This window comes from Bacillus sp. EB106-08-02-XG196 (assembly GCF_013396335.1).
GTDB lineage: Bacteria > Bacillota > Bacilli > Bacillales > Cytobacillaceae > Neobacillus.
Genome location: NZ_JABWSY010000018.1, coordinates 1 through 57,671 on the forward strand (window position 1 = coordinate 1; position 57,671 = coordinate 57,671).

Genomic DNA, 57,671 nt, shown 5'->3' on the forward strand with positions numbered 1-57,671 from the left:
TTATATCAAATTAACGCGGTGAATCATTAAAGTTTATGAAAAAATAAAAGGCTGTCGAGAGTTTCTCGACAGCCTGAGGAATCATTCAAAAACGAATGATCCCTTTTTTTCATAATTTTCATCTGCTAGTTTTTAGTGTTACTTTAATTTTTGATCATATACAAAAACATTCGGCAAATAATTTGCAAATGTCGAGAACTTTTATTTAGGAAAACAATTATCGATAGTTGAAAGTCTCTTAGACCTTAACTTCATTTTTCCTTTATACTCATTGAGTTTAAGTTATTTTTTAAAAGACAATTACCTCAAATATATTAATAATAGGTTCGATGTAATTTTACAAAATTTTTTGTTCATATGTGATAAATTGGTAAAAGGTTAAGAATGGTACAAGAATATCTTTCATTTATCTACTACATTACTCATCGATTTTTCCCTTCAAATCATCATCAAGTACAATAGATTCGCATAATTGTTGTATAGAATCTAGTTCACACATTGGTTAGTAGAATACAAGCATCATTTTACAAATTGTATAATGTAATGATTTTTTACTGCCTGTAAAATGAAAATTAGATGCAGAATTTTCAGTAAATTAACTTTTAAATAAAGGAGGGTTTTTTATTGGAAAAAATACAGAGGATATCCAATACCAATCTGGACCTTAACTTTCAAGAAGTAGAACGTCCACTTACAAATCAAGAAGCATTGGAAGAATCAAATCGCTGCCTGTATTGTTATGATGCTCCTTGTATTAAGGCCTGTCCGACAGGCATTGATATCCCAACTTTTATAAAAAAAATTTCGACTGGAAACTTACTCGGCTCTGCCAAAACCATAATGACTTCCAATCCAGTTGGTGCGAGCTGCGCTAGAGTGTGTCCAACTGAGGAGCTGTGTGAAGGGGCTTGTGTCTTAAACCATTCGACAAAACCGATTATGATTGGAAACCTGCAGAGATATGCCACAGATTGGGCAATAAAAAATGAACAACCTCTTTTTCAGCCTGGAACAGCTAATGGTAAATCTGTTGCTGTTGTTGGCGGAGGACCCGCAGGACTTTCAGCAGCAAGAGAATTGGCCAGATTTGGATATGAGGTGACGATATTAGAAGCAGCAGAAAAAGCTGGCGGTTTAAATACTTATGGTATTGTCTCATTTAGGCTGCCACAGACAATTTCATATTGGGAAGTAGAACAGGTTGAAAAACTTAATGTAACAATTAAAACAAATACAAGGGTAGGAAAAGATGTATCCGCTAAGGAATTACTTCAAAATTTTGATTGCATCGTATTAGCTGTAGGTATGTCACATGTTCCTAACTTAGGAATAGAAGGAGAAGACCTAGACGGGGTCTACGATGCAATTGAGTTTGTCAAGGAAACAAAAAGTGGAAGATTATCGAAGGATTTTATCGGAAAACGGGCTGTTGTCATCGGTGCAGGAAATACCGCTATTGATGGTGCTACTTGTTCTGTACGATTGGGTGCAGAAAATGTAAAAATCTTATATCGCCGAACCGCAGAAGAAATGACTGCCTATGATTTTGAATATGAATTTGCTAAACAAGATGGTGTTGAATTTCGCTGGTTAACCGCACCAAATAGAATTATTGGTGATGAACATGGAAGAGTAACCGGGGTTGAATGTATCAAAATGAATCTTGGTGAGCCAGATGAAGACGGGCGCAGGAGACCGATTCCTGTTGAAGGATCTGAACATGTTTTACAAGTGGAGGCTGTCATCAAAGCTATCGGACAAACAAGGCATTTGGAACTAATTGAAGGTTTTGGACTACAGCATGATAATGGTGTGGTACAAGTAAATAAAGAAACCTATCAAACTTCTAATCCTAAAATATATGCTTGCGGTGATGTTGTTTTTGGAAAGGGCAAAGGAGACGCCATGGTGGTTACTGCAGCTCAACAAGGAAAACAAGCTGCCTATAGTATTCATAAGCAATTTGCGGCCGTGGAAACAGCACAGTAAATGGCCATATAAAAAGATATAAATATGTAAGCGCTTTCCAATACTAAAGCATTTCTACTTTAAAGGGGTGAATTCAATATGGCTGATTTGAGTATTAATCTTGCAGGGATAAAATCTCCGAATCCATTTTGGCTTGCTTCAGCACCTCCTACCAATTCAGGGTATCAAGTTCAGAGAGCCTTTGAAGCAGGTTGGGGCGGGGCAGTTTGGAAAACATTGGGTGACCCAATTTTGAATGTTTCCTCTAGGTTTGCTGCCATAAGTTTTAACGGACAACGGGTGGCAGGATTCAATAATATTGAATTGATAACCGACCGGCCATTAGAAGTGAATTTAAAAGAAATCTATGAAACCAAAAAAAGATTTCCTAACCATGCTATCATCGCATCCTTAATGATGGAACCAAAGCAAGAAAAGTGGCACGAATTAGTTAAGCGGGTTGAAGCTGTCGGAGTTGACGGTCTCGAATTAAACTTTGGCTGTCCGCATGGTATGGCTGAACGTGGTATGGGTTCTGCTTCTGGTCAAGTACCAGCACTTGTAGAGCGTCAGACCTATTGGGTAAAGGAAGTGGCAAAAACACCTGTTATCGTAAAATTAACGCCAAACATTACGGATATAACCGCTACTGCTGAAGCGGCATGTAATGGCGGTGCGGATGCCATCAGTATGATTAACACGATTAATAGTTTGATGGGGGTAGACCTTGATTCATGGAATACCATCCCGCATGTTGCAGGAAAGGGAGCACACGGAGGATATTGTGGTCCTGCTGTTAAACCGATTGCCCTTAATATGGTGGCGGAATGTGCACGTCATGCAAATATAAACGTCCCAATATCAGGAATTGGCGGAATCTCCAACTGGCAGGATGCCGTTGAATTCATGTTAATGGGTGCTACAGGCGTGCAAATTTGTACCGCTGCCATGCACCACGGATTCCGTATTGTCGAAGACATGATTGAAGGACTTAGCCATTATTTAGATGGTAAAGGTATAAGGTCAGTTTCTGAAATCATTGGAAAATCTGTTCCAAGGTATTCGGATTGGGGTAATTTAGACCTTAACTATAATATCGTCGCCAAAATCAATACGGATGTTTGTATCAACTGTAATAAGTGCCATATTGCCTGTGAGGATACATCTCATCAATGTATTGATAGGTTAACTGACGAGAACGGTAGAAGTTATCTAAAAGTTAGAGAGGAAGATTGTGTTGGCTGTAATCTATGTTCCATTGTCTGCCCGGTAGACGGGGCAATCGATATGGTCGAAGTGGCAAATGAATTACCACCGATGTCCTGGAATGAAAGACAGTCAACCTTGAATCTAGCAACAAAATGTAAGGTTGATAGTAACAAATGAGAAGGGAGAAATGGTATGAAAAAACTGATTAAAAATGGAACCATTGTAACTGCAGCAGATACCTTTACAGCAGAAATTCTAATAGAAGAAGGAAAAATCTCTCAAATTGGCAACAATCTTTCAGCAAATGGTGCTGAAGTTATCGACGCAAAGGGCTGTCTCATTTTTCCTGGGGGCATTGACCCTCATACCCATTTAGATATGCCTTTTGGAGGCACTGTGACAAAGGATGATTTCGAAACGGGCACCATTGCTGCAGCTTTTGGCGGAACGACAACCATAATAGATTTTTGCTTAACCAGTAAAGGTGACTCGTTAAAAAATGCAATTCAAACCTGGCATGCAAAATCAGAAGAAAAAGCTGTCATCGATTATGGTTTTCATTTAATGATTTCAGAAATCAATGAGAATGTTTTGAATGAGCTTCCTTTTGTAATTAACGAAGAAGGTATCACCTCTTTCAAGGTATTTATGGCTTACAAAAACGTTCTCCAAGCAGATGATGAAACGCTTTTCCGAACTCTTGTCTCAGCAAAGGAACATGGGGCACTTGTCATGGTCCATGCGGAAAATGGAGATGTAATTGATTATTTAACGAAAAAGGCGGTTGCAGAAGGAAACATAGCACCAATCTATCATGCCTTAACAAGACCGCCAGAATTAGAGGGGGAAGCGACTGGAAGAGCTGCAAAACTGACCGGGCTGGCAAACTCGCAATTATATGTCGTTCACGTTTCTTGTGCCGATGCGGTTGAAAAAATTGCCGAAGCGCGCAGCAGGGGCTTTGATGTTTGGGGTGAAACCTGCCCACAGTATTTAGTTCTTGATCAAAGCTACCTAGAAAGACCGAATTTTGAAGGTGCCAAATATGTCTGGTCACCTCCGTTACGAGAGAAATGGAATCAAGAGGTACTGTGGAATGCGTTAAAAAGCGGTCAGCTTCAAACGCTTGGATCTGATCAATGCTCGTTTGATTTTAAAGGCCAGAAGGATTTAGGCAGGGACGATTTTACTAAGATTCCAAATGGCGGGCCAATTATTGAAGATCGACTATCTATATTATTCTCTGAGGGGGTGAGGAAAGGACGAATAAGTCTTAATCAGTTTGTTGATCTTACATCCACAAGAGCCGCAAAATTATTTGGCTTATATCCGAAAAAAGGCAGTATTGCCGTTGGAGCAGACGCGGATATTGTCATTTTTGATCCACTGGCAGAGCGGGTTATTTCCGCTGAAACGCATCATATGGCCGTTGATTACAATGCCTTTGAAGGAATGAAAGTCACGGGAGAACCAGTTTCGGTTTTATCACGAGGTGAATTTGTCGTGCGTGATAAGCAGTTTGTAGGAAAACCAGGAACCGGCCAATATTTAAAGAGAGCCAAATACAATGGGTATACTCCAATAAACCAAAATGAAACCTTATCTATTTAGCAGCAATATATAGAATACAATTTTCTCCATTCATTGTTGAACGACTCCTGCAATTGCTTGCTTAGGCAGGCAATTGCACTTTAAAACCTCTGTCGAAAGTCGGTTATGTAAATATGGATGTTTACATTTTTGTATCTTAAACCGAAAAAGGAGTGTTCATATGAAAAAAAGCCACTTAAAGTCTTCTGATTTATTACCAATTCAACAAAAAGACAGGAAAGTCACAAAGTTAGGATATTCATTCATGTGGGTAGGGATGGTTGTGGTACTTGCTACCTTTGCCATTGGCGGTGCAGGGGTCCAAAGTCTCTCATTACCGCTAGTTATACTTGCAACGATTATTGGCTCACTCGCTATCGGATTTTTCATATCCTTAATTGCTGATATCGGCATCGAACATGGTTTGTCATTTCCTGTGTATATGCGAGCGCCATTTGGAACAATTGGAACCCACATTCCATCAATAACCAGGGGCATAACCGCTTCGGCTTGGTTTGGAATCAACACGTATTTTGGTGCGACAGCTATGAACGGCATTTTAAATATATTATCTGGGTTTGATAATTGGTTTGTCTGCTTCATTATTTTCGCAATTGTCCAATTGATTAATACTGCTTTAGGGATTAAGTCGATTGAAAGGTTCGCAGATTTAGCGGCACCAATTATTATCCTAATCGCTATTTGGATGTATTCCTCATTATCTGACCAAGCACAGGCTGCTGGAAGAGATGTTTGGAGCTGGGTAGAATCACCTGTTACTGGTGGTGCGGCGTTTACAGCTTTTATGGTGGTTATTTTTAGCAACATGGGATTCTGGGCAACATTGAGTGCGGATATTCCATCGATTTCACGCTTCATGAAAGCTCCAGTAAATGAAAAGAACTGGTTTAAGAGAAATAAAAGTTCTTTAATTGGAAACCTTGTCGCAATGCCAATCACACAAACTTTTATGATTGTAATTGGTGCAGTATCCTACATTGCAGTATTAAATGCTGACCCAGTAGTTGCCCTTCAAGAGTCAGCAAGCGGGATTGTCCTTGCCATTTTACTGTTGATGATTGTATTGGCCCAATGGTCAACGAATACTGCCGCAAATGTAGTACCTGCAGCAACTATTTTCTCCAATGTAGGCGGGCCGAAGTTTCCATTTTGGGCGGGTGTTATTACAGCAGGTATTGTAGGAACAATCGTCCAACCGTGGGAGTTATTTGGAGTCATCATTCCGATTCTTCTAATCGTAGGCGGTATATTGTCTGCAATCGTTGGAATTCTCTTTGCTGATTATTATTTAATCCGCAAAAGACGAGTGAATGTTCCAGAGCTATACGAAGACGATGGACAATTTAGATATTGGGGCGGCGTGAATCTTGCAGGCTTTATTGCTTGGATTATTGGCGGTTATATCTCCTATTTATTCCCGGCGTATGGTTTTTTAGTAGGGTTCGTACTTGGAGCGGCTATATATTATGTGCTTGCAAAATTCTGGTGGTTTAAGAGGTATCAACAGGCTGAACTTGAGGATCCGAGTGATGATAAATATCTAGGAATCTCAGTTGGACGTGATTGGATCATTGAAGAAGAATTTGAGTCTGTCATAGAGGAAGCGCCTGCCAATTTAAATTTTGATTAATGAAAATTTCTTATTTGTAGGAGGGTACAATGTCGGATTATCAACAATATCTTAATGAAAGAGATAAGCTCGATTTTTTCACTCAGAAGGGTTTTCGAATTAATGCTGTACATGAGCATTTAGATGGTGCTTCGGTTGAATTTTACCATCCAACAAGTAAAGAAAAAGAAACATTGCTTATTGGAACCGCAAATGCAAGAAAGTATTTTTCGAGTTTACTCATTAAACAGAATTTGGGGATAAAGTGAGTGTAGATTGATGGGGATTGGTAGCTTATACCAATCCTTTTTGAGAATTTGTTTCTTTGTAGAGGAGTAATAGGATGAATGATCATTTACCATTAACGGTTTCAGATATATTATCTCGGAAGCATTTTGAACAAGCAATCATGATTGCTGGGGAAGAGGGTCTAAATCGGATTGTAAAATGGGTTCATGTTGTCGAAGTCACCAATATTCGTAATCTCTTAAATGGGGATGAGCTGATTTTATCAACTGGTGTTGCCTGGAAAGGAAATGAGGACCTATTTGTTTCCATTCTGAACCAACTGATTGAAATACATGCAGCAGGTCTTTGTATTGAGATGGGAACTTATTTGTCAGAGATTCCAGCTGAAGCGATTAGGATTGCCAATCAGAATAATTTTCCCATTGTCATTTTTCAAAAAGAAGTTCCATTCGTTGAAATTACCCAGGATATTCATACCATGATTATTCACAAACAATATAGGAAGATTAGTGACTTGAGAAAATTATTTATTGAAGAAAAGAAGAGGGCAGAAGAAAATGAGTGGCTCCAAGGCTGGTTAGAGGGCGAGCATACTTTAGACAGTATTCATGATTATTTACACGGATATGGGATTAAACTGAAATCACCTGAAGCTGTGGTTTTATTAGCCAAGGTGCACACGTTTAAGGAGAAATCGAATCAGGATGTTACGTATATAAAGTTATTATTTCAATCTGTTTTTGAACAAAATGGCTTTGCGATATTTTCTGTTGAAAAAAGAAATGAACTGATTGTTATTCTTTTAAATAATAGGCCTAATAAAAATGTTAAGGAGCGAATAAAAAAAGCAATTGAGGCTATTGAAGACTCAGAGTTTCTGAGGAAGAAGAACACATCCAAAATATTTATGGCAGCAGGTAAATTTGTTGATCGGTTAACAGATATTCATAAGAGCAGTCTAACTGCAAAAGAAACCCTCCGAATCCAACAGGAAATGGCTAAGGAAAAAACCTATTTTTATGAAGATTTACATTTATATCGACTTATTTCTCAAATGAGCAGGCATATGGATTTACAAGAACTTGTCATGGAATATCTTCAACCAGTCATTCATCATGATCAAACGTATAATAGCAAGCTATTAGAGACCTTAAAAGTATATTTAGAGTGTAATGGGTCAAAGCAAGAAACAGCCAATAAGCTCTTTATTGTCAGACAAACTCTATACCACCGTCTCCAAAAGTTAGAGAATCTTCTAGGTAAGGATTTTATGAATCATGAAAAACGAGTTGCATTTGAGTTCATGCTGCTTGTTAAGGATTATTTATCGCCCCATATCTTGGAAAGTAAAAAACAATTGATGGAATAACAATACAAAGTGTTCATTTTGTGGAAGAAAAAGTAATGGTTACCTTACAGAATGTCTAATGAACAACTTTCTATAATAATAGATAATTAATTTAAAAGGTTTAGCTATTTGAGTTTATTGATGGAGGGAAACGTATGAGCGTGACCAAAAAAGATACAACACTGCTACAGAATTTTATTAATGGTGCATGGGTAAGTTCAAGCAGTAATCAGACCCTTAATGTGCCGAATCCAGCAACAAATGAATTACTTACAAAAGTGCCTGTTTCTACGAGAGAGGATGTGAACTTAGCTGTAGCAGCCGCAAAAGAAGCGTTTAACAAGTGGAAGAAGGTTCCCGTTCCGAAACGGGCACGTATCCTCTTTAAATATCACAGTCTATTAAGTGATAACCATGAAGCGCTGGCAAAATTAATCGTTTTGGAAAATGGTAAGGCATACAAAGAGGCTTATGGAGAAGTGCAGCGTGGAATTGAGTGTGTAGAGTTTGCTTCAGGAGCACCGACTCTGATGATGGGGGAAACCTTATCAGGTATCGCAGAGGAAATCGATTCCGAAATGTTCCGTTATCCATTAGGGGTTGTCGGAGGAATCACTCCGTTTAACTTTCCAATGATGGTTCCACTTTGGATGTTCCCATTAGCGATAGCTTGCGGAAATGCCTTTGTATTAAAGCCATCTGAGCGTACGCCGATCTTGGCTAATAGACTAGCAGAATTGTTCTCTGAAGCTGGTGCCCCTCCTGGTGTATTGAATGTGGTCCATGGTGCTCATGATGTCGTTAATGGATTACTTGACCATGAAGACATTGCTGCAATCTCGTTTGTGGGCTCCCAGCCGGTTGCTAAGTATGTATACGAACGGGCAGCCTCCAAAGGAAAAAGAGTTCAAGCCCTTTCCGGAGCCAAAAACCATCATATTGTTATGCCTGATGCCGATTTGGATAAGGCGGTCCAGCATATTATTTCTTCAACATTTGGAAGTGCGGGGCAGCGCTGTATGGCATGCAGTGCGGTGGTGGTTGTCGGGGACAATCAGACATTCGTTAAGGCATTAACGAAAAAAGCAGATGAGTTGATTATCGGAAACGGGATGGATGACGAGGTGTTATTAACTCCCGTTATTAGAAAGGAACATCGTGATAAGGTACTCGGATATATTGAAAAAGGGGTGCTTGAGGGCGCTGATTTAATTCGCGATGGACGCAGAGAAATGAGTGGCCATTCGGAAGGGAATTTCTTAGGACCAACCATTTTCGATCATGTTACTCCAGAAATGACGATCGCCAAGGATGAAATATTTGCCCCGGTATTAAGTCTGCTGCGAGCGAGTGATTTAGACGAGGGATTGGAGTATATACGCAAATCGAGATATGGCAATGGAGCGACGATTTATACCAATAATGCAAAAGCAATCAGGCAATTCCGTGAAGAAGCGGATGCGGGTATGTTAGGTATCAACGTAGGTGTTCCTGCGACAATGGCATTCTTTCCCTTCTCAGGCTGGAAGGATTCCTTTTATGGCGATCTTCATGTGAACGGTAAAGACGGTTTAAACTTTTATACACGTAAAAAAATGATTACATCACGGTTTGATGGATAGAAAAGGAGGGGCTGACATGGTTCAAACGGGTCGTCCACATGAAGAATTACTTGCGCAAGATGATAAATATGTATGGCATTCTATGAAGCCTTATAATCCTAATGCAACCATCGTGGCAACAAAGGCTGAGGGGTCTTGGGTAAGTGACGCGGATGGGAAGCGATATTTAGATGCAATGGCTGGACTATGGTGCGTGAATGTAGGTTATGGAAGAAAAGAGCTTGCAGATGCAGCATATGAACAACTTAAGGAAATGGCTTATTTTCCCCTAACTCAAAGCCATATCCCAGCCATTAAGCTTGCTGAAAAGTTAAATGAATTGCTTGGTGATGAATATGTAATCTTTTTCTCAAACAGCGGTTCTGAAGCCAATGAAACCGCCTTTAAAATCGTCCGTCAATATCATCAGCAAAGAGGGGAATTTAACCGTTACAAAATACTTTCGCGCTACCGTGCCTATCACGGGAATTCGATGGGAGCTTTGGCGGCAACAGGTCAGGCACAAAGAAAGTATAAATACGAGCCTTTAGCTCCCGGTTTTATTCATGTAGCTCCGCCTGATTCCTACCGCGACGATACGAATGTAAAGGATCCGATGGAACTTTCATCAGTAAAAGAAATCGACCGGACCATGACGTGGGAACTGAGTGAAACGATAGCCGCAATGATAATGGAACCGATTATTACCGGCGGGGGAATCCTAGTTCCACCTGACGGTTACATGAAGGCAGCCAAACAGGTTTGCGAAAACCACGGTGCTCTCTTAATTGTAGATGAAGTTATCTGTGGGTTTGGTCGAACTGGAAAGCCATTTGGCTTTATGAACTATGATGTAAAGCCTGACATCATCACAATGGCTAAAGGCATTACAAGTGCGTATTTACCGCTTTCAGCTACAGCTGTTCGGAAAGAAATTTATGAAGCCTTTAAGGGTACAGAAGAATATGATTACTTCCGTCACGTTAACACCTTTGGAGGTAATCCGGCAGCTTGCGCCTTAGCATTAAAGAACCTAGAGATTATGGAAAATGAAAATTTATTTGACCGTTCTCGTGACCTTGGGAATAAGGTAGTAAATGAGTTAACAAATCTTCTTCAAAATCATCCATTTGTCGGTGATGTCCGCGGTAAAGGTCTATTAATTGGAATTGAATTAGTCAAGGATAAGAAAACAAAGGAACCTTTAGATGCTGCTCTAGTTAATCAAGTAATTGCTTCATGTAAGCAGGAAGGGTTATTAATTGGTAAAAACGGGGCAACAGTGGCGGGGTACAATAATGTATTAGCCCTATCACCTCCTTTAAATATCGAACTGAAAGATATACAATTCATTATCAAAACGGTTAGTGATTCAATTAATAAAATCAAATAAGAATAAAGAAGTCCTTAGTGCTGAAAAAACACTTAGGACTTCTTTAAGTTTATTTTTGCATCGTAAACATGCTATAGTAGATTCACCATTTATGGTTGTAATTTATAAGAAGCTTTTTTATTAGAAGGATGAGAAAATGACGAAGACTGTAATGAATATTAAAGAATGGCAGCAGGCACTACATAATGAAATGATCTACTTAAAAAAATATGGCAGCAACAAATACAGAGTAACAAGTGGCAGATTACTATCCAAAGATGGTACGTTTACCTATTACTTCGACACTGCTTTCTCATTAAAAGTTCCAGTTGGATCTTCCATCACACTTGTATGGGGAGGAATAAAGCAGGGTGGACGAGTCCTTTCATCCGAGGGAAAGGGAATAATTGTTCAATTAGAGCAATCGCTAGGTGATTTAATCCCGGAAGCGTATATTTATCATGATCCTTGGGAGCTGCTTGAACAGCTCGTTGAACGTTTAGATGAAATAAACGAAAGTAAGCAAAAACGAGTAAGAGTCAATCGATTAATGAACCCCTCGATGCCCGCAAAGCATCCTGAAGAAAAGATAAAAAGCAATGTTCATGAACTGGTATTACGTTCAAAGTACAACCCCGTCACTTTTGTTTGGGGACCCCCTGGGACCGGTAAAACGTATACATTAGCACGAGTTGCGGCTAATAAATATTTCCAAGATAAAACGGTCCTTATCCTTTCACACAGTAACCAGGCAGTTGACGTATTAATAAGAGAAATTTCAGGATTCATAAAAAAGAAGGACCGGTTTCGCGAAGGTGACGTGCTTCGTTACGGATATAATACGGGTGTGGCAGAAGACAGCAAAGAAGCGCTTACGACCAGTCAGCTTCTCAAGAAGCAAGAACACAGTCTTGTTGAAGATAAAGAAGCTTTAGTGGAAGAACGGAAGAATTTAAAACAGGATTTAGCACGTTCCTTTAGTAAACGGGACTCCAATCAGTTATTGGAGCTCGAGAAAAAGCTTGCAAGAGTGTTAGAAAAAATCCGCCAAAAGGAAATAGAGTTTGTAAAGGATGCATTGGTGGTGGGTTCCACACTGGCTAAAGCTGCCAGTGATCCCGCTATTTATGGCCGTGAATTTGACGTAGTCATTCTTGATGAAGCAAGTATGGCCTACGTACCACAGGCTGCTTTTGCTGCTGCACTTGGTAAAAGAGTAATCATTTGTGGAGATTTTAAACAATTACCACCGATTGCCTCCTCTCGGGACTCACTTGTAACAAAATGGTTAAAAGAGGATGTTTTTCATCGAGCGGGTGTGGTGGATTGGGTTGAGGCTGGAAAACTTCATCCGCACTTATTTTTATTAAAAGAACAGCGGAGGATGCACCCAGATATCTCAGCTTTTACCAATCAATACATTTATCATTCTCTAGTTGGCGACCATGCAAGTGTCCATAGCAGTAGAAATCAGATAGTAGAAAAATGTCCTTTTCCAGGACGTGCGTCAATCCTATTAGATACAAGCTATATGGGCGCATTTTCTTTAACGGAAAAAAGCTCTAATTCTAGATCAAATATCTGGCAGGCGCTGATTTCCTTTCAATTAATTCATGAAACCTACCTAGGCGGCGCTAGGTCTATTGGATATGTAACCCCCTACAGAGCGCAAGCAAATATAATGGACCTCCTACTGCAGGATTTATATCAAACAGAAGTGTTATCTGCAGATATTGTTTCTGCAACTGTTCACCGCTTTCAAGGCAGTGAGAGAGATGTTATGATTTTCGATACAGTTGATTCTAACCCACAGGAACGTGCAGGGATGCTATTAACTGGAATTGACAGTGAACGGCTTATCAATGTTGCTATCACGAGAACAAAGGGGAAATTTATTCATGTTGGTAATATCGCGTTTATCCGTAAGCATGTCTATAATAGGAAAACGATTAGACAACTAGTTGAACATCAAGAAAAACATCAACAAAGTGTTAGGACAAAGGATATTGGCACTTGGATAAAAAATCAGCTTCCTAAATTACAATGGATACATGCACTAAAATTAGAAAAGGTCCTCAAGGACATAGAAAATGCAAGGACTTCCATCATTATTTCCTTGCCTGTAAATATTGTCTTACCTGAATCATGGGTAAATGTTTTAGTTAATCGGCATCACACCGCAACGCTTATCGTAATTTCTGAAAAGCCCTGGCCAGAATTACAGCCAGATTCTTGGCAGGAGGAAGGATACACCTTCCCGTTTATCCTCATGGATCAGCATATTCTCTGGCTCGGATTTCCGTTAGGAAGAGGAAAAGGTCTGCAGCCCCCCTATATCGCAGCAAGATTAAATTCAGAAAAGATATGTGATTATTTGATTGGACAGTTAGTAACAAATGACTTATAGAACAAAAACAAAACGTAAAAATGAAATTTAAGTATTCAAAAAACACCCTTGACATTTCAGTCTTTTCTATAGATAATAAATAAAATTACAAATTGTTAATGGTATGGGATTAGTAAACTTGGAAACGTGAAAGAGAGTGAAACCCAAAGGCTGTAAGGTTTCTCACGGGAAAAAGATTGAACCTGCCCTATCAAGCCGCTTATGTAAACATAAGCCGTTTTCCCTCGTTACGGAGTTAAGTGGATGCTAAAAGCATCAATGAAGGTGGTACCGCGGAAACGATTCTTCCGTCCTTTTTATAGGGACAGAAGAGTCGTTTTTTTATTTTTTATAAGAGGGGTAAGAGTAGGATGAAGAAACAACTCGTGGTTGTAAAAATAGGAAGCAGCTCGCTAACAACAGCATCAGGCACGATATCTGAAGAAAAAATCCGTGATCACATCGAGGCACTTTCCCATTTAAAAGAACAAGGGCACGATGTCATTCTCATCTCATCCGGTGCAATAGCAGCAGGGTTTGGAGCACTTGGGTATCCGGCTCGACCAAAAAGTACAGCAGGAAAGCAGGCAGCTGCAGCAGTTGGACAGGGACTATTAATGCAGCATTATATTTTACAATTTAAAGAGTTTGGTATTGTACCTGCTCAAATTCTACTAACTAGAGAGGATTTTTATAGTCTGGAGCGGTTTCACAATCTATACAGCACGATATCTGAACTGTTACAAAGGGGCGTTTTACCGATTATTAACGAAAACGACTCGGTCTCGATTGAGGAATTGACCTTTGGTGACAATGATATGCTCTCAGCGCTCGTAAGCGGGTTTTTGCATGCAAATGCTCTAATCATCTTAACCGATGTAAATGGGCTATATAACGGTAATCCCAAAGTAGTAAAGGACGCAAAGAAGTATGATTTTATCCCAAGGGTTTATGAAGAACTCCTTGAAGAGGCAGGAGAAAGTGGTTCTTCGGTCGGAACAGGTGGAATGAAATCAAAGCTGTTAGCAGCGAAAAAAGCTCTATCCTTCGGTGTCAGCGTCTTTGTCGGGAAGGGGCAGGGGAAGGAAAAGCTTTCGAGCATTTTAGAGGGCAAAGGAGACGGGACCTATATTGGCGGCTCCTTCGAAACCCAAATGCAAATGAAAAAGCAATGGATTGCTTTCCATTCTCAAACCGCTGGCATTGTTGAGATTGATGAAGGGGCAGAAGCAGCCATTGTTACAAATGGAAAAAGTCTGCTGCCAGTTGGCGTTACGAACGTTATCGGTGAATTTAATGCAATGGATGTTGTCGAGGTACACAATCAAAGAGGGGAATTAATAGGTAAAGGTCAAATCTATTATTCTGCAAAAAATTTACAAATGGTAAAAGGCTTACCTGGAGAAAAGACGAAAAACTTTTCAATCAATAAACGTGCAGAGGCGATTCATCGTAATAACTGGGTTAGTCTGCAGTGAAATGAGGTCTAGTATGAGTGAATTATTAGTAAAGGCTAAGAAGTTAAGGTCAGCCTCTAAGGTACTTTCTATTCTTTCAACGGAAGAAAAAAATGAAGCCTTAGCGAAAATGGCAGACCGATTATTGAGAGAGAAGGAATGGATCGTAACAGAAAATGCGAAGGATATTCGAGCGGGAGAGGAAAAAGGATTTACCCCTTCTTTATTAGATCGGTTATTGCTAACAGAAGAGAGAATACAACAGATCGTTGAAGGGATTCATCAGTTAATTAAACTCGAAGATCCTATCGGGGAAACCATTGAGGCTTGGGAGCGTCCAAATGGTTTACAGATTCATACTGTGCGGGTTCCGCTCGGTGTCATCGGCATGGTGTATGAGGCTCGTCCGAATGTAACGGTAGATGCAGGGAGCCTTTGTTTAAAGGCGGGAAATGCTGTTCTTTTAAGGGGAAGTACCTCCGCTATTCATTCTAATAAGGCACTTGTAAAGGTTATGCGTGAGGCTCTTGCTGATAGTAAAATCCCAGCTGATGCTGTTCAGCTGCTCGAGGATACAAGCAGGGAAACGGCAGCGCAAATGTTTAAACTAAATCAATATCTTGATGTGCTGATTCCCCGTGGAGGTGCCGGTTTAATTCAATCCGTGATCGAAAATGCAACTGTCCCTGTACTTGAAACAGGTGTTGGCAATTGTCATGTTTTTATTGATGAAACTGCTCAAAAGCAAATGGCCATCGATATTGCTATTAATGCAAAAATGCACCGTGTCTCTGTTTGTAATGCAGCTGAGACCCTGCTTATTCATGAAAGTTGGCCGTATGTTTCCGAAATACTACATTCTCTTAACGAAAAGGGAGTAGAACTCCGTGGTGACGAAGTGCTAGCAGCACAATATCCATTCATAAAAAGTGCAATGGAAGAGGATTGGAGTACAGAATTTTTAGCGCCAATTTTAGCAGTGAAATTGGTTAAAGATGTGAAGGAAGCCATACATCATATTGACACGTATGGTACAAAGCATTCTGAAGCCATCATAAGTGAACAAGATAATAATGTACGGGTATTCTTACAGGCGGTGGATGCGGCTGTTGTCTATCACAACGCCTCAACTCGTTTTACTGACGGGGAACAATTCGGTTATGGGGCGGAAATTGGCATTAGTACACAAAAACTTCATGCACGAGGACCAATGGGGCTACGAGCTATTACGACCTCAAAGGCAATTGTGCAGGGAACAGGACAAATCCGTTCGTAATAAATAGTAGAGAACAAGTTCATTCTTGTTCTCTATTTTTTTTATGAAAGGGGCATTTTGATAATGTTGTTTCATCGTCACGGAGGAAATATTGTTTCCATTCATAGTTATCTTTTTGCCCATACGTGTTTAGATTAGGATGAATCGAAATGGAATCATAATTAGTTAATCTGTCTCTTATTTTTGCTTTTATTTTTTCAGCCTGTAAGGGTGATGATGTGAATTTTTCTAGTACCCATCTAGGCGTAATCGCTAGCATGAAATAGGGGAAATGGCGGCTATTTCGATTAATGTGCGAAGGAGTCGCGCAGTACATAAAGTATTGTTCGCCGTGAAAGCAAAATTCCCACAAGCTTTGCATTGGATTGGCAGGAATATGCCGCGGCCATTCCACTTCATCGATTTTGCTGAGTTGAATCAGTTGTTCCCAAAACAACTGTTCAAATTGTTCTACTGAGGGATTCCTGGCTCTTTCTGAAGAAGGCTCGTAAAAAATGACTAATGATGTATAGGTGCCAATAGATTTATAAATACTCGAGTAATCCTTTAACACAGCTGCCAATTCTTTGGATGTTATTGATTTTTCTGGATTTGATACAAATCCAAAGCAAATTTGGTTCAATTGGTATCCCAATGTCGCTGGAATACATGGAAAAGGTTTTTCTTTATCCATCATTTTCAAATCGAATTTGTTAATGGCATCTTTTTTCCAGGATTCAAGCTCCATATAGTGAACGTTTTCCTTAGTAACTAAATACATATCCTTACTCCTCTCCACATTAGATTATGCGAGAGTAGAATTTCGAGTGAGTGTCCCAAAATGCTTGGGATTCTGTTATAATTTATACAAACATATATTCTGATTTTGAGCAGGTGATATTCTTGGCAAATACCATTCAAATAGCGGTTAGAACACTCGTGGAACATGTTTATAGCAGTGGAAGTATTGATTCTAGATTCAGGTCACAGTCCACGATGTTAGAGGGAACGAGAATTCACCAAAAAATCCAACGTACCTATCAAGAATCTGATCAAAAGGAGGTCTATCTTCGAGCAGACTTTCCCATCAAGGACCTTATTTTTTCAATTGATGGAAGATGCGATGGATTATTGTACCGGGATGGAGAAGTGATTATCGATGAAATTAAATCAACTTCTCAGCACTTAGAATATCTTGGAGATGACGGCCTTCCCGTCCATTGGGCTCAAGCTAAAATGTACGCGTATATATATGCAAAGGATCAACATTTACAGGAGATGTCTGTACAGCTTACATATGTTCAGGAAGTAGCAGAGAGCTATTATCCCTATGCAAAATTACTGCATGATCATCGGAAAGAACGAAATGAGAGCAGTAAACAATTGGTTTTTCCATTTGAAACCTACCGTTCTGGCCAAAGGAAATTAGCTGGTGGTGTTTATAAGACTATTTCTGATGAAAAGAGTTTGTTTGTAAAAGCACCAACTGGGATTGGAAAGACAATATCCACCTTGTTCCCAGCACTCAAAGCGATTGGAGAAGGGCACGTAAATCGAATATTTTATCTTACCGCTAAGACCATAACACGGACTACCGCGGAAGAGGCGGTCGGCCGAATGGAGTCCTGCGGGCTTTGTTTGAAATATGTTACGATTACAGCCAAAGACAAGGTTTGCTTTAAGGATGAAACAAAATGTCAAAAGGATTATTGTGAATTTGCTGATGGGTATTATGATCGAATAAATGAGGCCATTTTAGATATCGCAGCCAATGAAAACTGTATGAATCGTGAGGAAATTGAAAACTATGCGCGTAAACATACCGTTTGTCCATTTGAATTCTCTCTTGATCTTGCATATGTTGCTGATGCTGTCATTTGTGATTACAATTATATTTTTGACCCGCGTGTATCATTAAAGCGCCTGTTCGAAGAGCAAAAGAAGTCCACACTTTTATTAATTGATGAAGCACATAATCTAGTTGATCGTGGTAGAGAGATGTTCTCTGCCTCACTTAACAAAGAGTTATTTCTTCAATTGAAAAAGGAGTTTAAGACTGTCAATAAAGTAATTTATGAGAGTGTTTCAAAAATCAATTCTTGGTTTATTTCTTTGAAAAAGACCGGCAGTGAGTTGAATGAATTTACCTTAGAGCAGTTAGACGAAGAATTGGTACTGCTGCTGAATCATTTTAAAGAAGAAGCCGAAATCGTTTTATTAAAAGAAACTTCTCCTACCCTTCTGGAGCTGTACTTCCAGGTGAATTCTTTCTTGAAAATAGTTGATTTACTCGATGATCACTATGTTATCTATGGAGAAAAGAACAAAAACGATGTAACCCTAAAGCTATTTTGTATTGATCCATCAAAATTGCTTCAGAAAATGGGAAAAGGCTATCGCTCGAAGGTGTTTTTTTCAGCAACACTTTCACCTCTTTCTTATTATCAGGATATTCTTGGCGGTCAAGATGAGGATTATTTACTTTCGATACCTTCGCCATTTAAAGAGGAACAGACGGATATTTTTATAAAGCCGTTGTCGACTAGATATCGTGACCGAGAGAGAACGAAGCCAGCCATTGTAACCATGATTCATTCCTTAGTTCAAAATCGGCCAGGAAATTATTTAATCTTTTTCCCTTCCTATCAATATTTGCTTGCTGTATATGATGAGTTTATTAAAGAATTTCCAGAGACTAATACCTTGCTTCAAGGTGCAGGAATGTCTGAGGAGGAAAGGGAAGAATTTTTGAAAAAGTTCAAACCCAATCAACCTGAGACATTAATTGGATTCGCCGTTCTTGGCGGAGTCTTTTCAGAAGGAGTGGATTTAAAGGGTGATCGCTTAAATGGTGTGGTGGTTGTGGGTGTAGGTCTTCCACAGCTTTGTTATGAACGGAATCTTATTAAAGATCATTTTAACAAAAAGGAAAGAAACGGTTATGACTATGCCTATGTTTATCCCGGTATGAATAAAGTGTTACAGGCTGGCGGGAGATTAATTCGTTCTGAAGAGGACCATGGGACCATTGTTTTGGTAGATGATCGATTTCTGCAAAGACAATATCAAGACCTCCTTCCTCAAGAATGGAGAAGTTTTGTTGTCATTTAATTTCCGATGTTAGATAGGTTTATCAACCAAAGTATATGTTTGACTATTTACTCTAACTTTTATAAAATTAGACTATATAATCTAACTTTGTGATAAAGGAGTAAAATATGAACTATCCTATCTCAATCTTTATTCTCGATGTCAGTAACTCTTCGTCTGGTGACATGGGAGATAAATTGACTAATTACTTAGATGAGTTGGTATGCTGGCTTAACGTTTGGTCTGAGAAAATCGGTCATGTTAAAGTAAAGCACAGAGCGGGCGATGAGATCATCTTTGCTGGTTATGGATATTCCACTGCCTACATTTTGGCCTTTTTTATAAGCAGGATTTGGAAATACCGTGATCATCCGCCATATATTGGCTTGTCTTTTGGTGATAGTGACAAAGAGTTAGAGGAAGTAGATATAGAGAAGTGGATCCATCCCTTAATCAAACAGGCAAGGTATGCGAATGATTTATTGAAGGAGGAACAAGTAAGACCTTTATTTAAGTTTGAACTTGATCAATTTTATCAAAATCCAGGTTTTCAGTATAATCAGTTTCGGTCAGAGTTTGAAATATTAATAAATTCATTATTAAGTGTCCAGTTAATCATGATGAAGGGTCAAACACAAATTCAGGAGCAGGTTTGTACATTTTACCTTATTTTGGAGCAGCAAAAAGCAGTAGGAAAACTGCTCGGGAAAACGGCACCAACTATCTCTAGCCATTATAAAAAAGGGAAAAGTGAAGAAATACTAACTGTTTTTTATCAATTGATTACCATCCTTGACTCTCTACAGGAAAAATCTTATCGTGATAATCCGGTAAAACAACAAGCTTTAAGTTCAGCATTAATGGAATCAATTAGAAATCATTTAAAAATAAATTTGATAAAGCAATGACCCAATAGAGAGGAGTATTCATGTTATTATTTTGCCTTATTCTCGCCCATCTCATTGCAGACTTTTATCTGCAAACAGATGAAATGGTAAAGGATAAAATCAATTATATTAAGAAACATATCGGCCACCATTTTCTGATGAATGGACTAGTGCTGATTGTCTTTTACATGTTTAATAATAAAGAAATCGGTATTATTAACAACCTAATTATCCTATTACTATTTATCGGTATTAGCCATTATTTCATTGATTTTCTAAAAATTAAGCTCCAGAATACCATCAAATTTAGTAACGAAGAAAACTTAAATCAGGTAAGTTTCTTTATTATTGATCAACTGCTGCATCTAGTTTGTATTTTGCTTGCTGGGCAGTTCTTTTTAGGGATAGATCTTGCAGGAATTCATAAATTTTTTCTGGATGGGGAAAAATTGAGCACCGTAAACGCTGTGTTATTCACCCTTATCGTGATTATTTTCGCAACGACTGTAAGCGGGTATTTAATAAAGATTCTTTTAGGCTCTTTGCCTAATCAGCTATTAACCTTCGAAGGTAAATATACGTTTAAAAATGAAAGACAAGAAGCTCTATATACAAAGAATTATAATGGGAATAGGGCGTTGGCTGAGGAATACAACTATACGATTTTTGGCAAGCATGATCTTTCACGTGGGAAATTAATTGGCTATCTTGAGAGATTACTAGTTTTAGTTTTAACCTTTTACAGTGCTTATCCAGCGATTGGCTTTATCGTAGCTGCCAAGTCCATTGCGCGGTTCAAACAAATGGATGACCGGAACTGGGCAGAGTACTTTCTATTGGGTACACTTACATCGATGTTCATAGGAATTACCCTTGGTATCCTGTTGCGGGAAGTTTTAACGTAGACACCACTGATTATTAGAAGAGTGGTGTCTTTTTGTTGGTTTGGACTTTTTATGTCATAATAACTGGAAGGAGGAGGGAAGTATTATGCGTTTAGAAGGTAAGAAAGTTGTTAGTCTTGTCCATCATGATTTTGAAGATCTTGAGCTATGGTATCCAATACTCAGATTAAGAGAAGAGGGAGCCGTTGTTCACTTAGCGGGTGAAAAGGCGGGGGAAGAGTACATAGGAAAATATGGTGTTCCGGCTAAATCAGATTACTCCTATAGTGATATCAAAGGGGAGGATTACGATGCCATTTTGGTGCCAGGAGGCTGGGCACCAGATAAGATTCGCCGCTTTCCTGAAGTACTTTCACTGCTTCAGCATTTCGAAGAAAAGCACAAGCCGATTGGACAAATCTGCCATGCTGGCTGGGTATTAATTTCGGCAAAAATTTTGCAGGGTAAAAAGGTAACTAGTACGCCTGGAATTAGGGATGATATGGAAAATGCGGGTGCAACCTGGTATGATGAACCGGTTGTGGTTGATGGACACCTCGTCTCTAGCAGACGACCGCCAGATTTACCAGATTATTTGCGGGAGTTTATTAAGGTAATCGAGCAAAAATAAGTGATCTCTAGGCATTTTTTTCAGCTTTTTTAGAGATACTGATTGAATGAAATGCTTATTCTTAAAATGAGAGGGAGAATATAACATGGCTAATATTGAAGTAGGCGAAGTGTTTACGATTAGTGATGAAACAGAGCAGGAGCAGGAAGTAGAAGTACTGGCTTCCATCAATATAGAGGGTACCAATTATGTGGCGGTAGGATTTGTCGAAGATATTAAAGAGGAAACAGAAGACGACATTGATATTTTCTTTCTAAAAGTCGACGAGGATGGAGATTTAATGGCCATCGAAAGCGATGAGGAATTTGATAAAGTTTCTACTGCTTTTGATGAGATTATGGATGATGAAGAGTAAATATTCAGATAAAAAGCTGGCAGCTGCCAGCTTTTTATCTGAATATTAGTTTACATTGGAGAAGTCCCAACAAAAGCCCCATTAATGAAAACATTCACTGATGGAATTCCATCTTGGTCAATAAATGGAACACCAATCATAGTCACTCCTTCAGCAGGTAATATTACCTCTATCGTTTTTGCTCCATTCCACTTGTAACCACTACTAATTAATTCAGCTTTTTTTGACTTAAACTCATTGGTACTAATGAATGACGCAACGATTTTATTTCTTTCTACACCTGTTAGAGGTTCTAGCTCATGACAGGTACAATCGTCAGCTGGTTCTTCGGCCTGTACAGGATTCCCTGGACCTACAAACATCAATAAAACAATTAAACTAGTACAAAGTAAGGTTAATATCTTCTTCATTTATTCTCCTCCTTTTTTTGGTCTACTTATATATTCCTTTATTTATCGACAATTTCCTGCAAATATTTTGAATAATTTCCGACATTTTTAGAAAATCTTGTGTTAATCTTGCTTAATTTTCAGTTTTTTCATCCGATATTGAAGGCTTTGACGGCTTAATCCTAGTACATCTGCCGTTTTTGAAATATTGTAATCATTATTTTTCCAGACATGTTCAATATAGGACTTTTCAAAGTATTCCATTTGCTCCTTTAGTGAAGCTGTCATATCTGTTCGTTCTTTCAAAAACATATCCACGGAGACAGAAGGAGTGTTCCTTTCTCTTACATGCAATTTGCTGCGATATTGAAACGGGAGATGCGAGTATCCAATGATTTCTTCATCCTCCATAATAATATTCATCGCCGCTTCAATAATATGTTCAAGCTCTCGAACATTCCCGTGCCAATCATACTCCAAAAATGATTGTTTTACCTCTTCTGATAAGCCCTTTACATTCATTTGAAAACGGTCATTGTATTTCTTGATAAAATGTTGGACAAGGGGTGGAATATCCTCTTTACGCTCTCTTAAAGGCGGAATAAAGACAGTAACAACTCCAAGACGATAATATAAGTCTTTACGCAAATGATTATTGGTTATTGCATCTATTGGGTCCTCGTTGGTATTTGCAATCACCCGAACATCAATTGGGGTATCCTTTGTATCCCCGACACGGCGGATCGTTTTTTCTTGAAGTGCACGAAGCAATTTAGCCTGAAGATTTAGAGTAAGTGAATTAATCTCATCAAGTAACAAGGTACCGCCATTTGCCTGTTCAAATAATCCTGGCTGATCAATCGCCCCAGTAAAGGCACCGCGCTTTGTACCAAATAAAAGACTTTCTATTAAATTATCAGGCAATGCCGCGCAATTTTGAGATATGAAAGGGCCCGAAAATCGGCTGCTTGCATTATGAATACTCTGTGCAAACAATTCTTTTCCAGTTCCAGTTTCTCCCACAATTAAGACGTAAGAAGAGGTCCGTGCTGCACGCTTGGCACCTTCAATCACTTCCTTAATAGCTGTACTGTTTCCTGTAATACTATCAAAGGTGTATCTGGTATTCCCTTTACGTGTGATATTCCCTTTCATTAAACGTTCCAGCTTTGTCACATCATTGGCGATTTCAACCGCACCCAGCAGCTCTTCGTTTTCATAAATAGGAATCGTATTGTTGTTGGTGGTAATTTCACGGCCTTTATTATTAAAATAAGTTTGTTTAACATTCTTTGTCTCTTTTCTATCGTGGAGCGCTTTTACAAGCGTACTAGATTGATCTTCTTTAAACATAAAGACGTCTAATAAATTTTTATTCATTACATCTAGGATGTCCATCGATTCCATTTGGGCCATTTTATTATTATAGATAACCGTATTCCCCGAAGCATCTACCGCATGGACACCAACATCCACTTCGTCCAAAATCCTTTTATACATCGAATTAAGATATTGCAAATATTGGATGGTCATTTTCATATTTTCCATGAGAGTTTTCCCCTTATTGTTTATGTTTCTATTAAAACAGAAAATGCTAAACAGTGCAAAATAATTTTGCATTTATAAATAATTAATAATTTTGCGCAAAAATATTTTGCAGTAATTAATATAAAAACCTTATTTATATAGCATTTTATATTTGGCACGATACTTGCATTATTATATTTTGAACAAACATCAAGGGGGAAAAATGAATGAAACCGTATACGCATGAACCATTTACTAATTTTGCAGATGAAACAAATAAACAAGCATTTCAACAAGCTCTTTCATACGTTCAATCTCAGCTAGGAAAGGAATATCCAGTTGTGATTGGCGGAGAGTCTATTACAACTGATAAAAAAATTCAATCAATTAATCCAGCAAATAAAGAAGAAGTCATCGGCAGTGTTTCCATGGCAGACCAAGAACTTGCGGAAAAGGCAATGCAAACGGCATTAGCTGCATTCGAATCTTGGAAAAAGTGGAAGCCTGAACACCGTGCCAACATCCTATTCCGTGCTGCAGCTATGTTACGTCGCCGTAAACATGAATTTTCAGCTTATCTTGTAAAAGAAGCTGGAAAGCCATGGAAGGAAGCGGATGCAGATACAGCTGAAGCGATTGATTTTATCGAGTATTACGGTCGTCAAATGCTGCGTGTTAAAGAAGGTTTTCCTGTTCAAAGCCGTGATGGTGAATACAATCAATATCACTACATTCCACTAGGCGTGGGGATCATTATTTCACCATTTAACTTCCCATTGGCAATTATGGCTGGAACAACCGTTGCAGCTATTGTTTCTGGAAACACAGTTCTTCTCAAGCCTGCAAACTCAACACCAATTGTAGCTGCAAAATTTGTAGAGCTTATGCATGAGGCTGGATTGCCAAATGGAGTATTAAACTTTGTACCTGGCAGCGGAGCTCAAATTGGAGATTATCTAGTGGATCATCCAAAAACGCGTTTCGTTTCCTTCACTGGTTCCCGTGAGGTAGGCTGCCGAATCAATGAACGAGCTGCAAAAGTTAATCCAGGGCAAATTTGGATTAAACGCGTGATTGCTGAAATGGGCGGTAAAGACACGGTTGTTGTCGATAAAGAGGCTGACTTAGAATTAGCAGCAGCTAGTATTGTTTACTCCGCTTTTGGATTCTCTGGTCAAAAATGTTCAGCAGGCTCCCGAGCGGTTGTTCATCAAGATGTTTATGACGAAGTACTTGAAAAAGCTGTTGCGTTAACAAAAACACTTACACTTGGTAACCCAGAAGACCTATCTAATTATATGGGTCCAGTGATTGATGAAAAATCATTTAAGAAAATCATGAATTATATCGAAGTCGGTAAACAAGAAGGCAAATTAATGACTGGCGGAGAAGGCGATGACTCCAAGGGTTACTATATTCAACCAACGATTGTCGCAGATTTAGATGAAAATTCTCGAATCATGCAAGAGGAGATTTTTGGACCAGTTGTTGGTTTCTCGAAAGCTCGTGATTTCGACCATATGATGAAAATTGCTAATAACACAGACTACGGTCTAACAGGTGCCTTAATTTCTAATAACCGTGAGCATATTGAACGTGCCCGTGAGGAATTCCATGTAGGAAATCTTTATTTCAACCGTACATGTACAGGAGCTATTGTTGGGTACCAGCCATTTGGCGGATTCAATATGTCAGGAACCGATTCAAAAGCTGGAGGACCTGATTATTTACTTCTTCACATGCAAGCTAAAACAACATCTGAAACGCTATAAGGAGGAAACAGAATGAATACGACTTTAAATAAAACAACAGAAATTATTGAGCAAACACAAAAATTTGGTGCTAATAACTATCATCCACTACCAATCGTAGTTTCTAAGGCGGAGGGAGTTTGGGTTGAAAGTCCAGAAGGAAACCGCTATATGGATATGCTAAGTGCCTATTCTGCGGTAAACCAAGGACACCGTCATCCAAAAATCATTCAAGCATTAAAAGACCAAGCTGATAAAGTAACATTAACGTCACGCGCATTCCATAATGACCAGCTTGGTCCTTGGTATGAAAAAATTTGTAAATTAACGAACAAAGAAATGGCACTTCCAATGAATACTGGTGCGGAAGCAGTAGAAACAGCCATTAAAGCTGCACGCCGCTGGTGCTATGATGTAAAAGGAATAGCTGAGAATCAAGCTGAAATTATTGCTTGTACAGGCAACTTCCATGGACGGACAATGGGTGCTGTTTCATTATCTTCAGATCCTGAATATAAGCGCGGTTTTGGACCGATGCTTCCTGGAATAAATCTAATTCCTTATGGAGATCTTGAAGCATTAAAAGCAGCTATCACAACTAATACGGCAGCATTCTTAATTGAGCCGATTCAAGGTGAAGCAGGAATCATTTTACCTCCGGATGGATTCTTAAAAGCAGCGTCTGAATTATGTAAAGAAAACAATGTATTATTTATTGCAGATGAAATTCAAGTCGGCTTAGCGCGTACAGGAAAAATGTTTGCGACAGATTGGGAAGAAGTTAACCCTGACATGTTAATTTTAGGAAAAGCACTTGGTGGCGGAGTATTCCCGATTTCTTGTGTTGTTGCCAATGCTGATATATTGGGAGTATTTAATCCAGGTTCACATGGTTCTACTTTCGGAGGAAATCCCCTCGCTTGTGCAGTATCACTTGCAGCATTAGAAGTAATCGAGGAAGAAAAACTTGCAGAACGTTCACTTGAATTAGGTAACTACTTCCTAGACCAATTAAAAACGATCAATAATCCTATGATTAAAGAAATAAGAGGCAGAGGTTTATTTATTGGTGTGGAGCTGACAGAAGAAGCAAGACCTTTCTGCGAGCAATTAAAAGAAGAGGGCTTATTATGTAAAGAAACACATGATACCGTTATTCGCTTCGCGCCACCGCTTATCATTACAAAGGAAGAAATTGATTGGGCAGTAGAGAAAATCGCAAAGGTTTTAGCTTAAGAATTTTATTTCCATATTACTAAACTAAGAGGTGTCAGGCATGTCTGTTAAGACTGTGATGAATGAAATGTCAAAAGAGCAGCAAAAGGAAAAAGAATCATTAAACTTATTCTACTCTACGCAAACCGTCATACAAGAAGCATTAACGAAGTTAGGCTACAATAGCGAAATGTATGAATTATTAAAAGAACCGATTCGTTTATTAACCGTCCGAATTCCGGTGCGAATGGATGATGGTACGGTAAAAGTATTTACCGGATATCGTTCACAGCATAATGATGCGGTTGGACCTACAAAGGGCGGCGTTCGCTTTCATCCTGATGTGGATGAAGCGGAGGTAAAAGCCTTATCGATTTGGATGAGTTTAAAGTGTGGGATTACGAACCTTCCATATGGCGGCGGTAAAGGCGGTATCATTTGTGACCCAAGAAAGATGTCTTTCAGAGAGCTTGAGAGATTAAGCCGAGGTTATGTTCGTGCGATTAGTCAGATTGTTGGACCAACAAAAGATATTCCTGCACCGGATGTTTATACCAACTCACAAATTATGGCATGGATGATGGACGAATATAGTCGTCTCCGTGAGTTTGACTCACCAGGATTTATTACTGGTAAACCTCTTGTATTAGGTGGTTCTCATGGACGAGAAACCGCAACTGCCCGTGGTGTGACTATGTGCATAAACGAAGCGGTTAAGAAAAAAGGAAAAGAGTTAATCGGGGCTCGAGTGGTCATCCAAGGTTTTGGAAACGCAGGCAGCTACTTAGCTAAATTTATGCATGACGCTGGTGCAAAGGTTGTCGCTGTTTCCGATGTATACGGCGGAGTTTACGATCCAGACGGACTTGATATCAATTATTTACTTGATAGAAGAGATAGTTTCGGTACATTCTCACAGCTATTTACGGAAACAATCAGCAACAAGGAATTACTAGAGTTAGAATGTGACATTCTTGTACCTGCTGCGATTTCGAACCAAATCACTGAAGAGAATGCTGCGAACATTAAAGCGAGTATTGTAGTTGAAGCGGCAAATGGACCGACCACTCTTGAAGCAACTAAGATTTTAACAGAGCGCGGAGTTCTTCTTGTTCCGGATATTCTTGCAAGTGCAGGCGGGGTTACGGTTTCTTATTTTGAATGGGTACAAAACAATCAGGGTTACTATTGGTCTGAAGAAGAGGTCATGGAAAAGCTTGAGAAGGTAATGGTTAGTTCTTTTGACACAATTTATCAACAGTCTCAGACTCATCAAGTTGATATGCGTTTAGCAGCATATATGATTGGGATTATGAGAGTAGCAGAAGCATCCCAATTCAGAGGCTGGGTTTAATATAAAACTATAAAGATACTCTACAAAAGCCTTGCAGAATGTAATCTGCAAGGCTTTTAAGCGTAATTATTTAATAAAACGTTTGATTTGTTTTAGTGCGTCCTTACGATTTGGATATCTAAATGGTAAATCAAAGGTAGTTGTTTGTTTTAAGATACTCTTTTGGTGGGAGAAGACATCGAAGCTGCCTCTGCCATGGTAGGCGCCAATTCCACTTTCACCAACACCGCCAAAAGGAAGGTATGGAGAACTAAGATGCATGACGGTATCGTTTATACAGCCGCCGCCAAACGAGATAGAATCTAAAATGGTTCCTTGGAAGTCTTTGCTTTCAGAGAAAATATAAAGAGCTAGCGGTTTAGGATGTTCATTAATTTTATGAATCATTGCTGCTTCATTATCGTATTCAAGAATAGGGAGGACAGGTCCAAAAATTTCCTCCTGCATCACAGTGTCATCCCAAGTGACACCGCCAAGAACTGTCGGCTCAATGGTAAGAGTGTCGATAGAATAATTGCCGCCATGGAGAATTTCTCCGCTCGAAAGTAATCCAGTTACCCGTTTGAAATGACGTTCACTGACGATTCTCGTAAATTCACCATTATTAACGATATCTTCATATAGCTCATTAATAGTTTGTTTAAAGGTTTTTATAAATTCTTCCTTAATTTCTTTGTGAACATATAAATAATCAGGTGCGACACACGTCTGACCAGCATTGATAAACTTGCCCCAGGCAATCCGTTTTGCTGCTAATTTAAGATTCGCATCATGATGAACGATGCACGGACTTTTTCCTCCTAGTTCAAGTGTAACAGGAGTTAAGTGTTTTGCGGCCGCTTCCATAATGACCTTTCCGACAGAAACACTTCCCGTAAAGAAGATATAATCGAATTTTTCTTTTATTAAGGTCTGAGTGGTATCGGCGTCACCTTGGACGACAGCGACATATTCTTCAGGAAACGTTTTATTTATAAGTTCAGCCATAAGTTTTGACGTTTCTGGTGTTAGTTCAGATGGTTTTAGGACAGCACAATTCCCAGCTGCTATGGCACCAATAAGAGGTGCAATGGCTAATTGTAAAGGATAATTCCAAGGAGATATTATCAATGCCACCCCAAAAGGATCGGAATAAATATAGCCTTTAGATCCCATTTGAGTTAGGGCTGTTTTAACTTTTTTAGGCTGAGTCCATTCTCTAATATGTTTGAGAGTAAAGCGAATTTCTTCTAGCAAAATTCCCAATTCGCTAATATAAGAGTCAAAGTCACTCTTATTCAAGTCCTTTTTAAGTGCTGCCATTATTTCTGTTTCATGTGAGCGAATCATGTTACCTAATGAAGTTAATGCGTCAATTCGGAATGATACATCTTTTGGTTTTCCAGATAGAAAGAAATCCCGCTGTGCTTTCAATAAATGACTAAAACCTTCCATATTCCCACCTCCTCAAAGATAATGATATTCTATCACATTTTATTTTAATAACCAGATTTGAATGAACCTAAATGGAATATTTTTGTATGAATAAAAACAAACTGAGAATACTATGTCTAAATACCAGCGAAGGAGATAGCAAATGTCTATTGAAACAGGAATGAAATATCAAATTTCTCAAAGTATTAAGGGGAATTTTAACTCTGCAGATTCATTAACCGTAACTACAAACAATGGGATTACGATTCAATTTACACTTGAAGATGGTAAGGGGCATGGGTCAATGCCGCTGGATCATTTAAACTATTTGTTAAAAAGATCCAACCTTACCCTAATCCCATCTAATAAAAGAGTGCTATTAACTCCAGATAATGAAGAAAAAATAGGTTAGAAATTCTAAAAATCAAACTCCCTCCTTGTTAGCAAAAGGCGGGAGTTTGATTTTTTATTGAGTTGCCCCAAAAAAATAGTCAAATTATTAAATAGGGATTGAACTATCACTAATTCCTATTGTTATAATCTCGTAGTATGAATTAATTATATCTTTTTCTTTTACGGTACTCTCTGGTCCCAACCAGTTGTAGGTCCAATTGCACATTCCAAGTAACAAAAAAGTTGCGAATAAGGAATGGGTATTCTCCCTAAATTCATTTACTCTTATGCCATTTTCAACAATCATTCTAATATTAGCTGCAAATTCCTCTCTTTTCTCCTTGATCAATTCTAAATCTTGTACTTTTAGGTGCCTCATTTCTCTATAAACTATATTTTGAAGACTTTGCTCATCAGGAGTATTGTATATTAGTAATTCGATAATAGACTTCAATTTCTCCTTTTGTGTAAGTAGAGAATTATTCAAAATTTCTATTTGTTTTTTTAGTAATTGGTCAATATGAATTTGATGAATAACAAAGAGTAATTCGTATTTTGATTTGTAATAATAATAGAAAGTTCCCTTTGTGACCCCTAGTGAGGATACAATCTTCTCAACAGAGGTAGACTGATAACCCAATTTGTTAAATAAACTAATTGATTCTTCTAATATAAGTTTCTTCATAGTGAAATACCTAATATTTTCTGAATTTGATTCGATGAATCATAAAAGTAATAATTTACCACTAGCCTCCAACCGATTATTATCATCAATTATCCTCCTACATACTAGGGACATGAATGGGCAAACCAGCTGCAAGTTCGGATGCTTCCATAATCGCTTCGCTAATAGTTGGATGAGGATGGATGACCAAAGATAAGTCATCCACAGTCCAGCCTGCTTCAATTGCAACCGTTATTTCAGAAATAATTTCTGATGCGTTTGGCGCAATAATAGCGGCCCCTTTTATTTGTCTAGTTTCATTATGGCAAAACATTTTAATGAAGCCTTCTGGTTGATTTAAAGTTAGGGCACGACCATTTGCTCCCATTGGGAAGGTATATTCTTGTGTGGTGTCATTGCTTTCAGTTTGTCCAGTCAATGCAATTTCAGGGTCTGAAAAGATAATTAGAGGGATTGCTTTATAGTCAACTGAATAATGATGACCACTAATTACTTCTGCAGCTAATTTTCCTTCATAGGAAGCTTTATGTGCAAGAGCTGGACCCTTTACAACATCCCCAATAGCAAAGATGGAAGGTATACTGGTTTTCATGGAAGGATTCACATCAATAAAACCATTCTCAGTTAAATCAATATTAGTATTATGGAGTCCAAGTGAATATGTGCAAGGAATTCTTCCAGCTGAAACTATCAGATAATCTGCATTTATCTGTAAGGTACTATCCTTGGTTTGCACTTTGATTGTTACCTTTTGTCCTTCCTCCAGATATTCCGTTGCAATTGCACTTGTTAATAGTTTAATATTCTTTTTCTTTAACTGTTGTTTCAATACTTTTCTAATATCTGAGTCTGCTAACAGGAGGATATCCTCCTGTTCCTCGATGATTGTAACCTTTACACCTAAATTAGCATAAGCACAACCAAGTTCAATGCCAATATATCCACCACCAAGTATTACAATTTCCTCTGGGAGAGAATGTAAATTTAGTACATGCGAGGAGGAAAGAATTTTATTCCCCCAAGGGAAGTTCGGTAGCTCCCTAGGTTCAGATCCAGTGGCAATAATGCAATGATTAAAAGTATAAGTCGATGTAACACCATTTTCATTGACTGATAAGGAGGAATCGCTAGTAAACATTGCCTCACCATTTATGATGTTAATCCTGTTTTTTTCAAGGAGATGTGAGATTCCTCTTTGAAGTTTCGTAATGGTTTTGTTTTTATATTTTTGAAGCTCTTCTATATTAATCTTGTTTGAATCGTCTAGACTATTAAAAATTTGTTGATGCTTTTTGTAGTCAGCCCATTTCTTTGCAATTGTAATCAATGACTTTGATGGAATACAACCGGAATTTAGGCATGTCCCACCTAATTTGTCTTTCTCAATAATTGTTACATGCTGTCCAAGCTGCGCAGCTCTAATAGCTGCTACATAGCCTCCAGGTCCAGACCCAATTATAACCGTATCAAGATTTTTCTCACTCATAACCCATCTACCTTTCTATTAGAAAATGTAACCATTATTCACCAGTATATTATCTAAATTGTAACACTGAATTTTCAAAAAAATCAACAGGCGTTCAAAAAATAAATTCATAGACAAAAATTGAAAGATGTTGTAATATGAATTTTGAAAATATTTAATTAATTTAATTAGGAGGGAATAAATTGAATTTTGAATTTTCAATGGAAGAAAAACTGATTAAACAAACGGCAGATGAATTTGGCAGGGAAGTAATTGCTCCTCAGGTCGGAGAACTTTTTAAAAAAGGTGAGTTTCCCTATGAAATCCTAAAACAGTTAATTGATATGGGATTTGCTGGTTTCTTTGCACCAGAAGAATATGGCGGTAACAAAGTTAGCACAGTATCATATGTTCTAGCTCTCGAAGAAATGGCAAAATATGATTCAACTATTCCACTTATCTTACAAGTTCAAAATTTAGTAATTGAAGTCTATTCTCGTTTTGCCAGCGAAAAACAGAAATCTGAATGGCTGCCTCGACTAACCTCAGGACAGGTTATTGGATCCATAGCAATGACTGAACCAGGAGCAGGTTCGGATCTTGCTTCCGCATCAACGACTGCAAAAATACAAGGTGATAAATGGATTCTAAATGGATCAAAAACCTTTATCTCAAACTCAGGTACAAAACTTAGTGATGGAATGATTGTATTAGCCGCTACCGGTGAAGAAAATGGCAGAAAGAAGTTTAGTACATTTATCGTTCCAAGAAATTCTAAAGGTTTAATTGTTGGAAAACAAATTGAGAAAATAGGTTGGAAACATGGTGATACAAGGGAGATATTCTTTGAAAATTGTGAAATTCCATTAGAAAACATGCTCGGTGAGGAGGGAAAAGGACTTCGTCACGTGCTTACTGGAATGGATGTTGGTCGTCTTGCTTTTGCCGCTTGTAGTGTTGGAATGGCTGAGGGAGCCTTAAATATGGCATTAGATCATGCTAAAACACGTGTGCAATTCGGAATGCCTATTTCCAAACTCCAAGCAATTCAATTTAAATTAGCTGAAATGAAAACAAAGGTCAATGCAGCTAGGTCATTAACTTACATGGCAGCATGTGCCCGAGACCAAAAGCAAAGTAACGTAGAAGAGATGGCTTCAATGGCAAAGCTATTTGCTAGTAAGGTTGCGGTAGAAGTAGTAGATGAATCTTTTCAAATTCATGGTGGATATGGCTTTACTCTTGAATATCCAATTTCGCGTTTTTATGCAGATGTTAAGATGATGGAAATTGGAGAAGGTACAAGCGAGGTTCAAAAGCTTTTTATTGCCAGAAAAATGGGATGTTAAAGGTGGGAAACTCTTGATTAAAATGAAAACGTTATCAAAAGAGCGGTTGCTCGAGATATATAATAATGCCTTTTTAACAAGAACTTTTGAAGAAGCCACGATTGATTTGTTTAGTAAAGGCGAAATAGATGGATGGCTCCACTCAGGAGTTGGTCAAGAACTTGTAGGTTCTGTACTATGCACCTTACTCACTGAAAAAGATTATATCATTCCTTATCATCGATCAAAGTCCTATTTCTTAGCTAGAGGGGTCGATCCTGGAAAACTATTAGCAGAAATAATGGGAAGAAAAGATGGATTATGCGGCGGTGTTGGTGGAGAAGCTCATCTTGCTGATTTTTCTAAAGGTCTAATTGGTTCAACAGGCATTTTAGGTGCTGGGATGCCAATATCTCTTGGGACAGCATTTAAGCAATACTATGAAAGCTCAAATAATATTACGATTTGCAGCTTTGGAGATGGATCTGTGCCACAAGGGGCATTTCATGAAAGTTTAAATTTTGCAGCTACTTGGAATCTTCCAATCGTGTTTATTTGTGAAAACAATTTGTATGCGGAATTAAGTCCGATTTCAAAGGGGATGAAGCAGCAAGAAATTGGTAAAAAGGCTGAAGCCTATGGAATACCTGGATATACGGTCGACGGCTATGATGTTGAAGCTGTACATAGCCATCTTGAATTAGCAATTGGTCAAGCTAGAAAGGGAGAAGGGCCTAGCTTAATAGAATTTAAGACGTATCGATGGCGTGGCCATTATGAAGGTGACCCTCAGGTTTATCGAACAAAAGAAGAAATTGAAAGTTGGATAAAACGTGATCCACTTAAAAAGATAGAAGAAGAAATCCTTTCCGCAAAAATAACAACAAAAGAGGATTTGGAAAAAGGAAAAAATGATATAAAACTAAAAATAAATGAGGCAATTGCATTTGCAAAAGCAAGCCCATTCCCTGTTGAAGAATTTTTGTTAAGAAATGTTTATGCTGATGATTCATTATTTTAAGGGAGAATGAAAATGACAAAAATAAATTATAGATGGGCTATAACCCAGGCTTTAGATGAAGAAATGGGTAGAGACGAAAAGGTGTTTATTATTGGTGAAGATGTAGCTGACACGGGAGGATCCTTTGGTCTTACAAGAGGGCTATTGGAGAAATATGGAGAACGACGTGTTAAGGATACACCTGTTAGTGAAGAGGCAATAGCTGGTTTAGGCGTCGGGGCAGCGGCAGTAGGTCTTCGTCCAGTTATTGAAATTATGTTTATGGATTTCATCTATCTAGCCATGGATCAACTTATGAACCATGCTGCCAAAATGAGATATATGTACGGAGGTCAAGTGAATATTCCACTAGTGGTTCGAACACTCGCAGGAGGTGGATTCAGAACAGGAATGCATCATTCCCAGTCACTTGAAAGTATGTTCGGTCACGTACCTGGTCTAAAAGTTGTTTACCCTTCTAACGCCTATGATGTAAAAGGGCTATTAAAAAGTGCAATTCGTGATCCCGATCCTGTCATTTTTCTCGAGCAAAAATCACTAATGAGCCTAAAGGAAGAAATCCCAGATGAAGAATTCCTTGTTCCAATCGGAAAGGGAAAGATTGTTAAAGAAGGTTCGGATGTAACGGTTGTTGCCCTAGGATCAATGGTTCATTTGGCAAAAAAGGCAGCAGTAAAACTTGAAGGAAAAGGGATTGATATTGAAATCATCGACCCGCGTACAGTGATGCCGCTTGACTCAGAGATGATTATTCAATCTTTGAAAAAGACATCCAGACTAGTGATTGTTCACGAAGCCCCTGCTCCATTTGGATTCGGTTCTGAAATTGCTGCACTCATTTCAGAACATGCTCTATATTATTTAGATGCTCCTATCAAACGAGTAACATCAAAATTTGTCCCTCTTCCAGTTGGCCGCGGAGAAGATTTTATTTTACCATCTGAAGCGAAGCTAATTTCCGCTGTGGAGCAAGTGATGAAGGGAGAATAAATCATGATTGAGATTACAATTCCAAAAATCGGTGTAGAAGATGGCGAAGTTGTATTAACAGCTTGGGAGAAAGAAGAAGGGGCGTTTATCGAAAAGAATGAAATAATTGCCACGGTAGAGACAGAAAAAGTAAATACTGATATCCTATCCCCCGCTTCAGGGATGTTAAAAATAATGTTGCAACCAGGTGAAACAGCAAATATGACGGATACTATTGGATACATTATTGCTGAGAATGTTATAGAAGAGCAAAACAATAAAAAAGAATTACCCCCTGTTAGCGAACAACCTATAGAAATCAAAAATCCTGAAGTAGTAACGGCTCATACTCCTAATGAACATTTATCTCCTGCTGCTAGAAGGAAAAAAATGACTTCTCAAATTATTCATGTTAAACCTGAAAAATCTAATAGAATCATAGGATCGCCAGCTGCAAAAAGAATTGCACGCGAACTAGGTATTAAACTTGAAACGGTTTCCGGAACAGGGCCGAATGGAGCTATTATATCAAGGGATGTATTTGAAGCAAGTAAAAACAAAAAAGTTAATATTGCTGAATCCATTCCAGAAATAGAAAATGCACCGCATGAAAGGACTATTTATTTAAGGGAAAAATTACCCCCTATTCGAAAAGCAATTGCGCGTAATATGTCAGAAAGTCTTCAGCAATCAGCTCAAATGACATTAATGGGATCTATTTCACTTGATAAAATGTGGCCATACTTCCAGCAGATGAAAGAGGACCTACTAGCGGAATCACTAAAACCATCGTGGGCAGCTATTTTTATTAAAGTTGCTGCACTAGCCTTAGAGGAACACAGACACTTGAATGGTACCGTTGAGAATGATGAGTTTATTATTTGGAACAACATAAACATTGGAGTGGCAGTTTCTACAGAGAAAGGCTTACTGGTTCCTTCTATTAAAGATGCAAACAAAAAAAGTTTACTTCTCATCCACAAAGAATTATTAGAGATCGCCGAAAATGCAAGAAATCACAAATTAACAACGGAGGATTTATCTGGAAGTACATTTACACTTACGAACGTAGGAAGTTATGGCGGGGAATTTGGGACGCCGATCTTAAACAGAAAAGAGCTTGGAATTTTGGGGATAGGTGCGGTCACGAAACAGCCTATTGTTAATGATAAGGATGAAGTTGTGGTTGGCCGGTGTTGCCCTTATAGTTTAACTGTTGATCATCAAATGATTGATGGTGAAGCCGCAGGATTATTTATTAAGTCGATAAAAAGAATTATTAATTCGCCTACACTTTTGTTAATGCGCTAAAAGGAGAAGAACAATATGGATTATGAATATATTTTATACGATAAGATTGAGAAATCAGGCATTATTACGTTAAATCGCCCAAAGTTAAATAATGCCATGAATATGGGGATGATTAGAGAAATAACTGCTGCACTTGAAGATGCAGAAAACGATCCCGAAGTTAGAGCCATTATTTTTAGAGGTGCAGGGGAAAAAGCTTTTAGTGCTGGCGCAGACATTGATGAAATGTCAAATGATACATCATTAGCAGTAAGAGAAAAAACACAAGAATGGATATCAATGTTTAAGAAAATTGAATCAATAGGAAAACCAGTGATTGCAGCGGTACACGGATATGCTCCTGCTGGTGGGACTGAGTTAACCCTTGCTTGTGATTTTGTTATTACTGATAGAACGGCAAAATTCGGTTTAGCAGAGGTAAATATTGGTGTCATTCCAGGTGCTGGAGCAACGATTAGGCTGACACGGTGGCTTGGGAGAGCTAGAGCAAAAGAAATCCTTATGACAGGAAAATTAATTGATGCAGAGACAGCACATGAATGGGGGTTATCAAACCGAATAGTAGAGAATGGTGAAGCATTCAATGAAGCATTAGCTTTTGCAAATGAACTAGCTGAAAAAAGTCCATTATCTTTGGCAGCTATAAAAAGATCTGTCAATGTTGCATCTGAAATGGATTTTGATAAAGGAATTCAATATGTACTTCAGGAATTTGCACTTCTTTTTAGCTCTGAAGACCAAAAAGAGGGTATGCAGGCATTCCTGGAGAAAAGAAAACCACAATTCAATGGCAGATAAAAAGAAGGGATAAAACTGTGATTTCATTTGAAGGTATTAAAATACTTGATTTAACACGATTGTTACCAGGAGCATATGCGACACAATACTTTGCCGAACTTGGGGCCGAGGTTATTAAAATTGAGGATACAGGCGCGGGTGATTATCTGCGTGAAATAGGCCCCTCACTTAAAAACGCTCCAGAATTCAGCAGTTATTTTTTCACTACTAATTACAATAAAAAAAGTGTAGCACTTGATTTGAAAACAAAAGAAGGAAAGGAAATATTTTTTCGATTGGTCGAAAAGGCGGATATTATCATTGAAGGATTCCGTCCTGGGACGGTTGGGAAATTAGGGATCGATTATTCTACAATTAAAGAGATAAAACCAGATATTATTTATTGTTCTATTTCTGCATTTGGCCAACAAGGGGAAAGGTCAAAAATGGCTGGTCATGACATCAATTTTCTTAGTTTATCTGGATTTCTTGATGTCAATGGAAATCAGGAAAGCTCTTCACCAGCCATACCGGGAACTCAATTTGCAGATTTAGGTTCAGGAATGTCTGCCATACTGGGAATTGTATCTTCTCTATATCACAGGCAAATGACAGGAGAAGGACAATACATAGATGTTTCTATGTATGACGTCATTTCCAGTTGGATGCTGAACCCTTACATTGATTATCTGGCTACTGGAAGAATAAGCAAAAAAGGATCAGAGCTATTGAGTGGCGGAGTCCTTTGTTACCATATATATGAAACTGCAGACAATCGTTACTTATCTTTTGGTGCAGTGGAGGATAAATTTTGGGAACAAATTTGCAATACTTTGGAAATGCCAGAATTAAGGTATGAAGCCTTTTCTAGTGCAAATGATGAAAATGCTAATTATGTTGAGCTTAAAAACAAAATAAAAACAAAAACACTGACAAATTGGATTTCTTTGTTTGACAAGGTTGATTGTTGTGTAACCCCTGTATTAAATACAGAGGAAGCTTTAAATGATCTTCACTTTCAAAATCGAAATCTGGTGGAATATATTTCTTTGGATGATAAAGGACCAGGTACTTTTCCGAAAATGCGATTGCCAATAAAGTATGGTTTACAAAGGTCCAATAATGAGAATAGTACAAAAAAATATTTCTCACCGCCAAAACAAGGGTCTCATACAGAAATAGTCCTTAAGGAACATAATTTCTCAGAAAAGGAAATAGCAGAATTAGTTCGTAAAGGTATTATTATTTAATCTTAAGCTTTAGGAGGGTTCTAATGCTACACACTTATGCTGAATCTACTCCTTATCAGGAGCGGGTTTTGATTAATTTGTTGGAGTCTTGTGCAGAAAAAAGAGGAAGTAGTCCCTTTTTTCTTGATTTAATAGAAGGTAAAGAAGAGATTTCATATCAAACTATGAAACAAAATGTAGATCTGTTGGCTTCACATTTATTAAGAATAGGGATTAGGAAAGGCTCACATGTTGGGGTTCTAATGCCAACATGTCGTGACAATTTGTATTTATGGTTTGCACTCGCAAAAATAGGGGCGATTGAGATTCCTATAAATACTATCTATAAAGGTGACACACTATTATATTTAATTAATGATTCAGATGCTGAATTCCTTTTTCTCAATGAAGAGTTTTATGATGAATTTCAAAAGATTGCAAATGGTATAACAAAAATACAAACAGTAATATTTCATGGAAATGAACAATTTACAGTGAACAACCTCTGGAAAACCTACAACTGGGATGAATTATTGGTTTATCAACCAAATTTATTAATAGAGTTAAACAAAGAAATTAATACAAACCCAGTCAACCATTATGATTCGGCTTGCATTATTTATACCTCTGGAACCACAGGGCCCTCAAAGGGTGTGTTAATTTCTAACCACCATTTGTATTTTATGGGATTGTTTCAGGCCGATATCATGAGATATACGTCTGAAGATATTTCACTGAATTTTCTACCTTTCTATCACGTTGCTGCAAGATTTATAACCCTTGGTTGTATCATTTCAGGAGCAAAAATGGTATTGAAAAATCACTTTAGTGCTTCCCAATTTTGGAATGATATACGTGAACACGAAGTTACATTATTTCCTGCAGTTGGCGGAATTATGACAATGCTTTACAATCAGCCACCTAGTGAAAATGATGCGGATAATCCAGTACGGGCAGTTTATGCAATACCTGCTCCAAAAGAAAAATATATAGAAATTCAGCAGCGATTTGGATTAAAGCTAGTTGAAGCATATGGCTCAACGGAATGGAATGCAGTAACCGCAACAGAAATGGATGAAGATTGCCCGGGCTCATGTGGAAAACCTTTGGATGAATTTGTTGATATATTAATTGTCGATGAGTATGACCATCCTTTTGAACCAGGGCAAGCAGGAGAGCTGTTAGTTCGACCAAAGCTTCCCCACATCGTCATGAAGGGCTATTATAATAAACCAGATAAAACAGTCGAAGCATGGCAAAATTTGTGGTTCCATACGGGGGATCGATTCTACCAGGATGAAGGAGGGAATTTATATTTCCTCGATAGAATAAAAGATGCCATTCGCAAAAAGGGTGAAAATATTTCATCTTTTGAAATGGAAAGCATGTTAAATAATCACCAAGATATTACTGAGTCTGCGGTTATTGCAGTTCCATCGCCAATAGGTGAAGATGATATTAAAGCATGCATTGTATTGAAAAATGGGTCTAATCTATCATGCGAAGATATAGTGGAATATTGTTTTCAAAGTTTAGGCCATATCATGGTACCAAGATATATAGAAATCTATGATAAATTACCGAGAACACCTACAGGTAAAATATTAAAAACTTCTTTGCGAGAGCATAATGTGAAGGGTTCTTTATTAAGGTCATGGGATTGCGAAAAAGACGGCAAAATCAGGGTGACTTCAAAAGGAATCGTACAATTACATTGATTAATTAGCACTTCTCATTTTATTTTTTAGGAGAGATTAGAATGCAAATTATTATGAGTGGATTAATAATGGGTTGTATCTATGGACTCGCTGCTCTTGGTTTAGTTTTAATATATAAAACCACAATGGTTGTTAATTTTGCTCAAGGAGAAATGGCTATGCTGACTACATTTATAAGCTTTGGCCTTCTTACTAAGTATAACTTCTCCTATTTTACATCATTCATTGGAGCATTGATAATCTCCCTCCTTTTAGGAGCAGTAATTTATGCGGTTTTTATGAATCGCGTTCAATCTGCCGATCATTTAAATCAAATAGTAATCACTCTCGGCCTTTTTCTCATTATCAATGGGGTTGCAGGGTTACTATGGGGACATCAACCCGAAAGTTTTCCTACGCCATTTAGTGATGAGGTAATCTCGCTTGGGTCTGTGCTAATTACAAGAAATGACATATTTATCATTGTTTCTACCCTGCTTTTGATGGGAGTTTTATATGTTTTATTTAATTTTACTAAAATTGGTCTTGCAATGAGAGCCTCTGCACAAGACTTAACTGCATCAAGATTAATGGGAATAAAAGTGCCGCTTGTGTTTATGTCTACATGGGCTATCGGAACAGTTTTAGGCGGTGTAGCAGGAATGATGACTGCCCCGTTAACCTTCTTAAGTCCAACAATGATGTTTGAAATCCTGATTATGGCCTTTGCATCAGCTGTATTAGGAGGTTTTATTTTCATGCCAGGGGTTATCATTGGGGGGTTAATTGTCGGAGTATTCGGAAATGTAGTCAGCTACTACTATTCTCCAGAAATGAAGATTGTTTACACCTTCCTCCTCATCATTATCATTTTATACATTCGCCCTCAGGGTATATTTGGTGGAAAACAAACTGTAAAGAAGGTGTGATCTTTGAAAAGAATAGGAAATAAATGGCCTTGGCTTATTGCGTTAGTTGTAATTATTATTTTTCCATTTTTAGTAGGACAATCAAATTACTTTCTAACTATCTTTATTACAGCATGTACGTTTATTGTAACAGCGAATGCCTTAAATCTATTAATTGGATTCGGTGGTCAAATTTCGGTTGGACATGCAGGTTTTTTAACAATCGGAGCCTATGGAGTGGCTATTCTAGCTAATACCATAAATCTACCATTTATTCTTATTTTACTCATAGCAGGCGGAATAACAGCAATCGTTGGTTTCTTAATTGGTTTGCCTGCTGTTCGTCTCCGTGGTCACTTTTTAGCTGTTGCAACATTGGGCTTTGGATTATCTATTCCGGAAATAGCTTTAAACTGGGAGGAATTAACTGGTGGATATACTGGATTAATGGTCTCAAGACCCCCTTTCATGCAAAATGAACTTCTTTTCTTTTATTCTTTAGGCTTTATCTCTGTTTTATGCATATGGCTAATGAAAAATATCCTATACAGTCGAATGGGGAGGGCATTTATTGCGATTAGGGATAGTGAGGTTGCAGCCCAGTCCATTGGGGTGAATCTAGCTTTTTATAAAACCATTATGTTTACAATCAGTGCTTTTTTTGCTGGAATTGCCGGTGGCATGAACGGATACTGGTATGGTTTTGTAAGCCCTGACGATTTTTCGATTTTGACTTCATTCCTACTTTTAGCCATGATTGTTGTAGGCGGACTAGGTTCTATATTTGGAGCTGTCATAGGTGCCATTCTGTTTTCTATATTACCTCATTTTTCAGATTCATATATTGGAATAACCAATATTGTTATTGGTATTGCCGTTGTATTAGTAATGATGTTTAAGCCTAATGGTCTGGTATCCTTTCTTCATTTCAAAAAAAATAAAGTCCAATCAAAAACACCTGAAATCAAAAATGAGGTGGTGTGACAATGCTGGAATTTCAAAATGTTACAGTCCGTTTTGGGGGCTTAACAGCAATCAATAATCTATCTTTTCAGGTACCGGAAAAGACTATATATTCGATAATTGGTCCAAATGGTGCAGGAAAGACAACCATTTTTAATTGTATCAGCAGATTTTATAAACCAGCATCTGGAGAAATAATATTCAACGGCAATTCTATTCTTTCAGAGAAACCACATAAAATGGCACCCTTAGGAATAACAAGAAGTTTCCAAAATGTCGAGTTATTCCCAAGAATGACAGTTCTTGAAAATTTGTTAACAGGACTTCATCCTCTGCTAAATAAAAACATCTTTGCCCTGGCGTTTAATTTGAAGTCAATAAGGCATTCAGAAAAAGAAGCGATTGAAAAAGCAAATGAAATTATGAATCTTCTTGGTATTTCCCATTTGGCAGACGAAAAATTGGAGAATCTTTCGTTTGGATTCCAAAAGATGGTCGATATCGGAAGAGCCATCATAACGGAACCAAAAATCATTTTGCTTGATGAACCTGTTGCAGGTATGAATCCTTACGAAACAGAAAAAATAAGTGAACTTATCTTGTTTTTGAAGGAAAAAATGAATTATACAGTGATGCTAATTGAACACGATATGTCATTAGTCATGAAAGTATCTGACTATATTACTGTTGTTAATTTTGGAGAAAAAATTGCTGAAGGACTTCCTAACGAAATCATTCAAAATCCAAAAGTAATAGAAGCCTATTTAGGGGAGGTTAAAACACATGCTTGAGCTAAAAGATATACATGTCCACTATGGACCCGTTCATGCATTAAAAGGAGTGAATATTACGATTCCTCCTGGAAAGATCGTCTCCCTCCTAGGGGCAAATGGGGCTGGGAAGTCGACAGCACTAAAGGCTATTTCACGACTGATCCCTGTAACGAAGGGAGAGTATGAAATGGATAAGGTCAATTTATTAAAAAAATCTGCAAGTGAAATTGTGCGGATTGGAATAATACATTGCCCTGAAAACCGTCGAATATTTCCTGATTTCACGGTTGAAGAAAATTTAAAAATAGGGACCTTTCATCGAAAAGATAAGGGGAATTTTAAAAAAGATTATGAACGTGTATTTTCCTATTTCCCACGATTAAAAGACCGGCTACATCAAAAAGGTGGGACCTTAAGTGGTGGAGAACAACAGATGCTGGCTATTGGCAGGGCACTAATGGGAAATCCATCTGTTCTACTTTTAGATGAACCCTCCCTGGGTCTAGCTCCAATACTAGTAAAAGAAATCTTCAAAATTATTAAAGAAATTAATAATGAGGGAAAATCGATATTGCTGGTTGAACAAAATGCTAATATGGCGATGTCCATATCACATTATTCTTATGTTCTTGAAAATGGAAGAATTACCCTAGAGGGAGTTTCCCATGAAATTGCTTCAAATCCAAAAGTAAAGGAATCTTATTTAGGGACTGCATGACGGTATTATTATTTTTATATTATACTAAATAATAGGAGAATTACTTAATAGGTATTTCGATTATTATTTTAATGGTTTCAAGAACAAAGGAGAGATAGGTATGGGTACAAGTCTACGGCAGAAAAAAATGGCCAAAAAGAAAAATGAAATATTAAGGTCAGCTTCATCGATAATATCAGAAAAAGGCTATGAAAAGACAACAATGGAGGAAATTGCCTCGCAGCTCTTAATGACAAAAGGGTCTATGTATTATTATTTCAAAAATAAAGAAGAATTATTGTTTGAATGTCACTTAATGATATTAGATCCGAGCATTGAAAAAATAAAAGAGGTTAAAAATAGTGATCTTACACCTATAGAGAAAATGAGAAAAGTAATTATTGATTATATCATTTTTGAAATTAATGAAAAAGCAATGTTTAATGTTGCAGGTAAGCTGGATCAAACATTTTCAAGTGAGTTTTTGGAAAAAATTCTAGCAAAGCGTGATGAGTATAATCATATTTTCGATGAGTTAATCCTAGAAGGTATTAATAATGGTGTATTTCAAAAAGTTGACGTTAAAATGACAAGGTTGATAATTCTAGGAGCTCTGAATTCGATTCAATCATGGTATAAACCTGACGGTAAAATGAAGCCGGAAGAAATAGCCAACATCCATGCTGATTATATTCTTAGAATACTATTATAAAGCACCTATATAGGGTGTTATTAGGTAGAGGAAGGGTGGATTATGTCAACAAATTTAATCGGTCGTGAACTAGAGCCTTATTCATTCCCAATTGAAAAGGGGAAAATTAGAGAACTTGCATTAGCAATTGACGACAATCAAAATGACTTTATACAAGGAGAAAGAATTCAACCTACATTTCCTACCGTCATTGAATTTAGATTAAGTCAAAACCCTATTCCAAAACAACTGGGTTTGAAAGAAGATAAACTATTACACGGTGAACAAGAGTATGAGTATTTAGGTGAAATAGTACCAGGCGATGAATTGACGGTAAAAGGAATTGTTGAAGATCATTATATAAAAAGCAAGAAGAACTTTATTGTTGTTAAACGAGAATTTACTAATCAAAATGGTGAACTGGTGTTAATTAGCAGAACCACCATAATCGAAATGAATTAGGAGGTTTGATGTTTATGAGAGTGGGATATCAATTTATACCTCTTGAAAAAAAAGAAATTTCACACACGCAGCTTGTTAGATATGCGGGCGCATCTGGAGATTTCCATCCGCTGCACACAGTTGTTCCATATGCAGAAAAAGCTGGATTTGGTGATGTAATTGCACATGGAATGATGGTTATGGGGTTTATTGGTCAAGCAATTGGAAACTGGTTTTCATCAAATGAACTTGCAAAATTTTGGGTCCGTTTTCAATCGATAACCAGACCAGGTGAAAAAATTACGGTTAAGGGCTGTATTATAGATGAAGCAGAGGACAGATGGATCTGTGAAGCAACTGCAAGTAACGAAGATGGTGAGGTTAAAGTGAAAGCAAAATTTGAAGTGAAAAAATTACAGAAAGATAGAGAACATTTTGTAGAATAATGTTCTCCTAAACTTGGAGAATTAGATTAACGATGGAAGGAGGAACGAACATGAAAGCAATGATCTTAAAGGATAAAGTTAAACCAGGTACAAAAATGGCTGAGCTGTTTTATGAAGATATTGAAGTACCAAAACCAGGTCCAAATGAAGTTCTAATTCGCTTAATTACAGCAGCTATAAACAGGCGTGATGTATTTATACGACTAGGGCTTTACCCAAACATTCAAGTTCCTTCGATTATCGGATCAGATGGGGCTGGAATCATTGTGGAATTAGGGGAGGAAGTTAAAGGATTTAATTTAGGAGACGAAGTAGTCATTAACCCAACAATCAATTGGGGAGACAATCCTGTTGTCCATGGTCCATCATTTTCAGTTTTAGGTTTGCCATTGGATGGAACTTACTCTCAATATATTAAAATACCATCAGAAAATGTCTTTCCAAAACCTAGAAATTTATCCTGGGAAGAGACTGCAGCTATCCCCTTGGCAGGGATAACGGCCTATCGCGCAATAGTTTCTAAAGGGAAAGTTAAGAAAGGTGATAGTGTTATAATTCCGGGTATTGGGGGTGGCGTGGCAACTTTTGCATTGCAAATTGCTGTGGCAAAGGGTGCGAATGTATTTGTTACTTCTAGCAGTGACGAAAAGCTAGAAAAAGCTATAAAGCTCGGTGCGGCCGGAGGGATAAACTATCGTTCTGAAGACTGGGTGAAAAAATTGAAAGTAATGTCTGGTGGGGCTGATCTATCTGTTGATAGCATTGGAGGAGAGACATTTAATGAATTAATTAGTCTTGCTAATCCTGGCAGCAGAATTGTTTCTTTGGGAGCAACATTAGGTCCGGTAAGTAATCTTGTTATGCCACGTATATTTATGAAACAGCTAACGATTATGGGCACCATGATGGGGAATCCTGGAGAATTTGCCGCAATGTTAAAGTTATATGAGTGTAACAATTTAAAACCTTCACTAGATATCGTTTACCCCTTAGAAGAGGTTGATTTAGCACATAAAAGAATGTACGATGGAAAACAATTTGGAAAAATCATTTTAAATATCCCCTCATAATTTTGCAGATAAATTAATGAAACTTCACTAGATTCTATTGCAAGAAAATAATAAGGAAACTATTTTTTATAATAGTTTAAATTTTCTAAAAAATAATTGACCAGAAGATACTAGATGAATTATACTAACCTCATGTTAAGAAAAAAAATCACGCATCAAAAATTGAACGGTGATTTAAAAAGGAGGGTTTTAGTTCTACTAGTATTTCTACTTAGTATTTCCTTTCATCACGATAACCCAAATAAGTTAAAAATTTCACCTCTTTGAATTAGTAATAAATCCACCATACGAATTACATCCACAGTAATAAAGTTTCCTGAAAGCGCTTCAAATGTTGTGTTCTTCAAAGAAATTTTACTTCCTAATCCAAAATGAATAGAGGAGGATCATGAATGATTAAGAAAAATATTGTTTGGTTACTAATTGTAACTCTTCTTCTCTTAACTGCATGTGGAGCTGGAGGGAGTCAAGGGTCAAGTTCCTCTGTAAATACCAGCCAGGGGGTTTCAGAAAAAGAAATAATCGTAGGTCAGATTGGAGCTCAATCTGGGGCTTATGGTGTTTATGACGCTGTTAGACAAGGGTTGCAATCCTACTTCAATTACGTAAACGAAGAGGGGGGCGTAAACGGTAAGAAAATTAAGTTAATTGCTTATGATGATAAGTTTGAGGCAAAAACAACCGTTCAGAATGCGAAGCGCTTGGAAGAAAATGATAAGGTATTCGCATTAGTTGGAAATGTGGGGACTATCCAAACGATGGCGATTGTTCCTTACTTAAAGCAACGAAATCTTCCACTAATAGGAGTAACTTCAGGATCAAAAGTATTATTCAATCCTACTAATCCAAATATCTTTGGTAACGTAGTGAATTATACAGTCGAAATCGATATCCTCGTCGACTATTTAATTAAGGAAAAAGGAGTAAAGAAAATCTTTGTCTCTTATTTAAATAATGACGCAGGTAAAGAAACATTGGATGGCATTGAACGAGCTTTAGAACGTTATCCTGATGTTGAAGTGGTAGGAGAAGGACCTCACCTTCCAACAGATACAGATTTTAGCGGGATTGCTCAGAAAGTAAAAGAATCTAATCCTGACGCAGTTGTAATGGGTTCTGGACCAAGTACTACCGCAAATTTAAAAAAGGAATTGCATAAAATGGGTTTAAAAGATGTACTTTATGCTGCTTCTTCAACGGGCGGAGATGATCCTAACTTATTTAATCTTGTGGGTGAAGATGTTTGGACGGGAACAATTAGCACCACTTCTATTCCTACTCCTGCAGTTTCAGAAGACCCTGACATGAAAACTTTTGTAGATCAATATAAGAAAGATTTTCCGAAGTCGTCAACAAGTGGATTTGCTATGTGGGGATGGGCAATGGGACAAATTTTTGTTGAAGCTGCGAAGCGTAGTGGTGATGAATTAACTCGTGATAATTTGAAAAAACAACTTGAAACCCTTGATAATTGGGAAGGTTCACTTTATCCAGCAATAACCTATACTTCTGACAGCCATTACGGTAATACAACCATCTATATTACAGAGGCAAAAGATGGCAATATCGTACCGATTACAAAACCAATTACTTATGATGTAAAAGAAAGGAAAATTAAATATTAGGAATAATTATTCTATTTTGAAATTGGAGGAGTTTTAAATGCTAAAATCAGAGTTAAAAGAGAAATTTAAATCAGTTCGTGGATATTGGGATGATTCATTAGATGGTTTATTAGATCAAGACCCAGAGTTTTTTGAAGCTTTCTTACAATTTACATCAGTCCCATGGAAGAAAGGTGCACTAGATCCTAAAACGAAAGAGCTTTGCTATTTATCTGTTTATGCTAATGCTTCACACTTATACACAGCAGCAATTAAAACTCACGTTCAAAAGGCCATGCAATTTGGAGCTACAAAAGAAGAAATTTTGGAAGTGTTTCAGCTTATAAGTGTAATAGGGATGCATACTTTTCTTGAAGGTCTCCCTCTTCTTATTGAAGAGATTAATAAGAATGAAGTTATCGATACAGAACTTAATGAACGTAAGAGTAAACTTAAAGAGGAATTTATTAAAGGACGTGGCTATTGGAATGCCTTTTGGGATGGTCTGCTTCTACTAGATGACGAATTCTTTGAAGTTTATATTAAATTCTCTACAATTCCGTGGAAAAAAGGTCCATTAACACCAAAACAAAAAGAATTCATTTATATTGCAGGGGATGCATCTGCTACGCATTTATATACACCTGGGTTAAGAGTTCATGTTCAAAATGCATTAAAATATGGGGCAACAAAAGAGGAAATTCTAGAGGTCTATCAATTAGCGGCTGAAGTAGGAATGGGTACATTTAAAGAAGGTATGCCTATTTTGATTGAAGAATTAGATAGGTTAACAGCTGCAAAATAGAAAATTCGCTAAAAAATAACAATATTCAATTTGAGGAGGCAACATATTGGAGAAAGTTCTAGAAAAAACATTACAAGGTAATTTCTTATTACTGCCAATGAACAATGTGGTCTTTGGAGAAAATTCTGTAGAACAACTGCCTCAACTTCTTGCAATAAATGGAATAAAGAACCCGTATATTATTACGGGGAACACACTAGCAAATAAAACTCCACTTGTTGAAAGGTTAAAGAATATTATCGGTGTTGATAATGTTGCAGGAGTCTATTCGGAATGCAAAGCGCATGTCCCTAAACGAATGGTATTGGATATTGCGGAGGATATGAGAAAGACAAATGCGGATGGCATTATCAGTTTTGGAGGAGGAAGCCCTGTTGATGCCGCAAAAAGTGTAGCAATGGTGCTAGCTGAAGAAATACATTCAATCGAAAAGTTAAATGAGTATCCAATACAATTTAATTATCAAACAGGTGAGTTAACTTTTAGACCGTTATCATCAAAACCACTTCCGCATATTGCGATTACAACAACATTGTCAGCTGGAGAATTTACTCACATCGCAGGCATGACGGATGAAGTAACAAAGGTTAAGGTAGGTGCCATTGATCCGCAGTTAACACCTGTTGCAGTAATACATGATCCTGTATTGACACTTCATACTCCAGATTGGCTCTGGCTTTCCACCGGAATTAGAGCTGTAGATCATGCGGTAGAGTCGATTTGTTCTAATGATCATATGCCATTTACGGATGCACTTGGTAAAGAGGCATTACGATTATTAACCACCTACCTTCCAAAATGTAAAGAAGACCCAACTGATTTAAATGCTAGAAGCTATTGTCAAATGGGTGCATGGTTATCTATTTCTGGACTTGCAAATGTTAATTTAGGGTTAAGCCATGGAATTGGGCATCAACTAGGAGGTAGATGTGGTGTCCCACATGGTGTCACCTCCTGTGTAATGCTTCCTACTGTTATGGAATATAATTTGGATGTAACAAAAGAGAGACAAGCAATGATTGCTAGAGTGATTGGTGCTGCAAACTATGATGAAAATGACGAGATTGCTGCAAGCAAAGCGGCTCCTGCTATAAGAGAATTTATTAAAAACTTAGATTTACCTTGGAGACTCCGAGATACAGTTGTAGAAACAACAGATTTTGATGCATTAGCAAAAGATGCTTTAGAAGACTTTATTGTTGCAACAAATCCTAGAAAAATAAATGGCAGGGAAGATGTCATCGAATTGCTAGAAAAGGCATGGTAATAATTAAAAAGAGAAATTCATAGAAAGATAGGAGGATACTATGTATTACCAAGGAACAGTAGGAGAATTATTAACAGAAAGAGCTGTACAGTACCCTAATAAAATTTATTTGCGCTTTCGCGATGAGACCTTTACCTATAGTCAAGTTGACAAAATCACTAATAGCGTTGCCAACTCTTTAAAAGACCTTGGAATTGTAAAAGGCGACAAAGTGGCAATGTTAATGGATAACAGTAAAGAGTTTGTATTTTCTGCATTTGGTATATTAAAATGTGGTGGAGTAGAGGTACCCATTAATACTGCGCATAAAAAACAATTACTTCAATATCAATTGAATCAATCCGATTCAAAATTCATAATCGTTGAGGAAAAATATTTTGAGGAAGTTAAAAACGTTTTTGACGGTCTTGAAAAAATGGAAAAAATCATTGTTGTTGGCGAGATAAATAATAGTGATAATCTTCCGGTAATTTCCTTTGAAGATCTATTCAATGGTGACTGTAACCCATTAGATATTAAATTACATTATACAGATATTCAATCTATTATGTTTACATCTGGAACTACTGGGCCTTCAAAAGGTGTTTTAGTTACTCATAGACATTGCCTTTTAGTCGCTACTGATTGGTTGAAGGTGAACGCTTATAAAACGGAAGATAGTTTATATACACCACTTCCGCTTTTTCACACGATTGCCCACCAACTTGGTCTAATGGCCACTTTAGTAGCTGGTTCTGAAATATCCATAGTGAAAAAGTTTAGTGCAAGTGGATTCTGGGATGATGTAAGATATTTTAATGCAACAGTTGGTCACGTCATATTCGCTATGATTCCAATTTTATTAAATCAACCTCCCAATATAAATGATAAGAACCATAAGTTGCGATCAGTCTACATAGGACCTTCGGCCTTGTCTGTTCGTTTCGAGGAACGATTTGGTGCAAAGGTAGTTGAAGTTTACGGAGCATCAGAGACAGCCTTTTTGACAAGTTTTGAATATGGGAAATTTAAACCAGGTTCATGTGGAAAAGCAAATGAGAACTATGAACTTAAACTTGTTGATGATTTTGATAATGAAGTGCCAGTGGGTACTGCCGGGGAATTTGTTGTACGCTCTAAAAAACCATATACACTTTCACTAGGATATTATAATATGCCTAAGGAAACTGTAGAAGCTTTTAGAAATCTTTGGTTCCATACTGGTGACTTTGGCTACCGTGATGAAGAAGGATATTATTACTTTGTTGATAGAAAGAAAGATGCGATTCGAAGAAGAGGAGAGAATATATCATCATTTGAAGTTGAGAGCATCATAAATGCACACCCTGCGGTCCTTGAATGTGCAGCCATAGCTGTCCCGTCGGAACTTTCAGAGGACGATGTGAAGATTGTTGTAGTTTTAAAGGAAGGAATGCAAGTAATAGCAGATGAACTCTATCAATATTGCGTGTCTAATATGGCGAAATTCATGGTTCCACGCTATATTGAGTTTGTAAAAGAAATGCCAAAGACCGCTACAGGGAAAATTCAAAAAGTCCAATTGCGTAAGTTTGGAAATAATGGGATTACTTCAGAGACTTGGGATAATGAAAAAATTCTTAAAAAGTAATTAAATCATTGACGAGGGAGGTGGTCTTTAGAAGTTGTTTGTATAACAGCTTTAAAGACACCTCTTTTTTAATCTCTCAAATTTCTTATAAAAAGATAAGTCATTTGTAAAATTATTTGAAAATTGTTATTATTTAGTATAGATGTAATCGGTATCATTATTAGGTACTTGAATAAAAAGGAGATGATAGTTTGTTACCTCTTGAAGGTATACGAGTCCTTGACCTCACAAGGCTTCTTCCTGGGCCCTATTGTACATTATTACTTGCTGATTACGGGGCAGATGTGATAAAGGTGGAAGACCCAAAAATCGGGGATTATGCCCGCTGGTACGAACCAAAGGTAAGCGATGATCAGAGTGCTATGTTTATCTCGCTAAACCGCAATAAACGAAGCATAACCCTTGACCTTAAAGACGAAAAGGATATAGAGGCTTTTATTTCTTTAATCAAAACTGCTGATGTCCTGATTGAATCATTCCGACCTGGGGTTATGGATCGGCTAGGGCTCGGGTTTGAGAAATTAAAGGTACATAATCCAAAACTGATTTATTGTGCGATAACCGGTTATGGTCAATCTGGACCATATGCAAATGAAGCTGGACATGATTTGAATTTCTTGAGCTATTCGGGGCTGTTGCATTTACAAGGAGCTCCAAACGAAAAACCGCTGATTCCATCTGTTCAAATAGGTGATATTGGCGGAGGAGCATTAATGGCGGCAGTCGGAATCTTACTCGCTATAATTGAAGCGAAGAAATCGAACCGAGGTCAATTTGTGGATATCTCCATGCTGGATGGTGCACTTTCATGGATGCATACGATTCTGCCAAACTATTGGACTACTGGTGAAATGCCAAATCGTGGGGAACTGACCTTAAACGGTGGAAAAGCATGCTATGAGATTTATAGAACAAAAGATAATCGGTACATTTCCGTTGGGGCACTTGAATATAAGTTTTGGAAGAACTTTTGTAAGGTAATCGGTAAGGAAGAACTGATAGACCAACTAGATGAACCCCTAGAACAGCAGCGCTTAATAAAGCAGGAAGTTCAAGCAGCCATCCATCAAAAAACATTAACAGAATGGCTCGAGCTTTTTGAGGGTATTGATGCCTGTATCTCTCCAGTCTTAACTCCAGAAGAACTCGCAGATCATCCACAAATTAAACATCGTCAAATGATTGAAGATATCACACATCCAGCGGTGGGAGTAATCAAACAAATAGGAAATCCTATTAAACTATCAAATTCAACTGTTAGCACAAGACGGAATGCTCCCGGTCTCGGGGAACATACAAATGAAATTTTGAAGGAACTAGGTTATTAGAATGAGAAAGGGGATAGGAATATGAGAATACAAGATTCTATTGCTTTGGTAACGGGAGGTGCTTCGGGACTTGGAGAAGCAACAGTCCGAAATATTGTGAAAAATGGCGGGAAAGCTGCCATTTTGGACCTCTCAGAAGAAAGAGGCACCCTTCTAGCTGAAGAATTAGGGGAGAATGCTGTTTTCTTCAAAACAAATGTAACGAGCGAGGAAGATGTTCAAAATGCCATCAATTCTACAATTGCTCAATTTGGCAGCATCAATACTGTGGTGAATTGTGCGGGTATTGCAGTTGCTGAAAAAACAGTAGGCAGAAACCAAGCACATAGTTTTGACAATTTTAAAAAGGTAATTGAAATTAATTTAATTGGCACGTTTAATGTCATTCGCCTTGCTGCTGCCCAAATGGTGAATAATTTGCCAAATCAAGAAGGAGAAAGGGGAGTAATCATTAATACCGCCTCTGTTGCGGCCTTTGACGGTCAAATTGGTCAGGCTGCTTACAGTGCCTCTAAAGGTGGTGTGGTAGGAATGACATTGCCAATTGCACGCGACTTAGCGAAGTCTGGAATTAGAGTCATGACCATCGCACCTGGATTAATTGAAACACCACTTTTTGGTTCATTGTCTGCACAGGCTAAAGCTGCCTTGGAAACGCAGGTTCCATTCCCATCAAGACTTGGACGCCCGTCTGAGTATGCTCAATTAACTCAGTCTATCATCGAAAATGTCATGCTTAATGGGGAAACCATCCGATTAGATGGCGCCATTCGTATGGCTCCAAGATAAATCAAAAATTTTTATCAAAAATTAAATAAATTGGAGGAAGATAAAATGCGTGAAGTTGTGATTGTAGAGGGTGTTCGTACACCGGTTGGAAAAAGAAAAGGGTTATTGAGTTCAGTCCGTCCAGATGAACTGGCAGCAAAGGTATTAAAAGAATTAGTAAATCGTGCTGGTATTTCTCCAGGAATCGTGCAGGACGTAATCTTAGGCTGTGTTTCCCAGGTGGAAGAACAAGGCCTGAATATCGCACGTACGGCAGCATTAATGGCAGACTTTCCGATTCATGTACCAGGCACTACATTAGATCGTCAATGTGGATCTGGCCAGCAAGCGATTCATTTTGCTTCCCAAGCCATTCTCAGTGGAGATATGGATATTGTCATCGCGGGCGGGGTTGAAAGCATGACACGCGTTCCACTTGGAGCTTCACGTCAAAAGTCAGGCTGGAGTGAAACCCTTACTTCTAAATATGAAATGATTCACCAAGGCTTATCTGCGGAAAGAATTGCGGATCAATGGGGATTTACACGCACTCAGTTAGATGAATTTTCAGTTGAAAGCCATAATCGTGCACTAATTGCACAAGAAGAAGGTAGATTTGACAGAGAAATTATGCCTTTAGAGGTAACACTAGAGGACGGAAGTACAGTTGTTCTGAAACAGGATGAAGGACCGCGTAAAGGGTCTACTATTGAAAAATTAGCTACGCTAAATACAGTCTTTAAAGAAGACGGAAAAATCCATGCAGGAAACGCAAGCCAAATGAGTGACGGTGCTGCCGCTGTGCTATTAATGTCACGTGAAAAAGCGGAGGAATTAGGACTTAAACCGCGATTCCGTATTGTTGCACGTTCCGTAGTTGGATCTGATCCAACATTAATGCTGACTGGTCCAATTGAGGCGGCTAGACAGGTTTTAGCAAAAGCTGGGCTGACAATTGAGGATATGGACACCTACGAAGTAAACGAAGCGTTTGCTCCCGTACCTATGTGCTGGTTGGAAGAAATTAAAGCTGATCCGAAGAAATTGAATCCAAATGGAGGAGCCATTGCCCTAGGACACCCACTTGGGGCAACAGGTGCAAAATTGATGATTTCGATGATGCATGAACTAGAAAGAACAGGCGGCCGTTATGGATTACAGGCAATTTGTGAAGGCGGCGGTATGGCAAACGGAACGATTATTGAAAGAATCAGTGAGTGAGAAATAGGTAGGGAATAAGCAGCAAAAGAGTCCATTTTGCTGCTTATTCCTTTTTAAAGATTACAAGAAAATGAGAGAGAGGAGAAGTGTTTTTTGTTAAATGAAATAGGTGTAACACAAGTCACCATCCCGCTGCCTTTTCGGCTAAATCATGTAAATTGCTTTATAGCAGAAGGTACTAGAGGATGGACTATCATCGATGCAGGATTAAATAATGAAGTATCTAGGGATATTTGGGGACCTATCATAGAAAAACATGATGTTACCGATATTATCCTAACACATTACCATCCCGATCATTTTGGGTATGCTGGTTCCCTCCAACAGCTTACAAATGCAGATGTATGGATGTCTGAAATTGACGCAGAGGCTGGATTAACTTATTGGGAACCAGATTCGATAAATGTTGTAAATGACAACTATGACAGGTGCGGCCTTCCTGAAAATTTATCTCAGGTGTTAACGACTGATGAAAAAAGCTTTAACGCGCAAGTAAAACCATATCCAACTATTCAACATTACCTAGAAGAAGGAATGAAAATCGTATTCGGCAAATACGAATATGAAGTTATTTTTACACCGGGACATTCTGATGGGTTAATCACTTTGTTTAATAAAGAGAATAGTATCTTATTTTCAACCGATCATATTTTACCAAGAATTTCACCAAATATTTCATACTGGTTCCGTGGTAATCGAAATCCACTACAATCGTTTATGACATCGTTGGAAAAAATTAAAGCTTTGGACGTTGAATATGTGATTCCTTCTCATGGGAAGCCATTTAGAAATGCCAATCAAAGAATAGAAGAATTAATGGCACACCATCTTGAAAGATTAGCGGAGACATATGATGCTATTAAGCAGCCAGCAACCATCTATGAGGTTAATCAACAGTTATTTCGAAATTTAAATATCCATGAAACTCGCTTTGCTGTTGGGGAAACACTTGCTCACTTGGAGTATTTATATTTAAACCACCAATGTAAAAAATTTCTTCAGGATGGTACATGGTATTATGAGAGTATTTAATATCAAAGGGTGTCCCGAAAATGGACACCCTGCCTATAATCATTATTGTTCTTTGTTCGAGTAAACTGCAATCAACACAACCGCTTTACAATCCCCGATATTTTTCACTGTGTGTGGAACACTTGCATTCCAGCTAAAGGAGTCACCTTCTTCTAAAATAGCAGAATCTTCCCCTTGCTCCGCTAAAACTTTCCCTTCTAGCACTAAATGACATTCTTCCCCTTCATGCGCATGTGCGTCTCCGATAGAAGCTCCTGGTGGAAACTCCACACTCCTTAAGCTCAAACCACCCATAGAAGATATATTCTCAATTTTTAACTGATTAAACGTAGTCGTTGTCCTAGAATCTTTTCTAACGACGCGTAAATGTTGTTTTTTTTCTAATAATAAGTAGGGTAAAGGAATTTCTAAATAGCTGGCAATGGTTTGCAGAGTACTAATAGAGGGAGAGGTGTTATTGTTTTCTACATTACTGATAAATCCTTTTGATAGGCCAGTCCCTTCACACATTTGAGCGATTGTGATTTTTTTTCGATTTCTTATTGCACGAATTTTTGCGCCGATATCCAGTTTGATCACCCTTTATGGTTTCCTAATATAGAACATATTTATATATTAGCAAAAATACTATTGACAATCCACAAGATTCGCTGTTATCCTATAAGCAACAAATGTTCATATTAAAAAACATTTTATTTTTTTGTATATGTGTTTACTAATATGAATCTTTATTAACTATTAAAATACTTAAAGAAAGGAATGAAATATATGAATGCACCTATGATTTATGAGCTTCGCCGTCCAAACAATATCGATCCTGCTAAAAAATATCCTGCGTTGTTTATTATGCATGGAATTGGCAGTAATGAACAAAACATGCTTTCTTTGGTAAATGGGTTAGAAGAACAGTTTTACATTTTTAGTATTCGCGGTCATCTCGCTCAACCGCCAGGGTTTGCTTATTTCACCATTCAAGGATACGGAAAACCACACCGGGAAGTGTTCGATGAAGGTGTAAGTAAGCTCACGGGCTTTATTGATTATGCTTCCGAACAGTATCCGCTTGATACATCTCATTTATACTTGTTAGGTTTTAGTCAAGGTGCGATTTTAGCCATGACGCTAGGCTTAACATTAGGAAGTAAAATAAAAGGAATTGTTGCACTAAGTGGTTACATTCCTGCTTTCGTAAAAGAAGAGTATACGATCAAGCCTGTGGATGAAGTATCACTATTTATCTCACACGGGGAAATGGATCAAGTTCTTCCATTCGAATGGGGACTCACCAATAACGAATATTTCCGTCAATTAGGTGCTAAAGTAACTTTTAACACCTATCCAGAAGGACATAGTGTTTCATTGAAAAACCATCAAGATTTTACAAACTGGTTATTACAAGATATAGAAAACTAATTTATTTAAGGAGAGGTAGAAAAAAGATGAAAAAATTTGAGGCAAGTACATTAATTTTACGTTTAGTATTAGGGGTTACGTTTTTTATCCATGGTTTAGTGAAATTCCAAGGAGGAATTGAAAATATCGTTGGCTGGTTTGATTCCATCGGCTTACCAGGTGTTCTTGCCTATGCTGTTGCTTTGTTAGAAATGGTTGG

Annotated in this window: 52 protein-coding genes (1 of these 52 running past the window's edge); 45 read left to right on the top strand and 7 right to left on the bottom strand. The window is 37.9% G+C overall.

Translation table 11 applies throughout. The features are described 5' to 3' along the window. Positions 1-624 precede the first annotated feature (624 nt). The 11 genes from MLOOGBEN_RS23590 to MLOOGBEN_RS23640 all read left to right on the top strand — a co-directional run bounded on the left by MLOOGBEN_RS23590 (position 625) and on the right by MLOOGBEN_RS23640 (position 16,086). A complete protein-coding gene (locus tag MLOOGBEN_RS23590; protein WP_218781309.1) occupies positions 625-1,989 on the top strand; it encodes an NAD(P)-dependent oxidoreductase in 1,365 nt (454 codons plus the stop codon). A gap of 78 nt (positions 1,990-2,067) precedes the next feature. Then, positions 2,068-3,354, top strand: coding sequence for an NAD-dependent dihydropyrimidine dehydrogenase subunit PreA (gene preA / locus MLOOGBEN_RS23595; RefSeq protein WP_179160735.1), 1,287 nt, complete (start codon positions 2,068-2,070; stop codon positions 3,352-3,354). A 15-nt stretch (positions 3,355-3,369) separates the two neighbouring features. Continuing rightward, a complete protein-coding gene (hydA, locus tag MLOOGBEN_RS23600; RefSeq protein WP_179160736.1) occupies positions 3,370-4,788 on the top strand; it encodes a dihydropyrimidinase in 1,419 nt (472 codons plus the stop codon). 160 nt (positions 4,789-4,948) lie between these two features. Continuing rightward, entirely contained in the window at positions 4,949-6,418 is a 1,470-nt protein-coding gene (locus MLOOGBEN_RS23605; RefSeq protein WP_179160737.1) for an NCS1 family transporter, read from the top strand. 29 nt (positions 6,419-6,447) lie between these two features. Continuing rightward, positions 6,448-6,666, top strand: coding sequence for a hypothetical protein (locus MLOOGBEN_RS23610; RefSeq protein WP_179160738.1), 219 nt, complete (start codon positions 6,448-6,450; stop codon positions 6,664-6,666). Between the two features lie 74 nt (positions 6,667-6,740). After that, entirely contained in the window at positions 6,741-8,015 is a 1,275-nt protein-coding gene (locus tag MLOOGBEN_RS23615; RefSeq protein ID WP_179160739.1) for a PucR family transcriptional regulator, read from the top strand. 134 nt (positions 8,016-8,149) lie between these two features. Further along, complete coding sequence (locus MLOOGBEN_RS23620) at positions 8,150-9,616, top strand: CoA-acylating methylmalonate-semialdehyde dehydrogenase (protein WP_179160740.1); 1,467 nt, start codon at positions 8,150-8,152, stop codon at positions 9,614-9,616. A gap of 16 nt (positions 9,617-9,632) precedes the next feature. Beyond that, positions 9,633-10,988 (top strand): aspartate aminotransferase family protein, encoded by a 1,356-nt coding sequence (locus tag MLOOGBEN_RS23625; protein WP_179160741.1) that lies wholly within the window; start codon positions 9,633-9,635, stop codon positions 10,986-10,988. 136 nt (positions 10,989-11,124) lie between these two features. Next, positions 11,125-13,374, top strand: a complete 2,250-nt coding sequence (locus tag MLOOGBEN_RS23630) for a DEAD/DEAH box helicase (RefSeq protein WP_179160742.1) — start codon at positions 11,125-11,127, stop codon at positions 13,372-13,374. A gap of 350 nt (positions 13,375-13,724) precedes the next feature. Further along, a complete protein-coding gene (gene proB, locus MLOOGBEN_RS23635) occupies positions 13,725-14,831 on the top strand; it encodes a glutamate 5-kinase (protein WP_179160743.1) in 1,107 nt (368 codons plus the stop codon). Positions 14,832-14,844: 13 nt separating this feature from the next. Then, complete coding sequence (locus MLOOGBEN_RS23640; protein WP_179160744.1) at positions 14,845-16,086, top strand: glutamate-5-semialdehyde dehydrogenase; 1,242 nt, start codon at positions 14,845-14,847, stop codon at positions 16,084-16,086. A 19-nt stretch (positions 16,087-16,105) separates the two neighbouring features. Here the strand turns inward: MLOOGBEN_RS23640 and MLOOGBEN_RS23645 are convergent, their stop codons facing one another. Continuing rightward, positions 16,106-16,846 carry a YqcI/YcgG family protein gene (locus tag MLOOGBEN_RS23645; protein WP_179160745.1) on the bottom strand — a complete coding sequence of 247 codons (741 nt, stop codon included), beginning with the start codon at positions 16,844-16,846 and terminating at the stop codon, positions 16,106-16,108. Between the two features lie 122 nt (positions 16,847-16,968). Here MLOOGBEN_RS23645 and MLOOGBEN_RS23650 point away from each other — a divergent pair, with 122 nt between their 5' ends. The 5 genes from MLOOGBEN_RS23650 to MLOOGBEN_RS23670 all read left to right on the top strand — a co-directional run bounded on the left by MLOOGBEN_RS23650 (position 16,969) and on the right by MLOOGBEN_RS23670 (position 21,912). Then, positions 16,969-19,176 carry a helicase C-terminal domain-containing protein gene (locus MLOOGBEN_RS23650; protein ID WP_179160746.1) on the top strand — a complete coding sequence of 736 codons (2,208 nt, stop codon included), beginning with the start codon at positions 16,969-16,971 and terminating at the stop codon, positions 19,174-19,176. 107 nt (positions 19,177-19,283) lie between these two features. Next, positions 19,284-20,063 carry a hypothetical protein gene (locus MLOOGBEN_RS23655; protein ID WP_179160747.1) on the top strand — a complete coding sequence of 260 codons (780 nt, stop codon included), beginning with the start codon at positions 19,284-19,286 and terminating at the stop codon, positions 20,061-20,063. Positions 20,064-20,083: 20 nt separating this feature from the next. Continuing rightward, entirely contained in the window at positions 20,084-20,947 is an 864-nt protein-coding gene (locus MLOOGBEN_RS23660) for a DUF3307 domain-containing protein (RefSeq protein ID WP_179160748.1), read from the top strand. An 85-nt stretch (positions 20,948-21,032) separates the two neighbouring features. Next, entirely contained in the window at positions 21,033-21,557 is a 525-nt protein-coding gene (locus tag MLOOGBEN_RS23665; RefSeq protein ID WP_179160749.1) for a type 1 glutamine amidotransferase domain-containing protein, read from the top strand. 85 nt (positions 21,558-21,642) lie between these two features. After that, positions 21,643-21,912 (top strand): DUF1292 domain-containing protein, encoded by a 270-nt coding sequence (locus MLOOGBEN_RS23670; RefSeq protein ID WP_179160750.1) that lies wholly within the window; start codon positions 21,643-21,645, stop codon positions 21,910-21,912. A gap of 50 nt (positions 21,913-21,962) precedes the next feature. Here the strand turns inward: MLOOGBEN_RS23670 and MLOOGBEN_RS23675 are convergent, their stop codons facing one another. Beyond that, positions 21,963-22,322: a hypothetical protein gene (locus MLOOGBEN_RS23675; RefSeq protein WP_179160751.1), complete on the bottom strand. Its 360-nt coding sequence runs from the start codon at positions 22,320-22,322 to the stop codon at positions 21,963-21,965. Positions 22,323-22,424: 102 nt separating this feature from the next. Next, the gene (locus tag MLOOGBEN_RS23680; RefSeq protein WP_306430767.1) at positions 22,425-23,849 is read right to left on the bottom strand and encodes a sigma-54 interaction domain-containing protein; all 1,425 of its coding nucleotides are present in this window, start codon (positions 23,847-23,849) and stop codon (positions 22,425-22,427) included. 206 nt (positions 23,850-24,055) lie between these two features. Here MLOOGBEN_RS23680 and pruA point away from each other — a divergent pair, with 206 nt between their 5' ends. From pruA to MLOOGBEN_RS23695, 3 genes are read left to right on the top strand one after another with little or no spacing between them, the layout of a single operon-like run. Next, positions 24,056-25,600, top strand: a complete 1,545-nt coding sequence (gene pruA, locus MLOOGBEN_RS23685) for an L-glutamate gamma-semialdehyde dehydrogenase (protein WP_179160752.1) — start codon at positions 24,056-24,058, stop codon at positions 25,598-25,600. A gap of 12 nt (positions 25,601-25,612) precedes the next feature. Next, positions 25,613-26,815, top strand: a complete 1,203-nt coding sequence (locus MLOOGBEN_RS23690) for an ornithine--oxo-acid transaminase (RefSeq protein ID WP_179160753.1) — start codon at positions 25,613-25,615, stop codon at positions 26,813-26,815. A 58-nt stretch (positions 26,816-26,873) separates the two neighbouring features. Next, on the top strand, positions 26,874-28,148 hold the full coding sequence (locus MLOOGBEN_RS23695) for a Glu/Leu/Phe/Val family dehydrogenase (RefSeq protein ID WP_179160854.1): 1,275 nt from the start codon (positions 26,874-26,876) through the stop codon (positions 28,146-28,148). A 66-nt stretch (positions 28,149-28,214) separates the two neighbouring features. Here the strand turns inward: MLOOGBEN_RS23695 and MLOOGBEN_RS23700 are convergent, their stop codons facing one another. After that, positions 28,215-29,582, bottom strand: coding sequence for an aldehyde dehydrogenase (locus tag MLOOGBEN_RS23700; RefSeq protein ID WP_179160754.1), 1,368 nt, complete (start codon positions 29,580-29,582; stop codon positions 28,215-28,217). 142 nt (positions 29,583-29,724) lie between these two features. Between MLOOGBEN_RS23700 and MLOOGBEN_RS23705 the strand changes: the two genes are divergently transcribed. Next, a complete protein-coding gene (locus tag MLOOGBEN_RS23705) occupies positions 29,725-29,973 on the top strand; it encodes a hypothetical protein (RefSeq protein ID WP_179160755.1) in 249 nt (82 codons plus the stop codon). A gap of 87 nt (positions 29,974-30,060) precedes the next feature. On the opposite strand, the gene MLOOGBEN_RS23710 is transcribed toward MLOOGBEN_RS23705, so the two are convergent. Together MLOOGBEN_RS23710 and lpdA are read right to left on the bottom strand one after the other, a co-directional pair. Next, positions 30,061-30,639, bottom strand: coding sequence for a TetR/AcrR family transcriptional regulator (locus MLOOGBEN_RS23710; protein WP_179160756.1), 579 nt, complete (start codon positions 30,637-30,639; stop codon positions 30,061-30,063). Between the two features lie 97 nt (positions 30,640-30,736). Further along, positions 30,737-32,125, bottom strand: coding sequence for a dihydrolipoyl dehydrogenase (gene lpdA / locus MLOOGBEN_RS23715; protein WP_179160757.1), 1,389 nt, complete (start codon positions 32,123-32,125; stop codon positions 30,737-30,739). Between the two features lie 182 nt (positions 32,126-32,307). Here lpdA and MLOOGBEN_RS23720 point away from each other — a divergent pair, with 182 nt between their 5' ends. The 23 genes from MLOOGBEN_RS23720 (at position 32,308) to MLOOGBEN_RS23830 (ending at position 56,059) form a co-directional block, all read left to right on the top strand. Then, positions 32,308-33,453, top strand: coding sequence for an acyl-CoA dehydrogenase family protein (locus tag MLOOGBEN_RS23720; RefSeq protein ID WP_179160758.1), 1,146 nt, complete (start codon positions 32,308-32,310; stop codon positions 33,451-33,453). Positions 33,454-33,475: 22 nt separating this feature from the next. Then, positions 33,476-34,453 (top strand): thiamine pyrophosphate-dependent dehydrogenase E1 component subunit alpha, encoded by a 978-nt coding sequence (locus tag MLOOGBEN_RS23725; RefSeq protein ID WP_256989258.1) that lies wholly within the window; start codon positions 33,476-33,478, stop codon positions 34,451-34,453. Between the two features lie 12 nt (positions 34,454-34,465). Next, a complete protein-coding gene (locus tag MLOOGBEN_RS23730; protein WP_179160760.1) occupies positions 34,466-35,443 on the top strand; it encodes an alpha-ketoacid dehydrogenase subunit beta in 978 nt (325 codons plus the stop codon). Positions 35,444-35,446: 3 nt separating this feature from the next. Next, positions 35,447-36,733, top strand: coding sequence for a dihydrolipoamide acetyltransferase family protein (locus tag MLOOGBEN_RS23735; RefSeq protein ID WP_179160761.1), 1,287 nt, complete (start codon positions 35,447-35,449; stop codon positions 36,731-36,733). Positions 36,734-36,748: 15 nt separating this feature from the next. Then, positions 36,749-37,531 carry an enoyl-CoA hydratase/isomerase family protein gene (locus tag MLOOGBEN_RS23740; RefSeq protein WP_179160762.1) on the top strand — a complete coding sequence of 261 codons (783 nt, stop codon included), beginning with the start codon at positions 36,749-36,751 and terminating at the stop codon, positions 37,529-37,531. Between the two features lie 17 nt (positions 37,532-37,548). After that, the gene (locus MLOOGBEN_RS23745) at positions 37,549-38,760 is read left to right on the top strand and encodes a CaiB/BaiF CoA transferase family protein (RefSeq protein WP_179160763.1); all 1,212 of its coding nucleotides are present in this window, start codon (positions 37,549-37,551) and stop codon (positions 38,758-38,760) included. Positions 38,761-38,783: 23 nt separating this feature from the next. Next, entirely contained in the window at positions 38,784-40,457 is a 1,674-nt protein-coding gene (locus tag MLOOGBEN_RS23750) for an AMP-binding protein (protein WP_179160764.1), read from the top strand. Positions 40,458-40,498: 41 nt separating this feature from the next. Continuing rightward, entirely contained in the window at positions 40,499-41,365 is an 867-nt protein-coding gene (locus tag MLOOGBEN_RS23755) for a branched-chain amino acid ABC transporter permease (RefSeq protein WP_179160765.1), read from the top strand. Positions 41,366-41,368: 3 nt separating this feature from the next. Continuing rightward, positions 41,369-42,328, top strand: coding sequence for a branched-chain amino acid ABC transporter permease (locus tag MLOOGBEN_RS23760; RefSeq protein WP_179160766.1), 960 nt, complete (start codon positions 41,369-41,371; stop codon positions 42,326-42,328). 2 nt (positions 42,329-42,330) lie between these two features. Next, the gene (locus MLOOGBEN_RS23765; protein ID WP_179160767.1) at positions 42,331-43,098 is read left to right on the top strand and encodes an ABC transporter ATP-binding protein; all 768 of its coding nucleotides are present in this window, start codon (positions 42,331-42,333) and stop codon (positions 43,096-43,098) included. Beyond that, positions 43,091-43,798: an ABC transporter ATP-binding protein gene (locus MLOOGBEN_RS23770; RefSeq protein ID WP_179160768.1), complete on the top strand. Its 708-nt coding sequence runs from the start codon at positions 43,091-43,093 to the stop codon at positions 43,796-43,798. Before MLOOGBEN_RS23765 ends, MLOOGBEN_RS23770 begins: the two co-directional genes overlap by 8 nt. 100 nt (positions 43,799-43,898) lie before the next feature. Beyond that, on the top strand, positions 43,899-44,489 hold the full coding sequence (locus MLOOGBEN_RS23775; protein WP_179160769.1) for a TetR/AcrR family transcriptional regulator: 591 nt from the start codon (positions 43,899-43,901) through the stop codon (positions 44,487-44,489). 42 nt (positions 44,490-44,531) lie between these two features. Continuing rightward, the gene (locus tag MLOOGBEN_RS23780; protein WP_179160770.1) at positions 44,532-44,930 is read left to right on the top strand and encodes an FAS1-like dehydratase domain-containing protein; all 399 of its coding nucleotides are present in this window, start codon (positions 44,532-44,534) and stop codon (positions 44,928-44,930) included. A gap of 8 nt (positions 44,931-44,938) precedes the next feature. Continuing rightward, complete coding sequence (locus MLOOGBEN_RS23785) at positions 44,939-45,355, top strand: MaoC/PaaZ C-terminal domain-containing protein (protein ID WP_306430768.1); 417 nt, start codon at positions 44,939-44,941, stop codon at positions 45,353-45,355. A gap of 50 nt (positions 45,356-45,405) precedes the next feature. After that, positions 45,406-46,425, top strand: a complete 1,020-nt coding sequence (locus tag MLOOGBEN_RS23790) for a zinc-binding dehydrogenase (protein WP_179160771.1) — start codon at positions 45,406-45,408, stop codon at positions 46,423-46,425. A 392-nt stretch (positions 46,426-46,817) separates the two neighbouring features. Further along, positions 46,818-48,050 (top strand): ABC transporter substrate-binding protein, encoded by a 1,233-nt coding sequence (locus MLOOGBEN_RS23795; protein WP_179160772.1) that lies wholly within the window; start codon positions 46,818-46,820, stop codon positions 48,048-48,050. A gap of 37 nt (positions 48,051-48,087) precedes the next feature. Further along, positions 48,088-48,834 carry a carboxymuconolactone decarboxylase family protein gene (locus MLOOGBEN_RS23800; RefSeq protein WP_179160773.1) on the top strand — a complete coding sequence of 249 codons (747 nt, stop codon included), beginning with the start codon at positions 48,088-48,090 and terminating at the stop codon, positions 48,832-48,834. Positions 48,835-48,880: 46 nt separating this feature from the next. Then, on the top strand, positions 48,881-50,101 hold the full coding sequence (locus tag MLOOGBEN_RS23805) for an iron-containing alcohol dehydrogenase (RefSeq protein WP_179160774.1): 1,221 nt from the start codon (positions 48,881-48,883) through the stop codon (positions 50,099-50,101). Positions 50,102-50,141: 40 nt separating this feature from the next. Then, the gene (locus MLOOGBEN_RS23810; RefSeq protein WP_179160775.1) at positions 50,142-51,710 is read left to right on the top strand and encodes an AMP-binding protein; all 1,569 of its coding nucleotides are present in this window, start codon (positions 50,142-50,144) and stop codon (positions 51,708-51,710) included. Between the two features lie 191 nt (positions 51,711-51,901). Then, positions 51,902-53,038, top strand: coding sequence for a CaiB/BaiF CoA transferase family protein (locus MLOOGBEN_RS23815; RefSeq protein WP_179160776.1), 1,137 nt, complete (start codon positions 51,902-51,904; stop codon positions 53,036-53,038). 21 nt (positions 53,039-53,059) lie between these two features. Further along, on the top strand, positions 53,060-53,827 hold the full coding sequence (locus tag MLOOGBEN_RS23820; RefSeq protein ID WP_179160777.1) for a 3-hydroxyacyl-CoA dehydrogenase: 768 nt from the start codon (positions 53,060-53,062) through the stop codon (positions 53,825-53,827). A gap of 45 nt (positions 53,828-53,872) precedes the next feature. Next, a complete protein-coding gene (locus MLOOGBEN_RS23825) occupies positions 53,873-55,027 on the top strand; it encodes a thiolase family protein (protein WP_179160778.1) in 1,155 nt (384 codons plus the stop codon). 93 nt (positions 55,028-55,120) lie between these two features. Further along, on the top strand, positions 55,121-56,059 hold the full coding sequence (locus tag MLOOGBEN_RS23830; protein ID WP_179160779.1) for an MBL fold metallo-hydrolase: 939 nt from the start codon (positions 55,121-55,123) through the stop codon (positions 56,057-56,059). Positions 56,060-56,101: 42 nt separating this feature from the next. On the opposite strand, the gene MLOOGBEN_RS23835 is transcribed toward MLOOGBEN_RS23830, so the two are convergent. Then, positions 56,102-56,629 (bottom strand): helix-turn-helix domain-containing protein, encoded by a 528-nt coding sequence (locus MLOOGBEN_RS23835; RefSeq protein ID WP_179160856.1) that lies wholly within the window; start codon positions 56,627-56,629, stop codon positions 56,102-56,104. Positions 56,630-56,827: 198 nt separating this feature from the next. Between MLOOGBEN_RS23835 and MLOOGBEN_RS23840 the strand changes: the two genes are divergently transcribed. Continuing rightward, complete coding sequence (locus tag MLOOGBEN_RS23840; protein WP_179160780.1) at positions 56,828-57,472, top strand: alpha/beta hydrolase; 645 nt, start codon at positions 56,828-56,830, stop codon at positions 57,470-57,472. Between the two features lie 26 nt (positions 57,473-57,498). After that, on the top strand, positions 57,499-57,671 hold the 5' portion of the coding sequence (locus MLOOGBEN_RS23845; protein WP_179160781.1) for a DoxX family protein. Its footprint extends 247 nt past the window's final position; the window shows 173 of its 420 coding nt (coding positions 1-173); it begins with the start codon at positions 57,499-57,501; its stop codon lies beyond the right edge, outside the window.

Bases quoted from the DNA above. Each gene is read 5' to 3' on its own strand.
- MLOOGBEN_RS23775 (WP_179160769.1), top strand. From the start codon at position 43,899: ATGGGTACAAGTCTACGGCAGAAAAAAATGGCCAAAAAGAAAAATGAA.
- MLOOGBEN_RS23620 (WP_179160740.1), top strand. From the start codon at position 8,150: ATGAGCGTGACCAAAAAAGATACAACACTGCTACAGAATTTTATTAAT.
- MLOOGBEN_RS23710 (WP_179160756.1), bottom strand. From the start codon at position 30,639: ATGAAGAAACTTATATTAGAAGAATCAATTAGTTTATTTAACAAATTG.
- MLOOGBEN_RS23610 (WP_179160738.1), top strand. From the start codon at position 6,448: ATGTCGGATTATCAACAATATCTTAATGAAAGAGATAAGCTCGATTTT.
- MLOOGBEN_RS23665 (WP_179160749.1), top strand. From the start codon at position 21,033: ATGCGTTTAGAAGGTAAGAAAGTTGTTAGTCTTGTCCATCATGATTTT.
- lpdA (WP_179160757.1), bottom strand. From the start codon at position 32,125: ATGAGTGAGAAAAATCTTGATACGGTTATAATTGGGTCTGGACCTGGA.
- MLOOGBEN_RS23655 (WP_179160747.1), top strand. From the start codon at position 19,284: ATGAACTATCCTATCTCAATCTTTATTCTCGATGTCAGTAACTCTTCG.
- MLOOGBEN_RS23640 (WP_179160744.1), top strand. From the start codon at position 14,845: ATGAGTGAATTATTAGTAAAGGCTAAGAAGTTAAGGTCAGCCTCTAAG.
- hydA (WP_179160736.1), top strand. From the start codon at position 3,370: ATGAAAAAACTGATTAAAAATGGAACCATTGTAACTGCAGCAGATACC.
- MLOOGBEN_RS23820 (WP_179160777.1), top strand. From the start codon at position 53,060: ATGAGAATACAAGATTCTATTGCTTTGGTAACGGGAGGTGCTTCGGGA.
- MLOOGBEN_RS23660 (WP_179160748.1), top strand. From the start codon at position 20,084: ATGTTATTATTTTGCCTTATTCTCGCCCATCTCATTGCAGACTTTTAT.
- MLOOGBEN_RS23800 (WP_179160773.1), top strand. From the start codon at position 48,088: ATGCTAAAATCAGAGTTAAAAGAGAAATTTAAATCAGTTCGTGGATAT.
- MLOOGBEN_RS23780 (WP_179160770.1), top strand. From the start codon at position 44,532: ATGTCAACAAATTTAATCGGTCGTGAACTAGAGCCTTATTCATTCCCA.
- MLOOGBEN_RS23630 (WP_179160742.1), top strand. From the start codon at position 11,125: ATGACGAAGACTGTAATGAATATTAAAGAATGGCAGCAGGCACTACAT.
- MLOOGBEN_RS23700 (WP_179160754.1), bottom strand. From the start codon at position 29,582: ATGGAAGGTTTTAGTCATTTATTGAAAGCACAGCGGGATTTCTTTCTA.
- MLOOGBEN_RS23765 (WP_179160767.1), top strand. From the start codon at position 42,331: ATGCTGGAATTTCAAAATGTTACAGTCCGTTTTGGGGGCTTAACAGCA.
- MLOOGBEN_RS23625 (WP_179160741.1), top strand. From the start codon at position 9,633: ATGGTTCAAACGGGTCGTCCACATGAAGAATTACTTGCGCAAGATGAT.
- MLOOGBEN_RS23770 (WP_179160768.1), top strand. From the start codon at position 43,091: ATGCTTGAGCTAAAAGATATACATGTCCACTATGGACCCGTTCATGCA.
- MLOOGBEN_RS23695 (WP_179160854.1), top strand. From the start codon at position 26,874: ATGAATGAAATGTCAAAAGAGCAGCAAAAGGAAAAAGAATCATTAAAC.
- MLOOGBEN_RS23725 (WP_256989258.1), top strand. From the start codon at position 33,476: ATGAAAACGTTATCAAAAGAGCGGTTGCTCGAGATATATAATAATGCC.
- MLOOGBEN_RS23785 (WP_306430768.1), top strand. From the start codon at position 44,939: ATGTTTATGAGAGTGGGATATCAATTTATACCTCTTGAAAAAAAAGAA.
- MLOOGBEN_RS23690 (WP_179160753.1), top strand. From the start codon at position 25,613: ATGAATACGACTTTAAATAAAACAACAGAAATTATTGAGCAAACACAA.
- MLOOGBEN_RS23750 (WP_179160764.1), top strand. From the start codon at position 38,784: ATGCTACACACTTATGCTGAATCTACTCCTTATCAGGAGCGGGTTTTG.
- MLOOGBEN_RS23680 (WP_306430767.1), bottom strand. From the start codon at position 23,849: ATGGAAAATATGAAAATGACCATCCAATATTTGCAATATCTTAATTCG.
- proB (WP_179160743.1), top strand. From the start codon at position 13,725: ATGAAGAAACAACTCGTGGTTGTAAAAATAGGAAGCAGCTCGCTAACA.
- MLOOGBEN_RS23735 (WP_179160761.1), top strand. From the start codon at position 35,447: ATGATTGAGATTACAATTCCAAAAATCGGTGTAGAAGATGGCGAAGTT.
- MLOOGBEN_RS23825 (WP_179160778.1), top strand. From the start codon at position 53,873: ATGCGTGAAGTTGTGATTGTAGAGGGTGTTCGTACACCGGTTGGAAAA.
- MLOOGBEN_RS23645 (WP_179160745.1), bottom strand. From the start codon at position 16,846: ATGTATTTAGTTACTAAGGAAAACGTTCACTATATGGAGCTTGAATCC.
- MLOOGBEN_RS23730 (WP_179160760.1), top strand. From the start codon at position 34,466: ATGACAAAAATAAATTATAGATGGGCTATAACCCAGGCTTTAGATGAA.
- MLOOGBEN_RS23670 (WP_179160750.1), top strand. From the start codon at position 21,643: ATGGCTAATATTGAAGTAGGCGAAGTGTTTACGATTAGTGATGAAACA.
- MLOOGBEN_RS23840 (WP_179160780.1), top strand. From the start codon at position 56,828: ATGAATGCACCTATGATTTATGAGCTTCGCCGTCCAAACAATATCGAT.
- preA (WP_179160735.1), top strand. From the start codon at position 2,068: ATGGCTGATTTGAGTATTAATCTTGCAGGGATAAAATCTCCGAATCCA.
- MLOOGBEN_RS23740 (WP_179160762.1), top strand. From the start codon at position 36,749: ATGGATTATGAATATATTTTATACGATAAGATTGAGAAATCAGGCATT.
- MLOOGBEN_RS23810 (WP_179160775.1), top strand. From the start codon at position 50,142: ATGTATTACCAAGGAACAGTAGGAGAATTATTAACAGAAAGAGCTGTA.
- MLOOGBEN_RS23795 (WP_179160772.1), top strand. From the start codon at position 46,818: ATGATTAAGAAAAATATTGTTTGGTTACTAATTGTAACTCTTCTTCTC.
- MLOOGBEN_RS23755 (WP_179160765.1), top strand. From the start codon at position 40,499: ATGCAAATTATTATGAGTGGATTAATAATGGGTTGTATCTATGGACTC.
- MLOOGBEN_RS23705 (WP_179160755.1), top strand. From the start codon at position 29,725: ATGTCTATTGAAACAGGAATGAAATATCAAATTTCTCAAAGTATTAAG.
- pruA (WP_179160752.1), top strand. From the start codon at position 24,056: ATGAAACCGTATACGCATGAACCATTTACTAATTTTGCAGATGAAACA.
- MLOOGBEN_RS23605 (WP_179160737.1), top strand. From the start codon at position 4,949: ATGAAAAAAAGCCACTTAAAGTCTTCTGATTTATTACCAATTCAACAA.
- MLOOGBEN_RS23790 (WP_179160771.1), top strand. From the start codon at position 45,406: ATGAAAGCAATGATCTTAAAGGATAAAGTTAAACCAGGTACAAAAATG.
- MLOOGBEN_RS23615 (WP_179160739.1), top strand. From the start codon at position 6,741: ATGAATGATCATTTACCATTAACGGTTTCAGATATATTATCTCGGAAG.
- MLOOGBEN_RS23675 (WP_179160751.1), bottom strand. From the start codon at position 22,322: ATGAAGAAGATATTAACCTTACTTTGTACTAGTTTAATTGTTTTATTG.